Origin of the sequence: Duganella sp. Root198D2 (assembly GCF_001428585.1) — a bacterium.
Taxonomy (GTDB): Bacteria; Pseudomonadota; Gammaproteobacteria; order Burkholderiales; family Burkholderiaceae_D; genus Rugamonas.
In genome coordinates, this window is record NZ_LMIC01000005.1 from 114,587 (window position 1) to 172,257 (window position 57,671).

50 protein-coding genes and 1 pseudogene (2 of these 51 running past the window's edge) are annotated in these 57,671 nt (G+C 62.3%); 21 read left to right on the plus strand and 30 right to left on the minus strand.

The genetic code is table 11. From position 1 onward, the window contains the following. Positions 1-878: the 5' portion of an amidohydrolase family protein gene (locus tag ASE26_RS07820; RefSeq protein WP_057245936.1), read on the minus strand. It extends 394 nt beyond the left edge of the window; only the first 878 of its 1,272 coding nucleotides appear in the window; its start codon is at positions 876-878; its stop codon lies off the left edge, out of view. 13 nt (positions 879-891) lie between these two features. Continuing rightward, on the minus strand, positions 892-3,123 hold the full coding sequence (locus ASE26_RS07825) for an OPT family oligopeptide transporter (protein ID WP_229208125.1): 2,232 nt from the start codon (positions 3,121-3,123) through the stop codon (positions 892-894). 107 nt (positions 3,124-3,230) lie between these two features. Between ASE26_RS07825 and ASE26_RS07830 the strand changes: the two genes are divergently transcribed. Genes ASE26_RS07830 through ASE26_RS07840 form a run of 3 tightly spaced genes read left to right on the plus strand, consistent with a single transcriptional unit; the run spans position 3,231 to position 7,398 of the window. After that, entirely contained in the window at positions 3,231-5,630 is a 2,400-nt protein-coding gene (locus ASE26_RS07830; RefSeq protein WP_229207063.1) for a penicillin-binding protein 1A, read from the plus strand. A gap of 2 nt (positions 5,631-5,632) precedes the next feature. Next, positions 5,633-6,631 carry an ABC transporter substrate-binding protein gene (locus tag ASE26_RS07835; RefSeq protein WP_055926539.1) on the plus strand — a complete coding sequence of 333 codons (999 nt, stop codon included), beginning with the start codon at positions 5,633-5,635 and terminating at the stop codon, positions 6,629-6,631. Beyond that, positions 6,628-7,398 carry a PP2C family serine/threonine-protein phosphatase gene (locus tag ASE26_RS07840; RefSeq protein ID WP_055926541.1) on the plus strand — a complete coding sequence of 257 codons (771 nt, stop codon included), beginning with the start codon at positions 6,628-6,630 and terminating at the stop codon, positions 7,396-7,398. Before ASE26_RS07835 ends, ASE26_RS07840 begins: the two co-directional genes overlap by 4 nt. Here the strand turns inward: ASE26_RS07840 and ASE26_RS07845 are convergent. Next, a complete protein-coding gene (locus ASE26_RS07845) occupies positions 7,395-9,227 on the minus strand; it encodes a methyl-accepting chemotaxis protein (RefSeq protein WP_055926543.1) in 1,833 nt (610 codons plus the stop codon). The genes ASE26_RS07840 and ASE26_RS07845 overlap by 4 nt on opposite strands. Before the next feature lie 246 nt (positions 9,228-9,473). Between ASE26_RS07845 and ASE26_RS07850 the strand changes: the two genes are divergently transcribed. The 4 genes from ASE26_RS07850 (at position 9,474) to serB (ending at position 15,670) form a co-directional block, all read left to right on the plus strand. Continuing rightward, positions 9,474-10,382 (plus strand): triacylglycerol lipase, encoded by a 909-nt coding sequence (locus ASE26_RS07850; RefSeq protein WP_055926545.1) that lies wholly within the window; start codon positions 9,474-9,476, stop codon positions 10,380-10,382. Next, positions 10,379-11,317, plus strand: a complete 939-nt coding sequence (locus ASE26_RS07855) for a lipase secretion chaperone (RefSeq protein ID WP_156409898.1) — start codon at positions 10,379-10,381, stop codon at positions 11,315-11,317. Before ASE26_RS07850 ends, ASE26_RS07855 begins: the two co-directional genes overlap by 4 nt. Before the next feature lie 61 nt (positions 11,318-11,378). After that, on the plus strand, positions 11,379-14,810 hold the full coding sequence (gene mfd, locus ASE26_RS07860) for a transcription-repair coupling factor (RefSeq protein ID WP_055926548.1): 3,432 nt from the start codon (positions 11,379-11,381) through the stop codon (positions 14,808-14,810). Positions 14,811-14,824: 14 nt separating this feature from the next. Next, entirely contained in the window at positions 14,825-15,670 is an 846-nt protein-coding gene (gene serB / locus ASE26_RS07865) for a phosphoserine phosphatase SerB (protein ID WP_055926813.1), read from the plus strand. On the opposite strand, the pseudogene ASE26_RS31405 reads toward serB, so the two are convergent. From ASE26_RS31405 to ASE26_RS07875, 3 genes and pseudogenes are all read right to left on the minus strand, one after another. Beyond that, positions 15,667-15,876 (minus strand): annotated as a pseudogene (locus tag ASE26_RS31405) (hypothetical protein); the annotation flags it as partial. The gene serB and the pseudogene ASE26_RS31405 sit on opposite strands and share 4 nt — an antisense overlap. Positions 15,877-16,062: 186 nt before the next feature. Beyond that, positions 16,063-16,602 carry a GNAT family N-acetyltransferase gene (locus ASE26_RS29735; protein ID WP_229207064.1) on the minus strand — a complete coding sequence of 180 codons (540 nt, stop codon included), beginning with the start codon at positions 16,600-16,602 and terminating at the stop codon, positions 16,063-16,065. A gap of 131 nt (positions 16,603-16,733) precedes the next feature. After that, positions 16,734-17,927 (minus strand): CaiB/BaiF CoA-transferase family protein, encoded by a 1,194-nt coding sequence (locus ASE26_RS07875; protein ID WP_055926553.1) that lies wholly within the window; start codon positions 17,925-17,927, stop codon positions 16,734-16,736. A gap of 68 nt (positions 17,928-17,995) precedes the next feature. On the opposite strand from ASE26_RS07875, the gene ASE26_RS07880 reads away from it, so the two are divergent. Next, positions 17,996-18,343: a GFA family protein gene (locus tag ASE26_RS07880; protein WP_055926555.1), complete on the plus strand. Its 348-nt coding sequence runs from the start codon at positions 17,996-17,998 to the stop codon at positions 18,341-18,343. Between the two features lie 9 nt (positions 18,344-18,352). Further along, a complete protein-coding gene (locus ASE26_RS07885) occupies positions 18,353-18,715 on the plus strand; it encodes a hypothetical protein (protein WP_055926557.1) in 363 nt (120 codons plus the stop codon). 1 nt (position 18,716) lies between these two features. Here ASE26_RS07885 and ASE26_RS07890 read toward each other — a convergent pair whose 3' ends face one another. The 5 genes from ASE26_RS07890 to phaC form a co-directional block, all read right to left on the minus strand. After that, positions 18,717-20,090 carry a hypothetical protein gene (locus ASE26_RS07890; RefSeq protein ID WP_057245942.1) on the minus strand — a complete coding sequence of 458 codons (1,374 nt, stop codon included), beginning with the start codon at positions 20,088-20,090 and terminating at the stop codon, positions 18,717-18,719. A 415-nt stretch (positions 20,091-20,505) separates the two neighbouring features. Beyond that, entirely contained in the window at positions 20,506-21,669 is a 1,164-nt protein-coding gene (locus ASE26_RS07895; protein WP_055926561.1) for a cystathionine beta-lyase, read from the minus strand. 90 nt (positions 21,670-21,759) lie between these two features. Then, positions 21,760-23,151 (minus strand): 30S ribosomal protein S12 methylthiotransferase RimO, encoded by a 1,392-nt coding sequence (gene rimO / locus ASE26_RS07900; RefSeq protein ID WP_055926563.1) that lies wholly within the window; start codon positions 23,149-23,151, stop codon positions 21,760-21,762. A 106-nt stretch (positions 23,152-23,257) separates the two neighbouring features. Next, positions 23,258-23,812 carry a polyhydroxyalkanoate synthesis repressor PhaR gene (gene phaR / locus ASE26_RS07905; RefSeq protein WP_055926565.1) on the minus strand — a complete coding sequence of 185 codons (555 nt, stop codon included), beginning with the start codon at positions 23,810-23,812 and terminating at the stop codon, positions 23,258-23,260. A 97-nt stretch (positions 23,813-23,909) separates the two neighbouring features. After that, positions 23,910-25,631, minus strand: a complete 1,722-nt coding sequence (phaC, locus tag ASE26_RS07910; RefSeq protein WP_057245943.1) for a class I poly(R)-hydroxyalkanoic acid synthase — start codon at positions 25,629-25,631, stop codon at positions 23,910-23,912. Between phaC and ASE26_RS07915 the strand changes: the two genes are divergently transcribed. Beyond that, positions 25,624-25,866, plus strand: a complete 243-nt coding sequence (locus ASE26_RS07915) for a hypothetical protein (protein WP_373922072.1) — start codon at positions 25,624-25,626, stop codon at positions 25,864-25,866. The two genes, phaC and ASE26_RS07915, sit on opposite strands and share 8 nt — an antisense overlap. On the opposite strand, the gene pgeF is transcribed toward ASE26_RS07915, so the two are convergent. Both pgeF and ASE26_RS07925 read right to left on the minus strand, forming a co-directional pair. Beyond that, positions 25,856-26,677: a peptidoglycan editing factor PgeF gene (pgeF, locus tag ASE26_RS07920; RefSeq protein WP_057245945.1), complete on the minus strand. Its 822-nt coding sequence runs from the start codon at positions 26,675-26,677 to the stop codon at positions 25,856-25,858. The genes ASE26_RS07915 and pgeF overlap by 11 nt on opposite strands. Next, positions 26,678-27,760 (minus strand): RluA family pseudouridine synthase, encoded by a 1,083-nt coding sequence (locus ASE26_RS07925; protein ID WP_055926573.1) that lies wholly within the window; start codon positions 27,758-27,760, stop codon positions 26,678-26,680. An 83-nt stretch (positions 27,761-27,843) separates the two neighbouring features. On the opposite strand from ASE26_RS07925, the gene ASE26_RS07930 reads away from it, so the two are divergent. Beyond that, on the plus strand, positions 27,844-28,641 hold the full coding sequence (locus ASE26_RS07930; RefSeq protein ID WP_055926575.1) for an outer membrane protein assembly factor BamD: 798 nt from the start codon (positions 27,844-27,846) through the stop codon (positions 28,639-28,641). A gap of 48 nt (positions 28,642-28,689) precedes the next feature. Here ASE26_RS07930 and yaaA read toward each other — a convergent pair whose 3' ends face one another. Next, a complete protein-coding gene (gene yaaA, locus ASE26_RS07935; RefSeq protein ID WP_055926576.1) occupies positions 28,690-29,448 on the minus strand; it encodes a peroxide stress protein YaaA in 759 nt (252 codons plus the stop codon). A gap of 32 nt (positions 29,449-29,480) precedes the next feature. Here yaaA and ASE26_RS07940 point away from each other — a divergent pair, with 32 nt between their 5' ends. From ASE26_RS07940 to ASE26_RS07955, 4 genes are all read left to right on the plus strand, one after another. Beyond that, positions 29,481-29,930, plus strand: a complete 450-nt coding sequence (locus tag ASE26_RS07940) for a putative toxin-antitoxin system toxin component, PIN family (RefSeq protein ID WP_055926578.1) — start codon at positions 29,481-29,483, stop codon at positions 29,928-29,930. A gap of 80 nt (positions 29,931-30,010) precedes the next feature. Continuing rightward, entirely contained in the window at positions 30,011-31,165 is a 1,155-nt protein-coding gene (locus ASE26_RS07945) for a pyridoxal phosphate-dependent aminotransferase (protein ID WP_055926580.1), read from the plus strand. An 18-nt stretch (positions 31,166-31,183) separates the two neighbouring features. Beyond that, entirely contained in the window at positions 31,184-32,173 is a 990-nt protein-coding gene (locus ASE26_RS07950; RefSeq protein WP_055926582.1) for an HD-GYP domain-containing protein, read from the plus strand. 30 nt (positions 32,174-32,203) lie between these two features. Further along, positions 32,204-32,635 (plus strand): hypothetical protein, encoded by a 432-nt coding sequence (locus tag ASE26_RS07955; RefSeq protein WP_156397886.1) that lies wholly within the window; start codon positions 32,204-32,206, stop codon positions 32,633-32,635. A 21-nt stretch (positions 32,636-32,656) separates the two neighbouring features. Here the strand turns inward: ASE26_RS07955 and ASE26_RS07960 are convergent, their stop codons facing one another. The 16 genes from ASE26_RS07960 to ASE26_RS08035 form a co-directional block, all read right to left on the minus strand. Continuing rightward, positions 32,657-33,745 carry a tetratricopeptide repeat protein gene (locus ASE26_RS07960; RefSeq protein WP_055926586.1) on the minus strand — a complete coding sequence of 363 codons (1,089 nt, stop codon included), beginning with the start codon at positions 33,743-33,745 and terminating at the stop codon, positions 32,657-32,659. Next, positions 33,742-34,641 carry an ExeA family protein gene (locus tag ASE26_RS07965; RefSeq protein ID WP_055926587.1) on the minus strand — a complete coding sequence of 300 codons (900 nt, stop codon included), beginning with the start codon at positions 34,639-34,641 and terminating at the stop codon, positions 33,742-33,744. The genes ASE26_RS07960 and ASE26_RS07965 overlap by 4 nt, the downstream gene beginning before the upstream one ends. Before the next feature lies 1 nt (position 34,642). Then, positions 34,643-36,424, minus strand: coding sequence for a pilus (MSHA type) biogenesis protein MshL (mshL, locus tag ASE26_RS07970; RefSeq protein ID WP_373922073.1), 1,782 nt, complete (start codon positions 36,422-36,424; stop codon positions 34,643-34,645). Continuing rightward, complete coding sequence (locus ASE26_RS07975) at positions 36,421-36,777, minus strand: hypothetical protein (protein WP_055926592.1); 357 nt, start codon at positions 36,775-36,777, stop codon at positions 36,421-36,423. The genes mshL (ASE26_RS07970) and ASE26_RS07975 overlap by 4 nt, the downstream gene beginning before the upstream one ends. Further along, positions 36,774-37,469: a hypothetical protein gene (locus ASE26_RS07980; RefSeq protein WP_055926594.1), complete on the minus strand. Its 696-nt coding sequence runs from the start codon at positions 37,467-37,469 to the stop codon at positions 36,774-36,776. Before ASE26_RS07980 ends, ASE26_RS07975 begins: the two co-directional genes overlap by 4 nt. Then, complete coding sequence (locus ASE26_RS07985; protein ID WP_055926596.1) at positions 37,466-38,200, minus strand: hypothetical protein; 735 nt, start codon at positions 38,198-38,200, stop codon at positions 37,466-37,468. Before ASE26_RS07985 ends, ASE26_RS07980 begins: the two co-directional genes overlap by 4 nt. Then, the gene (gene pilM / locus ASE26_RS07990) at positions 38,197-39,141 is read right to left on the minus strand and encodes a pilus assembly protein PilM (protein WP_055926598.1); all 945 of its coding nucleotides are present in this window, start codon (positions 39,139-39,141) and stop codon (positions 38,197-38,199) included. The genes ASE26_RS07985 and pilM overlap by 4 nt, the downstream gene beginning before the upstream one ends. Before the next feature lie 87 nt (positions 39,142-39,228). Then, the gene (locus ASE26_RS07995) at positions 39,229-42,357 is read right to left on the minus strand and encodes a DUF11 domain-containing protein (protein ID WP_055926600.1); all 3,129 of its coding nucleotides are present in this window, start codon (positions 42,355-42,357) and stop codon (positions 39,229-39,231) included. A 4-nt stretch (positions 42,358-42,361) separates the two neighbouring features. Beyond that, complete coding sequence (locus ASE26_RS08000) at positions 42,362-42,811, minus strand: hypothetical protein (protein ID WP_055926602.1); 450 nt, start codon at positions 42,809-42,811, stop codon at positions 42,362-42,364. Next, positions 42,808-43,623 carry a type II secretion system protein J gene (locus ASE26_RS08005; RefSeq protein ID WP_082507150.1) on the minus strand — a complete coding sequence of 272 codons (816 nt, stop codon included), beginning with the start codon at positions 43,621-43,623 and terminating at the stop codon, positions 42,808-42,810. Before ASE26_RS08005 ends, ASE26_RS08000 begins: the two co-directional genes overlap by 4 nt. Continuing rightward, positions 43,620-44,207 carry a hypothetical protein gene (locus ASE26_RS08010; RefSeq protein ID WP_055926606.1) on the minus strand — a complete coding sequence of 196 codons (588 nt, stop codon included), beginning with the start codon at positions 44,205-44,207 and terminating at the stop codon, positions 43,620-43,622. Before ASE26_RS08010 ends, ASE26_RS08005 begins: the two co-directional genes overlap by 4 nt. After that, entirely contained in the window at positions 44,197-44,727 is a 531-nt protein-coding gene (locus tag ASE26_RS08015) for a Tfp pilus assembly protein FimT/FimU (RefSeq protein WP_055926608.1), read from the minus strand. Before ASE26_RS08015 ends, ASE26_RS08010 begins: the two co-directional genes overlap by 11 nt. A gap of 24 nt (positions 44,728-44,751) precedes the next feature. Continuing rightward, entirely contained in the window at positions 44,752-45,321 is a 570-nt protein-coding gene (locus tag ASE26_RS31935) for a type II secretion system protein (protein WP_055926610.1), read from the minus strand. A 2-nt stretch (positions 45,322-45,323) separates the two neighbouring features. Continuing rightward, complete coding sequence (locus ASE26_RS08025; protein WP_055926612.1) at positions 45,324-45,806, minus strand: hypothetical protein; 483 nt, start codon at positions 45,804-45,806, stop codon at positions 45,324-45,326. Beyond that, complete coding sequence (locus ASE26_RS08030; protein WP_055926614.1) at positions 45,803-47,038, minus strand: type II secretion system F family protein; 1,236 nt, start codon at positions 47,036-47,038, stop codon at positions 45,803-45,805. Before ASE26_RS08030 ends, ASE26_RS08025 begins: the two co-directional genes overlap by 4 nt. A 1-nt stretch (position 47,039) precedes the next feature. Next, positions 47,040-48,746: a GspE/PulE family protein gene (locus tag ASE26_RS08035; RefSeq protein ID WP_055926616.1), complete on the minus strand. Its 1,707-nt coding sequence runs from the start codon at positions 48,744-48,746 to the stop codon at positions 47,040-47,042. Positions 48,747-48,925: 179 nt separating this feature from the next. Here ASE26_RS08035 and ASE26_RS08040 point away from each other — a divergent pair, with 179 nt between their 5' ends. The 6 genes in view from ASE26_RS08040 to ASE26_RS08065 are tightly spaced (at most 6 nt apart) and all read left to right on the plus strand, a layout consistent with a single transcriptional unit that may run on beyond the window. Beyond that, positions 48,926-49,810: an ExeA family protein gene (locus ASE26_RS08040; protein ID WP_082507151.1), complete on the plus strand. Its 885-nt coding sequence runs from the start codon at positions 48,926-48,928 to the stop codon at positions 49,808-49,810. Next, a complete protein-coding gene (mshL, locus tag ASE26_RS08045) occupies positions 49,807-51,627 on the plus strand; it encodes a pilus (MSHA type) biogenesis protein MshL (protein ID WP_055926617.1) in 1,821 nt (606 codons plus the stop codon). The genes ASE26_RS08040 and mshL (ASE26_RS08045) overlap by 4 nt, the downstream gene beginning before the upstream one ends. Beyond that, on the plus strand, positions 51,624-53,261 hold the full coding sequence (locus ASE26_RS08050) for a tetratricopeptide repeat protein (RefSeq protein ID WP_055926619.1): 1,638 nt from the start codon (positions 51,624-51,626) through the stop codon (positions 53,259-53,261). The genes mshL (ASE26_RS08045) and ASE26_RS08050 overlap by 4 nt, the downstream gene beginning before the upstream one ends. Before the next feature lie 6 nt (positions 53,262-53,267). Further along, a complete protein-coding gene (locus tag ASE26_RS08055) occupies positions 53,268-54,962 on the plus strand; it encodes a GspE/PulE family protein (RefSeq protein ID WP_055926621.1) in 1,695 nt (564 codons plus the stop codon). A gap of 1 nt (position 54,963) precedes the next feature. Continuing rightward, a complete protein-coding gene (locus ASE26_RS08060; RefSeq protein WP_057245947.1) occupies positions 54,964-56,160 on the plus strand; it encodes a type II secretion system F family protein in 1,197 nt (398 codons plus the stop codon). A gap of 4 nt (positions 56,161-56,164) precedes the next feature. Beyond that, positions 56,165-57,671, plus strand: the 5' portion of a protein-coding gene (locus ASE26_RS08065) for a hypothetical protein (RefSeq protein WP_057245949.1). 38 nt of this gene lie beyond the right edge of the window; the window shows 1,507 of its 1,545 coding nt (coding positions 1-1,507); it begins with the start codon at positions 56,165-56,167; its stop codon lies off the right edge, out of view.

A 57,671-nucleotide genomic window follows, 5' to 3' on the forward strand; every position in this document is an offset into this window, starting at 1 on the left:
CGGCCGGCGCTGATGGTCGGCACGTACCAGCCGCCGGTTTTCCTGAACAGGGTAATGGCCTCGTCGTCCATGAAGGTACCGTGTTCGATCGAATCCACGCCTGCCTTCAGGGCGCGCTTCATGCCTTCCGCGCCGTGCGCGTGTGCAGCGACCTTGAACCCGTAATCCCTGGCTGCGGCGATCAGCGCCTTCAGTTCGGCGTCGTCGAACTGCGAATTCATACCGCTGCTGGCCTGGCTCAGGACGCCGCCGGTGGCGCTGATCTTGATCATGTCGGCGCCCTCCTGGTAGCGGGCGCGCACAGCCTGCCGCGCTTCGTCGGGGCTGTTGACCACGCCCTCGTCCGGGCCCGGCGCGCCGTGCAGGTGGCGCAATTCGCGCGACTGGCCGTTGCTTGGGTCGCCATGCCCGCCGGTAGTGGCAATCGCTTTGCCGGCTGTGAACATGCGCGGGCCGGGAATGGCGCCGGTGTTGATGGCGCGCTTCATGGCGATATTCAAGCCTTCATTGGCGCCCAGGTCGCGCACCGTGGTGAAGCCGGCCTTGAGCGTGCGTTCCGCAAAGGCGACCGAATCGTAGGCCCGGTCGATGGCATCCAGCGTCATCTGGCCGCGCAGGGCCTCGACCTGGGGCTGGGTCTGGCCGGTCAGGTGCACGTGCATGTCGATAAAGCCTGGCATGCAGGACATGGAGCCCAGGTCGACGTCGCCCTTGCCCTTGGTCGGTTCGATCGCCTTCACGGAGCCATTCTCGATATGGACCGTGACATTCTCGCGCCATACGCCTGCCTTGACGTCCAGCAGCCGGCCGCAATCAACCGTCATGGCATTCGCCGCCCCCATCGTCAGCAACAGGCCCGCCGCACCCAGTTTCCTCATCGTCCAATCCCCTTTAACGTGTGGATTTCTCTCGCGCCGCCCAAAGGAGCAGCGCCATGATTACAGCATAAGGCAGCAAGGACAGCAAATCCGCCATCGGCCCGCTGAAGAATGGATTGCTGGTTTCGGCCCATGCGGTCACCGCCGCATCGAAATTGGTCAGCACGCCAGCCGTGATCGCGATCACGATGCCGGCAAGCGCGCCGCCAGCGATATAGCCGGACGCCAGCAGCACGCCCTCGCTGCGGTCGCCTGCCGCCTGCAGCGCTTCCTCGCTCAAGCCGGCGTATTGCGGCAGCTTGTTGTTACGGCGGTCGGCCAGCCAGCGCAACACGCCGCCTACGGCAATCGGCAGCGTGGCCGACAGCGGCAGGTACACGCCAACCGCAAACGACAAGGACTGCACGCCCGACATTTCAAGCACGATGGCAATCATCACCCCCAGCATCACCAGCGTCCACGGCAACTGCTGGTCGAGGATGCCCTTGATGATATAGGACACCAGGACCGCCTTCGGCGCATCGTATTTGCGCACCTCGGTACCGTCCGGGCGCTTGTGGTGCGTGCCGTTGATGCCAGGATCAACGAACCAGACCGCCTTGCCGTCCGGCGCCACCAGGTATTTGCCTTCAGGCCCGCCCTGCGCGTCTGGTTTCTGCCACACTTTGTAGGTTGCACTGTCGCCGGCCGCCTGCGGTCCGTCCAGACGGGCCGTCGCAGTCAGCCTGGAAGCGTCGGTCGCCAGTCCGGGCGCAACCTGGGCAGCCGGCACATACACCGTGCTGGCATTATTCAACTGCAGCAGGATCGGGCCAAGCAGCAGGGCCGATGCCAGCGAGCCCACCAGCATGGCGTATTGCTGCAAGCGCGGCGTGGAGCCAACCAGGAAGCCGGTCTTCAAGTCCTGCGACACCGTGCCGGCATTGGCGGAAGCGATGCAGACAATCGCACCAACCGACAGCGCCGTCACGTAATACTGGCCGCCGGTCCAGCCAACCATCAGGAAGATCAGGCAGGTGAACAGCAGCGTTGCCACCGCCATGCCGGAAGTCGGATTGGACGACGAACCTATTTCGCCGGTCAGGCGCGACGAAACGGTGGAGAACAGGAAGCCGAACACCAGGATCAGCAAGGCACCCAGCAGATTCATATGCAGCGGGGCCGCGGCGGTGATGACCGCAATCAGGGCCAGGCAACCGATTACCACCCACTTCATCGGGATATCCTGCTCGGTGCGGCGCGTAGCGTCAGCCTTGCTGCCATTGCCGACGCCGGACAAGCCGGCCGCCAGGCTGCGCCAGATCATCGGCATGGCGCGCAGCAGCGCAATCAGGCCGCCCGCCGCCACAGCACCGGCGCCGATATACAGGATGTAGGCGCCGCGCACATCGTCAGGACCCATTTCGGAAATCAGCATGGTGCCCGGCGCCAGGATCGTGCTCAGCGGGTCGCCGAAGAACTTGATCATCGGGATCAGCAGCAGGTAGGACAGCACGCCGCCCGCCGTCATCGTCAACGCAATGCGCGGACCGATGATATACCCCACCCCCAGCAGCTCCGGCGATACTTCGGCGCCGATCGAGCCGCCCTTCAGCGGCGCACCCAGCACAACGTCCGGCGTATCCTTCCAGCCCTTGAACGAGACATTGAGCGCCTTGTACAGCAGCCCGATGCCGAAACCGCCAAAGATCAGCCGCGCACGGCGCCGCGCGTCGCGCGCCGCGTCCGACTCGCCCTGCACCGGCTCGCCAGCGGCCTGGCGCGAAGAATCACTGGCCGCAGCCTTCAGCACCTCGGCGCATGCCGTCCCCTCGGGGAATTTCAGCTCATGATGCTGGTCCACGATCATGGTGCGGCGCATCGGGATCATCATCAGGATGCCGAGCAGGCCGCCCAGCACGCCCACCAGCATCACGCGCCAGATTTCAAGCTCAAAACCCAGGATCAGGATGGCCGGCATGGTCACGCCCAGGCCAAAGGCAATCGATTCGCCCGCCGAACCGGCAGTCTGCGCAATGCTGTTCTCCAGGATGCTGGCGTCCTTGCCGCCCATTTTCCTGGCCAGGCCGAAGAAAGTAATCGCAATCACCGCTACGGGAATCGATGCGCTGACAGTCAGGCCCACCTTGAGGACCAGGTACAGCGAAGAAGCGCCAAACACCATGCCCAGCAAGGTACCGAGGAACAGGGCGCGGAAGGTCATCTCCGGCAGCCGCGCCTCGTCGGGTATATAGGGACGGAACACGTAAATCCTTTTAGACTAAAACACCTAGGACTATGGCATATCTAGCAATGAAGTAGCAACTATCGAGTAGTCTATAATGCCCCGACTTAGCAACCGTGAGAGCTGATTTGATCAATCGTCCTTCCTGGCTGAACCGCCGCAACGTCATCCGCGCCAGCATCGGCGCCAGCCTCACCGCCCTGGCCGGCGGCATTGCCCTGGCCTGTTATGCGGCCTTTGTGATCCGTCCCAACCTGCCTACCCTGGAAGCGGTCACCGATTATCGCCCCAAGATCCCGCTGCGCATCTATACCGCAGACAAAGTGCTGATCGGCGAATTCGGCGAAGAGCACCGCGACTTCACCCCGATCGCCGAAGTGCCTGACCTGATGAAGAAGGCCGTACTGGCGATCGAAGATTCGCGCTTCTATGAACACGGCGGCATCGACTGGGTGCGCGTGCTTGGCGCGGCCCGCGCCAACCTGCGCGGCAGTTTCCGCCAGGGCGGTTCGACGATCACCATGCAGGTGGCGCGCGATTTCTACCTCAGCAAAGACAAGTTCCTGTCGCGCAAGCTGGCCGAGGCCATGCTCGCCTATCGCATCGAGGATGCGCTGGACAAGGACAAGATTCTCGAGCTGTACATGAACAATATCTACCTGGGCCAGCGCTCCTACGGCTTTTCCAGCGCCGCCCAGGCTTACTTCGGCAAATCGCTGAAGGAACTGTCGATTGCCGAAACGGCGATGCTGGCAGGCCTGCCGCAAAACCCGTCGCGCAATAACCCTGCAGTCAATCCGAAGAAGGCGCGCTCGCGCCAGCAAGTGGTGCTGCGCCGCATGTTCGAGCTCGAATACATCACCGAAGCGCAGTACGAAAAGGCGAAGAAGGAGCAGCTTCACGTCAACCACCGCGGCCAGGAGTTCGACGTCCATGCCGAATACGTGGCCGAACTGGCGCGCCAGGCCGTCTTTGCGCAGTACAAGGAAGAGAGCTACACCAAGGGCATCAACGTCTACACCACCATCCAGTCGCGCGACCAGGAAGCTGCCTACGATTCCGTGCGCCGCAACGTGGTGGCCTACGACCAGCGCCACGGCTACCGCGGCCCTGAGGCGTCGATCGAACTGCCCGCCGACGAAGAAGAGCGCGGCGATGCCATCGACGAAGTATTGGGCAAGCGCGTGGTCAGCGACGGCCTGATTCCGGCCGTCGTGCTGGAAGCCAGCCCTACCCTGGTCAAGGCGGAAACTTCGGACGGCGACGTGCTGTCGATCAGCGGCGACGGCCTGAAACTGGCCGCGTCCGCACTGTCGAGCAAGGCCAAGCCGGCTATCGCAATCCATCCCGGCGCCGTAATCCGCGTCATGCAGACCGAAAAGAAAGGCTGGGCCATCACCCAGGTGCCTCAAGTCGCCGCTGCCTTTGTAGCGCTGGACGCCAATACCGGCGCCTACCAGGCAATGGTGGGCGGCTTCGACTACGGCCTGCAGAAGTTCAACCACGTGACGCAAGCCTGGCGCCAGCCGGGTTCCTCGATCAAGCCGTTTGTCTACTCCGCCGCGGTCGCCAAGGGCTTCGGTCCAGGCACCGTGATCGCCGACGAACCGCTGGAACTGCCGGGCAGCTCGATCGGCCAGCCGTGGAAGCCGCAGAATGACGACGGCAAGTTCGATGGCCAGGTCAGCATGCGCCGCTCGCTGGCGGCATCGAAGAACGTACCGTCGGTGCGCATCCTGCGCGCTGCCGGCCTGGATGACACCCATGCCTACCTGGCCCGCTTCGGCTTCGACCTGTCGCGCCATCCAAAGAACTTCACCATGGCCCTGGGCACCGGCGCCGTCACGCCGCTGCAACTGGCTGGCGCCTACGCGGTCTTCGCCAATGGCGGCTACAAGGCTACGCCTTTCCTGATCTCGCGCGTGACCGACTCCAAGGGCGTGCCGATCATGGATATCCAGCCGCCGGCGCCTGCCAACTCCGGCGAACGCGTGCTCGACGAGCGTAATGTCTTCATCATGGACAGCATGATGCGCGACGTCGCCCGCAGCGGCACCGGCGCAGCCGCCGGCCGCCTGGGCCGCCCTGACCTGGCCGGCAAGACCGGCACCACCAGCGATTCCTTCGACGGCTGGTTCGCCGGCTACGGCGGCGGCGTGGTGGCGGTAGCCTGGATGGGCTACGACGATCCGAAATCGCTTGGCGGCCGCGAGTTCGGTGCAACGCTGTCGCTGCCGATCTGGATGGACTATATGCGCTCGGCCCTGCCGAAGCATCCCCCGCTCGAGCGTCCGGCGCCGGAAGGCGTGGTGCAGTTGAACGGCGACTGGCTGCTGGAAGAATACGCCAACGACCCGACGGTGCTGGCGATCGACATGGGCGAAGTACCGGGTGAAGGCGAGCAGCCGGAGCCGGCCGACGGCACGCCGCAGCCGCCAGCCGCGCCGGCCGCGCCAGCGCAGCCTGCACCGCCGGTCCAGCCTGCGCTCCAGCAGATCCCGCAACAGCAAGCCCCGGTAGGTACTTGAACATGCCGGGCCCGGCTCCATCGTTCCGGCGCCGGCGCCTGCTCGGCGCCGCGGCGGTGTTCGCGCCGCTGGCGGCCATGGCGCCGGCGGCCTGCGCGGCCCGCCGTATCCCGCGCGTCTGCATGATCCTGTTCCGCGGCGAGACCGATGTGGAGGCCGGTTTCCACCAGTGGTTCAAGGACAACCGCCTGCAAGCGGAATTCATGGTACGCAGCGTCGACATGGACGCCAGCCGCGTGCCGGCCTTGCTCGATGAAGCCCGCGCCTGGCACGCGGACCTGATCTACACCTGGGGTACGCCGGTCAGCCTGGCGGTGGCGGCAAGGGAGTTTAAAATCCCCATTGTGTTCACCATGGTTTCCGCGCCGATTGCGGCCGGGCTGGTGCAAAGCCTGGCCACCTCCCGCCGCAACCTGACAGGCGTCAGCCACGTGGTGCCGGCGCGCCAGCAAATGAGCGCCATCCTCAGTTACCGCCGTTTCGACCGGATCGGCGCGATATTCAATCCGAACGAAGTGAATGCAAGGGTCGCCATGCGCGAAATGCGCGCAGAGGCCGAACGCATTGGGGCCGAATTCACGGCCCACCCGGTCCCGCTGGACGATACGGGACAACCGCGCACCGACGCCATCCCGGGCATGCTGACCGGTCTCGCCGAGAACAAGGCGCAGCTACTCTATATCGGCCCCGACAGCTTTATCGCTTCCCAGCGCATCCTGGTCACTGAAACCGCGCTGGCGCTGGGGCTGCCGGTGTTTTCCGCCGCCGAAGTCGCGCTGCGTGACGGCAGTGCATTGTTTGGCCTGGTGGCTGGCTATATGAATGTCGGGCGCCTGACTGCCCATAAAGTAGCCCAGATCCTGTACCATCGCGTCAAGCCCGCCGCGCTTCCGGTTGAAACGCCGGGCACCTACTCTTACCTCGTCAACATGGACGTGGCACGCCAGCTCGGCATGATGCCGCCGGCGCGCGTGCTGCAGTTTGCGGAGCAAATCAAATGATCCCGCTGTCGCCGCCGGTATTGCAGCAAATGACCATAGGCCTGGCCTATGGATTGACTGACGTCGGCACTGTACGCCCCAGCAACCAGGACAACTTGCTGCTGCTGCCGGAAATAAATCTGGTCGCGGTTGCCGACGGCATGGGCGGCCACGTCGGCGGCGACATCGCCAGCACCGAAGCCTTGCTGCTGGTGTGGAAGCACCTGCGCACCCAGCACGTCCCTGGCAGCGACGCCGAGGCGCTGCGCCAATTGCATGAGGCAGTCCTTTTCGCCAACAGCACCCTGTTCCACAATAATTCGGCTGCAGGGCTGGCAGATGGCTATGGCATGGGTACGACGCTGACCGGCATGTGGCAGCCGCATGCCGATGGCCCGGCTTTCATCTTCCACGTCGGCGACAGCCGTATCTATCGCTACCGCGACGGCCACCTGGCGCAGCTAACGCACGACCAGACCCTGTACCAGCAAGCGCTGGAAGCGGGCATGAAAGGTATCCTGCCGCCGCGCAACCTGCTGCTGCAGGCGATCGGGCCGGCCGAAGAGGTGCGCCCGGACGTATTCTCGCAGCAGCTGGCGCCAGGCGATATTTACCTGCTGTGCAGCGATGGCCTGTATGGCGCGTCAACGCACGAGGCCCTGGCAGCGCTGCTGGGCAGTGCCGGCCCGGACAACCTGCCGCAAACCTGCGCCGCACTGGTCGAAAAAGCCAAGCAGGACGGCAGCCGCGATAACATCACGGCCGTCCTGCTGCTCTGCCGCGCTTAAAACTCTTCCCAGTCCTCGTCAGGCTTGCCCACCGCGGCAGCAGGACGGCGTGCACCGGCCCGCGGCGCGGCATCGGCCTGCGCCTCGCGATCCGCGCCGCCCGCAGCGACGGCCGGTGCCGCCATTTCATTGCGCCGGGCCGCACGCTGCTCGCTGCCGCGCGCCGGCCGCGCCACTGCCAGCGCCCTGGCCTGCGTTGATGGCCGCCGTGCCGGCGCCTCGGCCTCCAGACGGGCCATCGCCGAAGCATCCAGCTTGAACACGCCCACCACTTCCATCAGCCGCGCCGCCTGCTCCTCCAGCGCCGCCGACGCCGCGGCGGCTTCCTCGACCAGCGCCGCATTCTGCTGCGTCACATGATCCATCTGGCTGATCGCCGTATTAATCTGGTCGATGCCCGCGCTTTGCTCCTGCGTCGCCAGGCTGATTTCGGAAATGATGTCCGTCACCCGCTGCACGCTGGTAACCACCTCGCCCATGGTCGCTCCGGCCTCGCCAACCAGCCGGCTGCCAGCGCCAACCTTCTCCACCGAATCGCCGATCAGCTGCTTGATCTCCTTCGCTGCCGCCGCCGAACGCTGCGCCAGGTTGCGCACCTCCGATGCCACCACCGCAAAGCCGCGCCCCTGCTCGCCCGCCCGCGCCGCCTCCACCGCGGCATTCAGCGCCAGGATATTGGTCTGGAAGGCAATGCCGTCGATCACGCTGATGATGTCCACGATCTTGCTGGACGACTCGTTGATCGAATCCATGGTTTCCACCACGCGTGCCACTACCTCGCCGCCCTTGGCAGCCACCGTGGATGCCGTTTTCGCAAGCTGGTTCGCCTGCAGGGCATTATCCGAATTGTGGCGTACGGTGGAAGTCAATTCCTCCATCGACGAGGCGGTTTCCTCCAGCGAGCTGGCCTGCTCCTCGGTGCGGCTCGACAGATCCATATTGCCGGTAGCGATTTCCGAAGTGGCATTCGCGATCGTGCCGGTCCCTTTGCGCACCTGGCCCACAACGCGGATCAGGCTTTCGTTCATGTCTTTCAGCGCCTGCAGCAACTGGCCGGTTTCCTCTTTCGTCTCGACCACGATGTCGCTGGTCAGATCGCCCGCCGCCACAGTTTGTGCCACCTGCACCGCCGACTCGATCGGCCGCGTGATCGCCAGTGCGATATACCAGGCAATGACGATCGCCAGCACCATCGCCACCGCGGCCGTCGCCATCATCGTGCGCTCCGCCGAAATGACTGTCTCGGTGCCGGACTTGATGGAGTCCTGCGCGATGCGGTCGTTAAGCTCTATGATCCTGTTCAGGCTATGTTCCGCCTTGGCGAATAACGGTCCCGAAGCCTGGTACTGCTGGAAGAACTGGGCAAACAGCTCCTTCTGCTTCGCTTCGTCCTTGTTTCCGGCCAGCGCGGAGACGGTTCCGCCAAGCTTCCCATCGGCCCCCTTCCAGGCATCCCATTCGGCTACAAACTGCTTCCACATCACCGCTTCTTCATCGGTTTGCGGCAGCGGCTCGTACTTCTTCCAGCCGGCCATTGCTTTCGCCCAGGCCGCGTCACGCGCTTTCGCCACCTCAGCGAATTTGGCCTGCGCCTGGTAATCGTTCTCGTAGATCGCCGTCTGCAGGGTCGCCTTATCGACCGCCGTCTGGCCCTCGCTCAGGACCAGCAAGCCGTAGATGGAAGGCAGGCGCACCACGCCTATCTCGTTGACCGACTCGCCCACACTGGCGATACCGCGGTAGCCGGAGACGCCAAGCACCGCGAGCGCCAGCATCATTACCGCCACCAATACCGCCAGTTTCCATTTGATCAAGAGATTCTTGAACATGACTCCACCCTTTCTTTCGAGGCAACATTATTAATCTTGTGGTATTTGGTGAGATTGTGCTCTTATCAGATGAATATCGAGCTTAAATTCCCGTGCGTCAACGCAATCCAGCCCCCACGCGCCATTCATGCAACAAAGTGTTTTGGCACTGAAGGAACCCACCGTGCTTATTCAGCAATCTTGCCGCGCTGCCCGCCGCCGGTGCTAGATTGGGCTCTCCCACCACCAATCAGCACAGGAGGCTTTATGAAGAAGTTCGTCTGGCAGCTGCTATCGGTCCTGTTCATCGCAATCACCTCACTTCCCGCTTCCGCAACCGGCTACACGCAAACCCGCTACCCCATCGTCCTTGTCCACGGCCTGTTCGGCTTCGACAGCCTGGGCCCCCTCGAATATTTCTACGGCGTACCGGGCGCCCTGCGCAGCGGCGGCGCACGGGTTTATGTAACCTCGGTGTCGGCGGCCAACAGCACGGAAGTGCGCGGCGAACAGCTCCTGTTCCAGGTTCGCCAGGTACTTGCCGCCACCGGTGCGGAAAAGGTCAACCTGATCGGCCATAGCCACGGCGGCCCGACCTCGCGCTATGTCGCTTCGGTGCGGCCCGACCTGGTCGCCTCGGTGACCAGCATTGGCGGCGTGAACAAAGGCTCGAGGGTGGCGGACGTGCTGGTCGGCGCAGCCCCGGACCTGGTCTACAGCGTTGGCAACGCCCTGGGCGGCTTCCTCGGCCTGATTTCCGGCAGCTCCTCGCTGCCCCAGGATGCCTATGCCGCGGCACAGTCGCTCAGCACCGCCGGCACCGCCGCTTTCAACGCCCGCCATCCTGCCGGCCTGCCCTCGACCTCCTGCGGCGAAGGCGCGCACCAGGCCAATGGCGTGTATTACTTCTCCTGGAGCGGCGCGACGCCCTATACCAATTTCTTCGACCCGGCCGACCCTTTCCTCGCCGTCACCTCGATTGCTTTCGGCGGCGCCAAGAATGATGGCCTGGTGGCGAGCTGTTCGTCCCATCTGGGCCGCGTAATTCGCGACGACTACTGGATGAACCACCTCGATGAGGTCAACCAGATGGTAGGCATCACCCACCTGTTTGAAACCAGTCCGGTCACGCTGTTCCGCCAGCACGCCAACCGTTTGCAGGGTATGGGCCTGTGAGTACCCGGGGACGGATGGCATGGGCGGCGTGTGGCCTGGCAGCTGCCGCTGTCGCCGCACTATGGATACATGGCGCTGCAGCGCCGTCGGCGCCGGCGCCCGGGTCAAGTGCACCGCCGGCGCCGGCGAGCACGCCCCCCTTCGTCCCCTCCATGGCCGGCACCCAGCCTGACGGCCGGCTGGGTGCCGCTGCCGGCGATACACTCGAAGTCGACGCCGAACTACGCCACCTGTTCGACTACTACCTGTCGGCACTGGGCGAAGCGGAGCTGCCGGCCATCCGGGCCGGCATTGAGAAGGAGCTGGAGAAGCGGCTGAAACCCGGCGCAGCCGCCGATGCCAGGCGGCTCCTCGGCCAATACCTGGCCTACAAGCGTGCCCTGGCCGAGGCCGAGCGCAGCCAGGGAGCGCCCGCTTCCGGCACTTCGTTCGCCGCCGCCGCCCGCGGCCGCCTTCTCGCCATGCAGGAATTGCGCAAACGCTATTTCACGCCCGCCGAAGCCGCCGGCCTGTTCGGCGATACGGATGCCCGCGACCAGGATGCCATCGCCCGCCTGGCGCTGCTGGACGACAAAACCCTGGCGCCGGACCAGCGCCTGCAACGGATGGCCGACCTTGACCGCAGGCTGCCAGCCGGGCTCCAGGAGGAACGGACCGCCCCGCTGCGCGTGCTGAACGTGGAGCAGCAGGTCGAAACCGCCCGCAGGGGCGGCGCCGGCGACGATGAGGTGTACCGCCTGCGCGCAACAGCATTCGACCCGCAAGCCGCCGGCCGGCTGGCCCAACTGGACCGGGAACAAGGCGAATGGCTGCGCCGGATCAGCGCCTACCGCACTGCAAGCGCCGGCTTAGGCGGCAACCAGGCCGCAATCCAGCAATTGCGCGATAGTCTTTTTACATCGTGGGAACAGAAACGGCTGGGCGCCTACGAATAGGTGCTTGCACTATAATGTGGGGCCAGCATATTAGTGTCTCCTCAGTTAGCGCCACGTTTGCATGCCCTTCGACTTCAAAAAAGCACTTCCCAAACCCGGCAACCGCTTTGCGTTGCCCAATCTGTTCGGCTCCGGCGACGCTTACGCGCTGGCGCACGCGGCACTCGAATTGAAGGCACGCGGCCAGATGCTGGCCGTGGTCGTCGCCCAGGCCAGCGACGGCCAGCGCCTGCTGGCGGAGATTGCGTGGTTTGCCAACGGCGGCCTGCGCTGCAACCTGCTGCCCGATTGGGAAACCTTGCCTTACGATGCCTTCTCGCCGCACCAGGACCTGGTATCCGAGCGGCTGGCAACCCTGCATGAGATCCAGACCGGCCAGTGCGACGTCGCCATCATCCCGGCCACGACCGCACTGGTGCGCATGGCGCCGCCCTCCTTCCTGGCCGCCTACACCTTCTTCTTCAAGCAAGGCGAGTCGCTGGACGAGGCCAAGCTCAAGTCGCAACTGACCCTGGCCGGCTACACCCATGTGTCCCAGGTGATGTCGCCCGGCGAATATTCGGTGCGCGGCGGCCTGATCGACCTGTTCCCGATGGGCTCCGCCCTGCCGTACCGCCTGGACCTGTTCGGCGACACGATCGAGACCATCCGCACTTTCGACGCCGACACCCAGCGCTCGCTGTACCCGGTCAGGGAAGTGCGCCTGCTGCCGGGCCGCGAATTCCCGATGGATGAGACCTCGCGCACCGCGTTCCGCAGCCGCTGGCGCGAAACCTTCGAAGGCGACCCATCGCGCTCGGTGGTCTACAAAGACATCAGCAGCGGCATCGCTTCGGCGGGTATCGAGTACTACCTGCCGCTGTTCTTCGACGAAACCGCCACCTTCTTCGACTACCTGCCGCCGGAAGCCAGCGTGGCCATGGTCGGCGACATCGACGCCGCCATCAAACGCTTCTGGGCCGACACCGAGTCGCGCTACAAATTCCTGAAGGCCGACCGCGAACGCCCGATCCTGCCGCCGCAGGACATTTTCCTGGGCGACGAGCAGTTCTTCGTGCTGGCCAAGCCGCACCCGCGCCTCGCCATATCGCGCGACATGTCGCTGCCATCGTCCGAACTGTCGGCGCCGATCCCGAACATCGCGGTGAATCGCCACCTGGACGACCCGCTGACCAACCTGCGCGCCTACCTGATGCAGTCCGGCCGCCGGGTGATGATCTGCGCCGAAAGCAACGGCCGCCGCGAGACCCTGCAGCAGTACTTCGCCGAATTCGACCTGTCGCCGGCACTGATCGAAGGCTTCGACGGCTTCCTGGCCAGCGACGCCAAGTTCACGCTGGGCGTCTCGCCGCTGCACGCCGGCTTCGAACTGGATGAGGGCATAGCCTTCATCACCGAGACCGAACTGTATGCCGGCAGCGGCCGCCGCGCCGGCCGCAAAAAACAGGAAGCGGTCACGCAAGTCGAATCGATGGTGCGCGACCTGTCCGAGCTCAAGATCGGCGACCCTGTGGTGCACATCAACCACGGCATCGGCCGCTATATGGGCCTGGTCAGCATGGACCTGGGCGAAGGCGAAACCGAATTCCTGCACCTGGAATACGCCAAGGAGAGCAAGCTGTATGTGCCGGTGTCGCAGCTGCACGTGATCTCGCGCTACTCCGGCGCCTCGCCGGACGACGCCCCGCTGCACACCCTCGGCTCCGGCCAGTGGGACAAGGCCAAGCGCAAGGCCGCCGAACAGGTACGCGACACCGCCGCCGAACTGCTCAACCTGTACGCCCGCCGCGCCGCCCGCCAGGGCCACTCCTTCGAGTATTCCTCGCACGATTACGAACGCTTCGCCGACAGCTTCGGTTTCGACGAAACGCCGGACCAGGCGGCCGCGATCATGAACGTGATCAAGGACATGACCTCCGGCAAACCGATGGACCGCCTGGTGTGCGGCGACGTTGGTTTCGGCAAGACCGAAGTCGCCCTGCGCGCCGCCTTCATTGCCGTCATGGGCGGCAAGCAGGTCGCCATCCTGGCGCCGACCACCCTGCTGGCCGAGCAGCACGCCCAGACCTTCGCCGACCGCTTCGCCGACTGGCCTGTGCGCCTCGCCGAAATGTCGCGCTTCCGCACCGGCAAGGAAATCGCCAACGCCATCAAAGGCATGCAGGACGGCACGCTCGACATCGTGATCGGCACCCATAAACTGCTGTCGGACGACGTCAAGTTCGACCGCCTCGGCCTGGTCATCATCGATGAAGAGCACCGTTTCGGCGTGCGCCAGAAGGAAGCACTGAAGTCCCTGCGCGCCGAAGTCGACGTACTGACCCTGACAGCCACGCCGATCCCGCGTACCCTCGGCATGGCCCTGGAAGGGCTGCGCGACTTCTCCGTGATCGCCACCGCGCCGCAAAAGCGCCTGGCCATCAAGACCTTCGTGCGCAGCGAGAACGACTCCATCATCCGCGAAGCCGTACTGCGTGAGCTGAAGCGCGGCGGCCAGGTCTACTTCCTGCACAACGAAGTCGAAACGATCCAGAACCGCCTGGCCAAGCTGACCGAAATGCTGCCGGAAGCGCGCATCGCCGTTGCCCACGGCCAGATGCACGAACGCGACCTGGAAAAAGTGATGCGCGACTTCGTGGCGCAGCGCTACAACATCCTGCTGTGCACCACGATTATCGAAACCGGTATCGACGTGCCGACCGCGAACACCATCATCATGCACCGCGCCGACAAGTTCGGCCTGGCCCAGCTGCACCAGTTGCGCGGCCGCGTCGGCCGATCGCACCACCAGGCTTACGCATACCTTCTGGTGACCGACGTGCAAGGCCTGACCAAACAGGCGCAGCGCCGCCTCGACGCCATCCAGCAGATGGAAGAACTGGGCTCCGGCTTCTACCTCGCGATGCACGACCTGGAAATCCGCGGCGCCGGCGAAGTGCTGGGCGAAAACCAGTCCGGCGAAATGCTGGAAGTCGGTTTCCAGCTCTATACCGACATGCTGAACGAAGCCGTGCGCTCGCTGAAGGCCGGCAAAGAACCCGACCTGGCGGCCCCACTGGCCACCACCACCGAAATCAACCTGCATACGCCTGCCCTGCTACCCGCGGACTTCTGCGGCGATGTGCACGAACGCCTGTCGATCTACAAACGCCTGGCCAATTGCGAAACCCAGAACGCAATCGACGACCTGCAAGAGGAGCTGATCGACCGCTTCGGCAAACTGCCCGACCCTGCCAAGGCGCTGGTGGAGACCCACCGCCTGCGCATCGCCGCCAAGACCGTCGGCATCATCAAGATCGATGCCCACTCGGAAGCGGTCAACCTGCAATTCATGCCGCAGCCACCGATCGACCCGATGCGCATCATCCACCTGATCCAGAACCAGCGCCACATCAAGCTGAACGGACAGGACAAGCTCAAGATCACAGCGAATATGCCTGACCTGGCGGCCCGCGTGAACCAGATCAAGACCGCCATCAAACAACTGACATGAACAACGACATGACCATGAACCTTGTGCTGCAAGGCGTCGGCGAATGCACCGCCCGCCTGCAGCGCATCGCCGCCCTGACCGCACCCAAGAACGTGGTGGCCATATCCGGCAACGCCCTGCGCTGCGAAGGAATCAGCTTCACCCCGGCCCTGCGCCAGACCATCGAAATCGCGGCCCAGGCAGCCCAGCTCGATGCCACCTACATGATGGGCCTGCGCCGACTGGACGAATTCAAGCTGGTAGCGATGGACATGGATTCGACCCTGATCACCATCGAATGCATCGACGAAATCGCCGACATGCAGGGCCTGAAGCCGCAAGTCGCCGAGATCACCGAAGCCGCCATGCGCGGCGAGCTCGATTTCTCCGAAAGCCTGAAACGCCGCGTGGCGCTGCTGGAAGGCCTGGACGCATCCGCCCTGGAACGCGTCTACGAAGAACGCCTGCGCCTGTCGATGGGCGCCGAAGACATGCTGAGAGCCGTACAAGCCGCCGGCCTGAAAACCCTGCTGGTATCGGGCGGCTTCACCTTCTTCACCGAACGCCTGAAAGCCCGCCTTGGCCTCGACTTCACCCGCGCCAACGAACTGGAAATCGTTGACGGCAAACTGACCGGCAAGGTAATCGGCGAGATCGTCGACGCCACCGTCAAGCGCAGCACCGTCGAACACGTATGCGCCGCCATCGGCATCCTGCCCGAGCAAGCGATCGTCATGGGCGACGGCGCCAACGACCTGAAGATGATGAGCATCTCCGGCATGTCGGTCGCCTTCCGCGCGAAACCGGTCGTGCGCGAACAAGCCAACGTCGCCCTCAACTACGTCGGCCTGGACGGCATCCTCAACCTCCTAGCGCATTAAAAGTCGGGGTCAGGTCCGGCAATCGGACATTTTCGGCGATCAGAACAGTTCATCCAGCAGTGAAACTGGAGCTTTCTTCGGTCCAGCTTATGGACACCGTACTGGACCAGGAATCGCTCCTGAAGTGATGCGCCAAACTCGCCGAGGCAATTCCAGGCTATCGCCAGGTCCTGGTAGCGATCAGCAATGTCGACTCGCCCGGCATCGCGTCTTGGCGAATACTGCAATCGGAATCGAGGTTCGGCACTTCAATCGTGACCCCGGCGGGAAAGAAGGATGAGTAAAAACTCGATCTCCGGTTCGCGACGTTGTGTAGAGCCAAGTTGTTGGTCTCTTCGAGCAGCGCCTACCGCTGATGAGGGAATTCCTGCGGTCCTCATGTCACATCCCGCTTAATTCGAACTTCGTTGAAAAATAAGGTCGCCAGGCGCGAAGCTATAAAGAGGGCATGCCGGAAGCTCTGACCCAATGTACCCGCAGCGACGCAGGAGTGCCTGCGAACGATCATTTTCCGGGGTAGTCGTGGCCCAGAACTCTGTGACTGCAAAGCCTCGCTCCAGTTCTTCGTGAAGCCATAATAATCCTGTCGCGGCGTGTCCACGGCCCCAATATTGAGGCCCAAAAAGGAACGCAACTTCGGCTAATTGGTGATGTACCGTCGCTTCAAGGCGCCCAAGCATCGACCCGGCTTCGTCGCGCACAAGATAGTTAAGCCAAAGCTCTCCCTTAACATCCTCGCCAGGTCCCGCAATTGCACGCTCCAGTCCGAGCTTGAACTCCGAAAGGCTTGGTGGCTTCTCTTCGATGTGCAGATAGACGGCAGGATGGAGCAGGACTCCGGCCAGCTCGTCGAGATGTGAAGCCAGCAGGTTTTCGAAGTGCAAGTTTAGTGGCATGGACATTGATAGGTCTGGAAACGGACTTGCCTTCATCTGGTCTGCTTAATCGAGCTTCAAGTCGAAGGCTTCCGGCAATCCTTCGCCTGCGCAGCTCCAAAAGCCAAAGACATCATTGCGCTAGCACGCATTTTTCTGATCAAGATTTTGGGCTTGACGGCTAAAGCTCAGGCCACAATGCCGCGTTCGCGCAGAGCAGAGATTTCGGCCGCACTGACGCCCAGCAATGACAAAACGCTGTCAGTGTGCTCGCCCAGCGTCGGCCCTTGCCAACGCACTTCACCTGGCGTCTCCGATAGCTTCGGTACGATACCCGGCATCTTCACGTGCACCCCATCCGGCAGCTCCGTGTCCAGCAACATGTCGCGCGCCTGATAATGCGGGTCTGCGACGATATCCTTGACCGAGTAGATCCGGCCCGCCGGCACCTCGGCGCGCTCCAGCACCGCCAGCACTTCGTCAATGGTATGCGCGGAAGTCCAACCGGCGATTGCGGCGTCGATCAGCTTTTCCTGTGCCGCGCGGCCGTCGTTCTGTGCGAACTGCGGGTCATCCGCCATGTCGGCGCGGCCGATTGCATGCATCAGGCGCTTGTAAATCGGATTGCTATTGCCTGCAATGACCACATAAGAGCCATCGCGCGTCGGATAGGTGTTGGAAGGAGCAATGCCCGGCAGCGCACCGCCGCTACGTTCGCGCACATGGCCCAGCAGGTCATACTCCGGCACCAGCGATTCCATCAGGTTGAACACGCTCTCGACCAGCGACACATCAACCACCTGGCCATCGCCATGGCCCATCTTCACACGCAACACCGACATCAGCGCGCCCATCACAGCATGCAAGGAGGCCAGCGAATCGCCAAGGCTCACGCCAACGCGTGCCGGCACGCCGCCCGCCTCACCCGTGGTGTAGCGAATCCCGCCCATTGCCTCGCCAATCGCGCCGAAGCCCGGACGGTCTTTATACGGGCCGGTCTGGCCGTAGCCGGAAATACGCACCATGGTCAGCCTGGGATTCAAGGCGTGCAGCAAGTCCCAGCCCAGGCCCAGCTTCTCCAGCGCGCCCGGCTTCATATTCTCGATCAGCACATCGGCATCCGCGCACAGCTGCTTGACCAGGTCGATGCCCTCCGGCGCCTTCAGGTTGATGGAGATGGACTTCTTGTTACGCGACTGCAGGTACCACCAGAGCGAGGTCCCCTTGTGCAGCTTGCGCCATTTGCGGATCGGGTCGCCCTCGCCCGGCGCTTCAACCTTGATGACTTCCGCCCCGAACTCCGCCATCAGCCGCGCTGCGAACGGCGCAGCGATCAGCGTCCCGATTTCGATAACTTTAATTCCCTGCAGCGGACCCGCCATTTCGCACACTCCTCTTGCAATTACATTATCATTAGCGCCAAACCAATCATTCTAACCGGAGGCGAAAAATGCTGTACAAGGGAAGCTGCCATTGCGGCAATGTGAAGTTTGAAGCAGAAGGCAATATCGAAGGCCTGGTAGCCTGCAACTGTTCCATCTGCCAGCGCAAGGGCGCGTTGATGTGGTTCATACCGCGCACCAGCCTGAAATTGCTGACGCCGGAAGAAGACCAGGCAACCTATGTTTTCAACAAGCACGTCATCAAGCACCGCTTCTGCCCGAAGTGCGGCATCCACACCTATGGCGAGGGAATTGCCCCTGGCGGCGGACTTATGGCAGCAGTCAATGCCAACGTGCTGGAAGACATTGAACTGGGCGCTTACCCTGTCACGCATTACGACGGACGCAAACTGTAAGGAACCAATATGGCACAAGAACTCGTGTTCGACGAACAGACCCGCTCCGCCAAGGACTGGGCGTTCTGGCTGTACCTCGGCCACGGCCTGAGCGTATTCTTCACGCTCGGCGCCGCGTCCTTTATTCCCCTGATCCTGAATTACATCAAACGCGATGACAGCGCCGGTACCTTCGTCCACAGCCACCATGGATGGATGATCCGCTCGTTCTGGTGGTACCTGGTGTGGATGGCCATTGGCTGGCTGCTGTTCATCACCATTTTCGGCATGCTGTTCGCCCTGATGGTCTGGGGCGGCGCATGGCTGTGGAAAATCTACCGCCTGATTCGCGGCATCTCTGCCCTCAATAACAACGCCCCGGTCGGCAATTAATTCATAACGTGCGCAGGAAGGCCACCAGGTCGGCCTTTTCTGCCGCAGTCAGTTTCGTCTCGAGGATCAGGTTGAAGAATTCGACCGTATCCTCGAGCGTCAGCAACCGCCCGTCATGCAGGTAAGGCGGCGATTCCTTGATGCCCCTTAGCGGGAAAGTCTTGATCGGGCCATCGCCCACCATCATTGCGCCCTTCGCTTCATGCTGTTTGAAGAATCGCTCCGTGTGCAAGTTATGCATCATGTTGTCGCTGAAATGCGGCGGTGTGTGGCACGTCACGCACTGGGCCTTGCCGAAAAAGAGCGCCTGGCCGCGCAACTCTTGTTCATTGGCCTTGCGCGGATCGAGCTTGCCGGTGACGCCCAGTTTTGGCGCGGGCGGGAAGTCGAGCAGTTCCTGGAATTCGGCCATGAAGTGCACCTGGCTGCCCCGTTCCAATACGTTGACGCCCTTCTTGGTCGCGATCACCGGGTCGCCGTCAAAATACGCCGCACGCTGTTCGAACTCCGTGAAATCCTCCACCGATTTCAGCGCGCGCTGCGAACCGAACAGCCGCTGCAGGTTGACACCACGCAGAGATGGGGTATCAATGCGGTGGCGGAATGCCTGCGGCCGCGCATCGCCTGCCAGGTGGGTTGAAGCGTTGGTGTGTCCATTCGCGTGGCAGTCAAAGCAGGTGACGCCGCGGCTTGGCCGTTCCGAGCGGCGGTCTTCGGACTGGTTGAATTGTTGCTGCGGAAATGGCGTCAGCAGCAGGCGCAAGCCCTCAAGCTGCTTGGGATTCAGGATGCCGTTGAACATCTGGTGGAAGTTATCGATGGTCAGCAGCTTGCCCTTCGAGACGTCGCCCAGGTCCGGGCGCGTGGTCAGGAACATCGGGGCGGGAAATTCCGGCAGCAGGTGATCGGGGAAGTCGAACGCCAGGTCGAAGCGATTGAGGTCGCGCTGTTCCTGCTTCTTGATTTCGTCAATGTGGAACTGCGGGAACAGCATGCCGCCTTCCGGATGATTCGGGTGCGGCAACGGCAGGAAGCCCAGCGGATAAAGGCTTTTCTCGCGGATTTCGTCCGGGCTCATGGCGCCCAGTTTGTCCCAGGTGGCACCGCGCGGCAGTTTGACCCGGATGCCCTCCTGGACCGGTTTGCCGCGGAACATGGTGACCCCGTTCGCAGGCCGGTTCGACAAGTCATAGCGGGTTTCAAGGAAAGCCGCCTGCTCACGCAGCAAGCCCGCCCGCGCCGCCTTCATCCGCTCAAATGTGGTCTGAAAATCTTCCTTCGCCACCACGGGCATATAGCTGGATGGTGGTGCCGCGGAAATCAAACAAGTAGCGCCACACAGCACGGCGCCTGCTGCAATCTTAAGAATTTGCATGACGGTCTCCCCTCGCTTGATGTCCGACCAATTTAAGCAAGTAGGGAGACTCGATCAATACGCGCACGCCATTGTATTGATCTATCGCATAGATAGCTAACTAGCGGTTCGCGAGGAACGCTGCGACCTTGCGCACCTCTTCGACCAGTGATGGTGAATTTTCATGAGTCCAGCTATCGTCGCACCAGTCGCAGTTGTTCCACAGATCTCCCATCCAGCCTACTGCAATATCAGGCAAATTTTCAGGCTTTTGTCTTACCCGAAAGGTCGCCATAGAAATCCCAGATCTCAGGATGTGCCTCGCCGAGCTCATCGTTTGCAAGTTCCGCGACTACCGGGAGCTCGCCCAAGTCTCCCACGTCACACCAGAACTCGACAGCAATTCGATTCAGCTCCTGGCGCCAATCGACCATACTCACAGCTTTGCCAAGGCGCCCTCGATGTCCGCGATCAGGTCGTCGGGATCTTCGAGGCCGATGTTGAAGCGGACCAGGGTGCCCTTCTCTTTCCAGCTCTTGCGCATGGCCTGGATGCGGTAGGGAATGCACAGGCTGTGCGCGCCGCCCCAGCTATAGCCGATGCCGAACAGTTCGAGCGAGTCCACGAAGCGGTCGGTCTGCGCTTCGGTGAACTTTTCGTCGAACAGGACCGAGAACAGGCCGCCGGCGCCGGTGAAGTCACGCTTCCAGTTTTCGTGGCCGGGGCAGTCTTCGAATGCCGGGTGCAGCACTTTGCGGATCTCGGGACGGGCCTTCAGCCAGCTTGCCACTTTGCGCGCGGATGCGTCGTGGGTTTCGAAGCGAATCTTGAGTGTGGGCAGGTTGCGCAGCACGAGGTAGGTATCGTCGGCGCTGACGCCCATGCCCAGCCGCATGTGGGCCATGCTGAGGCGTTCATGCAGCAGTGGATCGCGGGTGACCAGGGCCCCCATCAGCACGTCGGAGCCGCCGGACTGGTATTTGGTCAGCGCCTGCATCACGATATCGACGCCAAGGTCGAAGCCGCGCAGCGCCAGGCCGGCGGACCAGGTGTTGTCGAGTGCGACCAGCACGCCCTTTTGCTTCGCGGCGTCGCAGATCGCGCGCAGGTCCGGCACTTCCATCGAAACCGAGCCGGGAGCCTCAGTCCAGATCAGTTTTGTGCTGGGCTGGATCAGCTCTGTGATGCCGGCGCCGATCATCGGGTCGTACAGCCGAGCTGTGATGCCGAAGTCGTTCGACATCCATTTGGCGAGGTCGCGGTTGGGGCTGTAGACGTTGTCGGGCAAGAGGACGTCGTCGCCGGATTTCAGCAGCCCGAAATTGCACATGGCGATGGCTGCCAGGCCGCTGGGGGCCAGCAGGCAGTGCGTGCCGCCTTCGATTTCGGCAAGGCGGGCCTCCAGCGTGAACGTGGTAGGAGTGCCGTGCAGGCCGTAGGTATAGGCGTTCTTTTCTTTCCAGTCGCCAGAGCGCATGGCGGCGACGTTCTTGAACAGGACGGTGGACGCGTGGTGGATGGCGCTGGGGAAAGCGGCGAAGCCTTCGGGCGGCACGTAGTCCGTGTGGATGATTTGGGTTTGGAGGTGCTTTTTGGTCATGGGACCTATTCTAACCAAAACCGAATCGAATTCCGCGGCCGCTGAACAGACAGGGTCTGACCCTATGGGTCAGACCCTGGTTTACCGGTTTTACTGCGCCTCGCCCCACAGGTCGTGCGCATCGGCAGTGGTGATCTCAACATCAAAGAACTGCCCAACCGCCAGCTTCTTCTTCGGATCGAACGGACGCTTGACGTGCACCACGCCATCAATTTCCGGCGCATCCGCAGCCGAGCGGCCAATCGCGCCGCTAGGCGTCAGTTCATCGATCAGCACTTTCACCGTCGTGCCAACCTTGGCCTTCAAGCGATTGCGCGAAATCTCTTCCTGCAGCAGCATCACACGGCCACGGCGCTCTTCGCGCACTTCTTCCGGCACCGGGTTGGCCAGTTCGTTGGCGGTGGCACCTTCCACTGGCGAGTATGCGAAGCAACCCAGGCGGTCAATCTGCGCTTCCTTCAGGAAGTCCAGGAGGTACTCGAATTCGGCCTCAGTCTCGCCTGGGAAGCCAGCGATAAAGGTTGAACGGATCGTCAGGCCCGGATTCATTTCGCGCCATTTCAGGATGCGCTCGAGGTTCTTCTCGCCGGAGGCCGGGCGCTTCATGCGCTTCAGCACATCCGGATGCGCGTGCTGCATCGGAATGTCCAGGTAAGGCAGAATATGGCCGTCGCCCATCATCGGGATGATCTCATCCACGTGCGGGTAAGGATAGACATAGTGCATACGCACCCACGCGCCATACTGCTTGGCCAACTCGGCCAGGGACTGGGTCAGCTGGGTCAGGTGGGTCTTCACCGGACGTCCATTCCAGAAGCCGGAACGGAACTTCACGTCCACGCCGTAAGCGGAAGTATCCTGCGAAATCACCAGCAGTTCCTTCACGCCGGCCTTGAACAGGTTCTCCGCTTCCAGCATCAATTCAGCGATCGGGCGCGATACCAGGTCGCCGCGCATCGAAGGGATGATGCAGAACGAGCAGCGGTGGTTACAACCTTCGGAAATCTTCAGGTAAGCATAATGCTTCGGGGTCAGCTTGATGCCCTGTGGCGGCAGCAGGTCGATAAACGGCTCGTGCGGCTTCGGCAGGTGGGTGTGCACCTGGGCCATCACCTCGCCCACAGCGTGCGGACCGGTTACGGCCAGCACCTTCGGGTGGACCTTCTGGATGATGTCGTCACCGTCTTTATCTTTTTTGGCGCCCAGGCAGCCGGTCACGATGACCTTGCCATTTTCGGCCAGCGCTTCGCCGATGGCGTCCAGCGATTCCTGCACCGCAGCATCGATGAAGCCGCAGGTGTTCACGATCACGAGGTCGGCGCCGTCGTAGGACTTGGCGGTTTCGTAGCCTTCAGCGCGAAGCTGGGTCAGGATCTGTTCGGAGTCGACCAGCGCTTTCGGGCAGCCGAGGGAGACAAAACCTACTTTTGGGGCTGGAGTGCCGTCGGCGGGAGTGAGGCGAATGATTTGCTTGGATTGCATGGCAGAGAGCTGATGATTCAGGGCAATCCACCATTATATCAAAAAATAGGGGCATATCCCATTTTCCGCACAGCGGAAAAATCGGGAATGCCCCTATTTTTTTGACTTACTTTTTATCGGCCGGAGGCGGCGCGAACGGGAAGGTGCCGAAGATATTCTTGCTCTGGTTCTGCATTTGCTCCTGCATTTGCACAAACAGGCTCTTCGACTGGTCGATGTAGTTATTCATCATGCCCTGCATGATAGGCGCTTGCACGTTCATAAACTGGGTCCACATTTCGGGGCTAAAGGAATTGCCATCGAACGTCGCGGCGCCCTGCGTGAATTTGCGCTGGATATCAGTAAATGCCTGGATATTCTTTTCCAGGTAAGAGCCCATCATGCCCTGCATTGCATGACCGTAGAAGCGGATGATTTGTGCCAGTACGTCGGTCGAGAACATCGGAACGCCACTCGCTTCCTCTTCCAGGATGATCTGGAGCAGGATGCTGCGAGTCAGGTCTTCATTTGACTTGGCGTCAACGACGGTGAATTCCTCGGCATCGAGCACGAGTTGCTTCACATCCGTCAGGGTAATGTAGGAACTGGTCTGGGTATCGTAAAGACGGCGATTTGGGTATTTCTTAATCAAACGTTCAGTACTTTTCTTTGCACTACTCATCGCTGTGTCCCGTTGATAATATTTTCAAGCCCATTATAGGGCGAAAAAAAAGCTTTTGGCACGACAATATTGCATTGCAACTTAACGTTGCCGAGGTTCAATCTGCCTTTGCCTTTACATAACGCCCAGGTGCTGGCTCGATCGGTTCATAACTGGCGCTGCCCAGTTTGCTGCGCGCCTTCACGTCCTTGCCGCCATTCGCCGCCAGGAACTCCGCCCATTCACCCCACCAGCTTCCCGGATGTTCGGCCGCACCATTGAACCACTCATCGTGCGAGGCCGGGCGGGCATCATTGGTCCAGTAACTGCGCTTTTTCTTCGCGGCCGGATTAATCACGCCGGCAATGTGGCCGGAGGCGCCCAGGATGAACTTGTTCAGTTCCGGATTCTTGTTGTTCAGCAGCTTGGTCGACTGGTAGGCCGAATTCCACGGCACGATATGGTCTTCACGCGAAGCATAGATAAAGGCCGGCGCCTGGATCTTCGACAGGTCGACTTTTTCGCCGGCCACGGTCAGCTTGCCCGGTACTTTCAGGCTGTTTTCCAGATAGGTGTTGCGCAAGTACCAGCAGAACATCGGGCCTGGCAGGTTGGTCGAGTCGGAATTCCAGTACAGCAGGTCGAACGGCGGCGGCTCGTTGCCCTTCAGGTAGTTCGACTGCACATAGTTCCACACCAGGTCGTTCGGGCGCAGGCTGGAGAATGTGCTTGCCAGGTCGCGTCCCGGCATCAGTCCGCCGGATTTCAGGGTCTGCTCACGCAACTGCACCTGTGGCTCGTCCACGAACACGTTCAGCACGCCGGTATCGCTGAAGTCCAGGAAAGTGGTCAGCAGCGTGATGCCGGCCGCCGGCTGTTCGCCGCGCGCCGCCAGCACCGCCAGCGCTGTTGACACCAAGGTACCCCCGACGCAGAAACCCAGCACGTTCAGCTTGTCCTGCCTGGTAATTTCACGGGCGATGCTGATGGCGTTGATCACGCCCTTCTCGATGTAATCGTCCCAGGTGGTGCCGGCCAGCGACTGGTCAGGATTGCGCCAGGAGACCAGGAACACGGTGTTGCCCTGCTTCACCGCGTAGCGCACCAGCGAGTTCTCGGGCTGCAGGTCGAGAATGTAGTACTTGTTGATGCAAGGCGGCACCATCAGCAGCGGGCGCTCGTGCACGGTCTTGGTCAGCGGGGTGTACTGGATCAGCTGGAACAGCTCGTTCTCGTACACCACCTGGCCCTCGGTAGTGGCCAGGTTGCGGCCCACTTCGAACGCCTTTTCGTCGGACAGGGAAATATGGCCCTTCTGGATATCGCCCAGCAGGTTGGCCAGGCCCTTGGTCAGGCTTTCACCCTTGGTTTCGATCAGTTTCTGGTGCGCTTCCGGGTTCGTAGCCAGGAAGTTGGCGGGCGACATCGCGTCGACCAGTTGCTGCACGGCGAAGCGGATCTTCTGTTTCTGGTGGGGGCTCGCGTCAACGGCTTCCGCCATTTGCATGAGGAATTTGCTGTTTAACAGGTATGATGCCGCATTGAACGCGGACACCGGGTTGCCCTGCCAGGCTTCGGACGAAAAGCGCCGATCCTTCAAGGAAGGCGCTTTACCGGTGGTCAGGAACTCCTGCCACAGCGCACCGAACTCGCCCATGTATTGGTTTTGCAGCTGCTCCATCGCTTCAGGGCGCACGGTGGCGCCGGCATCGCGCAGCAGCGCGGCGCCAGGGACAGCATCCATCTCCGGCATCATCTTGAACCAGGATTGCCATTGGTTTGGATCGCTGATTTGCGCCATCCATGCGTTTGCGAAGGCTTGCGGGTCGGGCATGTTCATTTTTGAGTCCATTCAGAATTTAAAAAGACTACTTATGTTGATTGTTGCTGTTGCCTGGCTCTACGTCACCATCCTGATGGCGTTCACGGAACCAACCGTGGTCGCCGGGATCATGACTTTCCTGCTGTACGGCGTGTTGCCATTAGGAATACTATTTTATCTAACTGGCGGCAAACGCCGCAAACGCAAACGGGCAGCCGAAGCCGCCCGTCGTGATGATCCGCCTACTCCTTGATCCAGATCAAAGTCGCCTGTCTTCCGGTGACCTTGTCCCTGCGGTAGGAATAGAAGCGGCTGGCGTCGGTAACCGTGCATAAACCGCCGCCAGACACCGCCGTCACCCCCACCCTGCGCAGCGCAAGCCGCGCCAGCGCATAAATGTCCGCCAGGTACTTGCCCGGGATTCCCGGTCTTGCGACGAAGGCGGCGCGTACTGCCGCTTCCTCCACAGCCGCGCCATCGGCGCTGGCCAGGAAGGCCGACAGGACGTCTTCACCGACCTCGAATTCCTGCGGGCCGATCGCCGGGCCAAGCCAGGCGATGATCTCGCCCTCGCCTGCCTCGGCACGCATGGCTTCCACCGTCGCCTCCAGGATGCCGCCGGCAAGGCTGCGCCAGCCAGCGTGGGCTGCGCCGACCACGCTGCCGGCGCGGTTCGCCAGCAGGACCGGCAGGCAATCCGCCGTCTGGATGGCACACACGGCTCCCGGCATGGCAGCAAAGCTGGCATCCGCCTCCGGCACTTCGCCCCGCCCAAGACGGTCGGCGCGGACCACGGCAGTACCGTGGACCTGCGACAGCCAGGCCGGCTCGCTCGGCAAGCGTCCGCGCAGGATGGCCCGGTTAAATGCCACATTCGATGGATCGTCGCCGACGTGGACGCCGAGGTTCAAGCCGCCGCCCGTGGTGGGGATGGCCTGCGGCCCCGGTCCGTACGGCTCCGGGCTCACGCCACCGCGCCGCGTGGTACAGACAAAACCGATATTGGCGGGGGCGTCGGGCCAGTCAGGCACCAGCCATTGGGCCCCTTGGAAAGATTGCTGCATTTATTCGTCGTCGAATTCGTCGTCGTAGATGTCGTAGTCTTCGTATTCGCCGTGCTCGGAGGCGGCAGCCGACAGGACCGATTCATCCGGCTCCTCGATGGCCGCGCGCTCCATCAGCTCCTTGAAGTCATCCGCCAGCGGCACCAGCCACTCCACCGGCTCGCCGGTCACCGGATGCACCAGGCCGAGGCGGCGCGCCTGCAGCGCCTGGCGCGGGAACACGCCGGCCATGTGCTGCTTGCCGTAGACCTGGTCGCCGATCAGCGAGAAACCCAGGTGCGCCATGTGGACGCGGATCTGGTGGGTGCGGCCCGTCTCCAGGCGGCACTGCACCAGCGATACCGGACGGCCGTCCAGCACGCCTTCAGCCAGGCGCTGGTAATGCGTAATCGCAGGCTTGGAGCCCATACTGGTCGATACCGCCATCTTGACGCGATCCTTCTGGTCGCGGCCCATGGACGCATCGATGGTGCCGCTCATGCGCGGCGTGCCCCATACGATGCACCAGTACACGCGTTTCACGGTACGCGCCTGCAGCTGGCGCACCAGGTCGGTCTGGGTCGGCAAGTCCTTGCCCACCACCATCAAGCCGCTGGTATCTTTGTCCAGGCGGTGCACGATGCCGGCGCGCGGCACGCCACCCAGCTGCGGCCAGCGATGCAGCAAGCCGTTCAGCATGGTGCCGGACCAGTTGCCGGCGCCCGGGTGAACCACCAGGCCTGCCGGTTTATTGATCACCAGCAGGTTGTCGTCCTCGAAAACCACGTCCAGCGGCACGTCTTCAGGCGCGAATGCCACGTCTTCCGGTGCCGGCTGCGGAATGACCAGGATTTTTTCGTCGCCATAGACGGTGGCGCGGACTTTGGCCGGCTTGCCATCGACAGTAACATGGCCTTCTTCAATCCAGGATTGCAGGCGGCCGCGCGAAAACTGCGGCACCAGGCGGGCCACAACCTTGTCCAGGCGCTCGCCGCAGTCGGACTTGCTCAGTTCGAGCTCGATCGGCGCGAGGGGATCGGCCGTTAAATCACCTTCAAAATCGGCGTCAAAATCATTATCAGGCACTTGTTCTGCCGAATTCATCTCAGGTTTCAATATCACAGCATTCCCATCGGCTATAATCAGCCAAGTTTAGTATTTTGGTTAACGATTCCTTGCACATCAACATGCAAAAAAAATTATCAGTAGTTGCAGCAACAGTCGTACTGTTTAGTTTGTCAGCTTGTGGCCTGTTACCAGAACGTGCAGACGAGACTCGAGGCTGGTCCGCAACGAAATTATACTCGGAGGCCAAGGAAGAACAGGCCAGCGGCAACTATGAACGTTCCGTTCAGCTGTTCGAACGCCTCGAATCCAGCTATCCGTTCGGCACTTATGCGCAACAGGCGCAGATGGAAATCGCCTATTCCCACTACAAGTCGCAAGACCAGGCACAGGCGCTGGCCGCAGTGGAGCGCTTTATCAAGCTGCACCCGAACCACCCGAACGTTGACTACATGTACTACCTGCGTGGCCTGGTGAACTTCAACGATTCGATCGGTTTGCTGAACTTCCTGTACGAACAGGATCCGGCAGAACGCGACCCGAAAGCAACCCGCGAAGCGTTCGCCGCCTTCAAGGCACTGGTCGAAAAGTTTCCTGAAAGCAAATACGCGCCGGATTCGATTGATCGCATGAAGTACCTGATCAATGCGATGGCGAAGTATGAAGTGTACGTGGCGCGTTACTACTACCGCCGCGGCGCCTACCTGGCAGCAATCAACCGCGCCCAGGGCGTACTGACCGATTACGCGGATTCGCCGTCGATCGAAGAAGCACTGGCCATCATGTATCGCGGCTACGACAAGATGGGCAACTTCACCCTGCGCGATGATACCAAGCGCGTCTTCGACAAGAATTTCCCTGACAGCAAGATGCTGGCGGAGGACGGTTTCAAGAAGAAGGCCTGGTACAACATCTGGTAAGACCGGCAATCCGGTGCCTGGCCCACAGGGCCCGGCACCGGGCTGTCGTCAGGCCGCGATCTTGCGGCGGAATACCCAGGTAGTATCGTTCGAGGCGTCAGCTTCGAATTTGTAGCCATCCACATCGAACTTCTTCAGCTTGGCCGGGTCGGTGATGTTGTTTACCGCCGCATACCGCGCCAGCATGCCGCGCGCGCGTTTGGCGAAGAAGGAAATAATCTTGTACTTGCCGCCCTTCCAGTCCTCGAACACTGGCGTGATGACCGGCATTGCCAGCTTCTTCGGTTTGACCGACTTGAAATACTCGTCCGAAGCCAGGTTTACCAGCACCGGCGAACCCTCTTTGTTCAGCGCCTCGGTAATCATGTCGCCCCAGAATTCGTAAAGATTCTTGCCGCGCGGGTTTTGCAGGCGGGTGCCCATTTCCAGCCGGTGCGCGTGGATCAGGTCCAGCGGCTTCAGCATGCCGTACAGGCCGGACAGGATACGGATGCGCGACTGGGTGTAATCAAGCTGCCTGGCCGACATCGCGCGCGCATTGAGACCATCGTAGACGTCGCCGTTGAAGGTCATGACCGCCTGGCGTGCCTCGCTGGTATCCTTGGTCCAGCTTGCGTAGCGCGCCACGTTCAGCGCCGATAAGGCATCGGAGAGGTCCATCAGCTCACCCAGCTGGTTGGGCGAAAAATCGCGCAGGCGTTCGATCAGCTGCTCCGAATGATCGAGGAACGCAGGCTGCGTTGCGAGTTTGGTGGTTGGCGGGGTTTCCAGGTCAAGACTTTTTGCAGGCGACAGCACAATCAGCATAAGATTCAAAATCCAAAACGAAAAACCCCGACATGATACCTGTTCCACCACAAGTTGCACCGAAGCGCATCGTTATCGATACCAATGTCTGCCTCGACCTGTTCGTTTTCCAGGACCCGCGCTGGGCATCGCTGCTGGCGGCGATTGAAAGCGGCGCGGTCGAAGCGATCACGCGTGCCGACTGCCGCGCCGAATACCTGTTCGTCCTGAACTACCCTCACCTGCCGCTCGATGAAAGTACGCGTCCCGCCAGTGCGGCCCGCTTCGACCAATACATCAAGGTGGTGCAGCCGCCGGAATCCGGCGCACGGCTGCCGGTTTGCACCGACCGCGACGACCAGAAGTTCCTGGAACTGGCGCGCGACGCCCAGGCCGACATCCTGATCACCAAGGACAAGGCCCTGCTCAAGCTGGCCAAGCGGCTGGCGAAAGCCGGCATGTTCAAGGTCATGCTGCCGGAAAAATGGAGCCTGGAGGCTTGACATTCCAGTTTTACCCTCGGGGCAACACTTGTTTTATTTGGCTGCGCTAGAATGGAAAAAATGTCCATTTCCTGAGCACGATGAAACAACTGACTTCCCGCCTGCCCCACATCGGCACCACCATTTTTTCGCGCATGTCGGCCCTGGCTGGGCAGCATGGCGCGGTCAACCTGGGCCAGGGGTTCCCGGATTTCGCCTGCGACCCGAAGCTGGTCGACATGGTCACCGTCGCCATGCGCGAAGGTTACAACCAGTACCCGACCGGCGTTGGCGCGCTCGAACTGCGCCAGGCCATTGCCGACAAGATCAGTCGCTCCTACGGCCACCATTACGACGTCAATACCGAAATCACCGTCACGCCCGGTGCGACGGAAGCCCTGACCACCGCCATCCTGTGCAGCGTGCACCCCGGCGACGAAGTGATCGTCATCGAGCCGGCTTATGACAGCTATCTGCCCGCCATCGAACTGGCGGGCGGCGTGCCGGTGCTGGTGCAGATGGAACTGGCGGCGCACGGCGGCTTCAGCGTACCGTGGACCCGCGTGGAGGCAGCCGTGTCGCCGCGCACGCGCATGATCATCATCAATACGCCGCACAATCCAACCGGCAGCGTACTGCGCGCCGCCGACATGGACGCGCTTCGTGAAATCGTGCGCGACACCGACATCCTGATCCTGTCCGACGAAGTCTACGAGCACATGGTCTACGACGGCCACCTCCACGAGTCGATGTGCCGCTATCCAGACCTGGCCGAGCGCTCGTTCGTCGTATCCAGCTTCGGCAAGACGTATCACGTCACCGGCTGGAAGGTCGGCTATGTCGCTGCGCCAATCATGATGTCGGTCGAATTCCGCAAGGTCCACCAGTACAACGTGTTCTCCGTGAATACGCCCATGCAGCACGGCATCGCCAGCTACATGGCAGACCCTGCGCCATATATTGGGCTGCCGGCCTTTTACCAGCGCAAGCGCGACTTGTTCCGCAGGGGACTGGAAGGCAGCCGCTTCGAACTGTTGCCTGCGGATGGCACCTACTTCCAATGCGTGCGCTATGACCGCATTTCGTCACACTCGGAAGCGGAATTTGCGGAATGGCTGACCAGCGAAATCAAGGTCGCCGCCATTCCTGTATCGGCGTTCTACCGCAACGGCAAGGATTCGGGCATTGTGCGCTTCTGCTTTGCCAAGAAAGACGAGACGCTGGCGCTCGCATTGGAGCGACTGGCGCGCGTGTAACCACTTCGGGGACAGATTATGAACCAGTACCTCAACAGCTTACAGGACCTGGGCATGGAAGGCGGATCGCGGCTGGAGCCGCCGCCGTCCGTGCTGCATGAACTCAACCTGGCCAACAAGCGCCTGGAAAAGTTGTTGGGGGATTTGCGCAATGAACGCAATGCGGATGCCGATTTGCGCAACATCGCGCGCGAAGTAGTTCGCGCGGTCGAAATGAATCCCGAAATCGCACTGGCCTGCCTGTTCCTGAACCAGATCGCAGGCACCTATGCGGTACGCCACTGCATTGAAACCGCCATCGTGGTGATTCTCGTAGCGCGCGGCCTGGACAAGGCTTCGGATGAAGTGGTTTCGCTGACGGCGGCGGCATTGACCATGAATGTGGGGATGCTGCGCCATCACGATAATTTCCAGAGCAAGCCGGGCACGCTGAATAGCGAAGAAATGGCGATTGTGCGCCGCCATCCGGAAGACAGCGCGGAGATCCTGAAGTATGCCGGCGTTGAGGACGACGAATGGATTTCCTGCGTCCTGATGCACCACGAGAATGACGACGGCACCGGCTACCCGGCCGGCATGACGCGCGAACAGATCACCAACAACGCGCGCTTGCTTAGCCTGGCCGACCGCTATTGCGCACGGGTCTCGGCGCGCAACTACCGCTGCTCGATGCTGCCGGACAAGGCGCTTGAGAAGCTCCTGCACGATCCGCTGCATCCTGCCGATCCGTTCTTGCAGGAGCAGTTCCACCGCCAGGTCGGCAAATATCCGCCCGGGGTCCTGGTGCGCCTGGCGAACGGCGAGATGGGTGTGGTGACCGCGCGTGACAGCGGCGACGGCGTATTGGAGGTGCACTGCATGCGCGATGCGGCAGGCAAATCGCTGGCAGCGTCAGTGCATCGCCGCACCGACCAGCCGCAGTGCGCAATCCTCGAAGCCCTCACCGAGGACCAGGCCGAACTGCGCTTCAGCATGAAGCAGATCTGGGGCGCGCAAGCCGCGCTTTGACTTGCACCACACCTGGGTTTGAACGTGAGATTGAAATTTGGTGCGCGCGCACTCTTCGGTTGCCTTGCTTTGGCATCAGCCATTACCGGATTCTTTGTTTGGGCGAAGGCAGAGTATGGCCAAGCGGAGGCTGTATCCGTAGCCGAGACTTTTTTATTCAGGTTGCGAAGTGGCGATTATGAAAACGCCTTCGAGTTGACGACCAAGAACGGCTATGTCGGCAAGACCCCAGCGGATCTGCAACAGTTCACCCAGCGTCACACCTGCTTGAGTGGCCGATTCGTCTGGAGCTCTCCACCCCAGACTAATGGAAACCGGCTGCGCAGGCTGATTCGCGGGCAAAGCATCGATATGGACGAAGTGCGCGTCGAATTCGAGGGGGCTTGCCTACTGGGTGTCAGCTTGCGTCGAACTTCGGACAACAGGTGGCTGGTCTACTATTTTGCGAGCCATGCCGGGTAGTGAATGAATGCAGGTCGACACTTAATTTAATTGCTGCAAGCGCCGTTCGACAAAGGATTGCAGTTCCGGCGAGAGGCGGCCGGAATCCAGCGCACGCTGGAAAGCCGGCTTGGCCTCAGCCTCACGTTTGTCGCCCTGCAGCGCAATCCCCAGGCCCATCCACCAGATGCCATTGGCAGGCTGCAGTTGCACGGCAGCCCGGTAATGCTCCGCCGCCTCGCGATGCCGGCCAGCCCGCTCCAGCACACCGCCTAGCATCGCCCGGTAATCGGGATTCGATTGGGCGTAAGGCAGGCTCTTTTCCAGCGTATCCAGGGCGCCGCTGCCATGTTCCAGTTGCAGGCGTGCCAGCAGCATGGCCATGCCGGTCTGTTCCGGATTCAGCGCCAGGGCTCGCCGCAAATGGCGCATTGCATCGGCCTGCTGGCCGGTCTCCACCAGCACGCCGACAATCGTCTCGCGCGCAGCCAGGTAGCGCTGGTCCATCTCAAGCGCCGCTTCCAGGTCCGCAATTGCTTCCGCCACGCGCCCGAACGCCAGCTTGTCCTGGGCACGCTGGAACAGTGCCGTCGCTGATGCCTGTGCGCCTGGCTCGCGCGATGCCGGAGTTACGGCGCCGCCAGGATTTGCCTGGGCGCGCGCTTGCGTTTTAGGCGCCGCCATGGCGACGTTGTCGCTCTTGCGCCCCGCTGCCTTGGCGCCATTGCTGCCGGCTTCGCGCTTGGCCGGAGCTGCCGCAACTGTGGCGCCTTCCCTGGCTGCATCGTTGGCAGGTGCTGCAACAGCCGCCACCGCGTCCGCGGCCGGCAGTTGCAAGCCATCGACCATCTGTTCCGGCGGTGTCGCTTGCGGCTTTTCTGCAACCGGCGCCTGGCGGATAACTCCCGCGACGGGCGTCGCAGCCGCATCCGCGGGCACATTGCGCATATAGCGCCAGCCTGCGAAAGTGGCGACGCAGGCGACAATAATCACTCCGGCGAGAGCCAGCAAGACCGTGCGGTTGCGCGAAGTCCCGTACTGGACCGCCTGCACGGAATCGGAAAGGCCGCTCCCTTGTGGAGCGCCGCCCCTGGCATCCAGGTCCTGCAGCATTTTGTTAATCAGGCTCATAAGCTCAAACGATAAGACAGCAAAGCGCCCGCGGCAGCGAGTGCTGCCAGGGCAAGTCCCGTGGCCAGCCACGGCCATCCGCGCCGGCTGGCCACCGCGGTATCCTTGGCGGCCAGTTTCACGTGGTGCGCATCAATGCGCTGGCGCCCTTGGCCGTATGCGACCAGCATGGCCTTGTGCGCAATGATGTTAACCAGGCGCGGGATGCCCCGGCTGGCAGCGAACAGCTTGCGCACCGCCCCTTTACTGAACAGGCGCGCCCCCGTAAAGCCCGCCACGCGCAGCCGGTGCGCCAGGTAGTACTCCATGTCGTCGCGCGTCAAGCCGCCCAGGTCGTGCTGGAACGTTATGCGCTGTGCCAACTGGCGGATCGACCGCACCTGCAAATGCTCATTGAGTTCCGGCTGCCCGAACAGGACAATCTGCAGCAGCTTGCGTTTTTCCGTTTCCAGGTTGGTCAGCAGGCGCAGCGCTTCCAGGCTTTCGCGCGGGATCGTCTGCGCCTCGTCGACGCACAGCACGACACGCTTGCCTTGCGCCGCCAGTTCCAGCAAACGCGCGGTCAGCGACTTCAATAACTGGTGCTGGTCGACGTCGCTCGCCAGCGGCAATTCCAGTTCATCGGCCAGGGCCAGCATCAGGGTGCGTGGCTCAAGCAGCGGATTGGGCAAGTAGGCCGTGACGAAATCGTCGCCAAGCGTTTTCATGAACGTCCGGCACAGCAGGGTCTTGCCGGTGCCGACTTCGCCCGTGATCTTGATGAATCCTTCGCCGCTGCGCGCAGCCACCAGCAAGGTGTTCAGCGCCTCCTGCGAGTGCGGGCTCTTGAAGAAAAAGCTGGTGTCCGGCGTAATGCCGAACGGCGCCTCGCGCAAGCCGAAGTGGCTCTCGTACATATCAGCGGCGCCCCGTCGACTGCTTCGGATCGAGAAGGTCGATGCGGCGGCTGCTTTCCATCAGGTCGTGGCTCCAGTCGCTGGCCGTATCGACAATGGTGGGCTTGATCAGGACCACCAGCTCACGCTTCTGGATGGTGTCGGCCGTGCTGCGGAACAAGCCGCCAATCACAGGGATGCGGCCGGCAACCGGGATTTGCGAGCGGTCGGCACTGGTCGACTGGCGCATCAGGCCGCCGATCGCCACCACGCTGCCGTTCTCGCCGCGCACCATGCTGTCCATCTCCGAAGTGGCGGATGCCGCCAGCGGCAGGTTCAGGCTGCCGGCATTGCCCAGGTTGATATTCTTGTTCACCGTTGATACCTGGCTCACCGACGGGTGCACGTGCAGGATGATATTGCCTTTTTCATCGATCTGCGGCGTAACGTCCAGTACCACGCCGGAGAAGAACGGCTGCAGCGTGACATTCGGCGACACCGTGCCATTGCCGGTCGCATTGGTATTGGTGGTGGTGCTGACGCCGGTGACGAAGAATTCGTCGGTGCCGATCTTCAGCACTGCTTTCTGGTTGTTCAGTGTGGCAATGCGCGGGCTGGACAGCACATGCACCGTACCCTGCGACTCAAGGAAGGAAATCAGGGCCGCGAAATTGGAGCTCTGGAACGCCAGGCCGAACAGCGAACCTGGCGCACTGGCGGCAGCTGCCAGCGTGCTGCCAGGCGTACCCAGCAAGCCGTTCGGCTGGCCTATGAGGGAATTGGCGCCGTTAATGCGCGGCGCCAGCGCCGTGCCCGGGGCGATCATGCCGGCGGAAATGCGCGAACCGAAGGCGGCCCAGTTGATGCCGGACTGCGCCTTCTCGCTCAGCTCCACCTCGAGGATTTTTGCCTCCAGGATCACCTGGCGCGCGACTGCCAGCTGGGTCGCCTTCAGGTAACGGTCGACGTTACGCAGGTCTTCCGGCATGCCGCGGATCACCACCAGGCCCGATTGGGGGCTGATGACGACGGCGCGCCCATCCTTGCCGGCGCCGACGATCGCTTCCAGCGACATCTTCAGCTCGGCCCAGAAATCGGACTCTGAGCGCGTGGTGACATTGGCCGCTTCATCCAGCACGTTGGCATTCGGCGAATTCGGGTCGCCATTATTGTTATTGCGGTTCTGGCGATTGTTGTTGCTGGAGTCACCATTGTTATTGTTGTTATTGTTGTTACCGGCGTTCTGCACCGATGTCGACGTCACGCGCAGGTTCGACGAGCCGCGGCGCGACGCGGTCAGGTAATTCACCTGGAACATCCGGCTTTGCATGGTCAGCGGCTTGATCGAAATGCGCGTGCCCTCGATCCGGTAGTCATAGCCGTACATCTCGCGCACCGCCTCCAGCGCCTCCGCAAGCGTCACGTCCTTCAGGTTGGCCGTGATATTGCCGCTGACTTCGGGGTGCACCAGCATGTTGTAGCGCGTGCCTGCCACCAGCGAATTGAAGAACTGGCTCGCCGGCACATCATTGAAGGCGACATTGAAGCGCTCTTCCAGCACCGGGCGCGCCTTAGGCAGCTGCCCTGCCAGTTGTTCGGCCGACGGCAGCAAGGCGTCGGATACCTGGCGCGGAACCGGCGCCGCAGCCGCTGACTGCGCCGCGGTTTTCACCTCGTTGCTGATGGTGCTGTAGGTGTCGCGCATCGGCGTCTGGGTACATGCCGCCAGCATTGCGAATGCGCCGCTGCCCATCGCCAGCCGGCAAATTTGTGAAGCTTTCGAGATGCTCGTTTTCTCTGTCATGGCTGTTGCGCCTTATCCTGTCCCGATGATACCAATTTCAATACTTGTTTCTGCTTCCCGCGTTGCAGGACAACGGCACTCTCGCGTACCTCGACCAGCACGGCGCCGCCCACCTTCCCGCCCAGGGGGACAATGGCACCGTCAATCACTGCCAGCTTGCGCCCGCCCGGGCGGCGCGCCACCAACACCGATTGCAGCTGGGGACCGGCGGCAACTACCGCCACGGCCGGACCACTGCGCTCGGTTTGCGGCGCCAGCACTTCCGGCGGCGGCCTGGTCGGGTCGGGCAGCGCCGTTTGCGCCAATACCGGCATTGCGGCAAACGCCACCAGGGCGGCCAGGATAATTCTCATAGCTTCACCCAGGTTTCGTCGAGACTCAATGTGTACACCGTCAGCCTCAGGCTGGTCTCAGGATGCTTGATGACACTCAGGCGTGCGCTGCCCCAGATCAGGCGCGGCGACACTTTTTCCAGTGTTGCCATATAGCCCAGCAGGTCGGCATAACTGCCCTGCACCACCAGCTCGACCCCATGGCGGTACAGGATCGCCGGCGCCTGGCTGGACGGCTGCGGGGCCGCGCCCTGCGCGGCTGCGACAGCCTGGTCGAACTGTCCGTCGCGCAAGCCGCTGACCGGCAAAGTCTTCATCCCCACCACCTTCAGCCCGGGATGGCCGGCCAGCATTTGTTGCAGCAGCGGGACGATGCGCTGCGGCTGCACCATGCCCTGTTTGCGGTTCAACAAATCCTCGCTGGTTACGCGCGTTTCTTCCTGCACCGTGGCCAGGCGGCGCCGCATGGTGGCATTCGGATCCGCCTCGTAAGCCTTCAGCGTGGCAGCTATTTCCTTGTCCAGCGTGTCGGTCTGGGACTGTCCCTGCTGGATGGCGGCATGCAGCGACTGGCGCTCGGCCAGCATGGGTCCGAATTTTCCGAACCATGCAATGCCGGCGACCAGCACGATGCCCGCAGCGAACAGGGCCGCTCGCTGCGGCAGCGGCATGGCATCAATGCGTTGTTCCAGTTTCAGCAGCGCGGCCTTCATTGGTTCACCCCGCTTGGCACGGCGGCCGTACTGCGCAGCCGGAACTCAAGGAAACGCACCGGCGGCGGCGCTTCGGCCGGGGCGGCTGCCGCTGCCAGCGCCCCAGCTGCCGTGCTGCCTGCAACCGGCGGCAACGCTGTCAGCGGCATGTTCCCGGCCACGTCGGCGGCCGGCGCCTGCACTGCCGCAGGTCCCAATTCCAGGGTCTGGAAAGACTTGCCGCGCAAGACAGGTTCACCGCCAAGGCGCGACAGGTAGGCCGGCACCAGCGCCGCCTGCAGCACGCGGCCCTGCATGCTCACGTCGCGCCGCTCGCCCTCTACTGCTACTTCCGTCAGCCATAAGCCGCTGACGCTCTGGCGTGCCAGAGCGCGGAAATACTCGGCGAAGCCTGCGGCGCCTTCGCCTTCGGCCTGGCGCAGCATCTGCATCGCTTGCTGCAGCGATTTCAAGCGTGATTCTTTCGTTGCCAGCTCAGCCTTCAAGACCGGGTCGCTGGGGCGCGGCGCAAACTCCGCGGCCACCGCCTGCACCCGCGCCTGCCGCTCCTTCAAGCGCATCTCCTGCTGCGACGCCTGCTTGCGCAAGGGCTGCAACTGCTGGTCGGCGAAAATGGTGATCGCAATGGTGCCGGCCGCCATGGCCAGCAGGGCGAGCGCCATGCCGCGCGCGCCAAGGCTGTGGCGCTGCCGCATGAAGATCGGGTTGAACAGGTTGATCTGCTGGCTCATGGCGCGATCACTTCCTGGCGCAATGCTGCGCCGAGGGCGAAGAAGTAATGCGCCTGCTGCGCGCTGTCCTGCAACTCAGGCACAGCGGACAGGTCGATCACTTCCGCCAGGTTGCATTGGACTACCGGCATATACATATTCGACGACAGGTAATTCAGCAGCGGCTCGCCGCAGCCGGGGGCCAGCGCCATCCTGGAGATTGAAACAAAGCCGAACTGCCGCTCGAAGTGGTCGAGCGAACGCTGGATCTCCAGCATCAGCCGGTCCAGTGCGGCATGGCGGCGATCGGCATCGCCCTCGTCCAGCAGTGCCGGCGTGACATCGATCCGGCGCGCCAGATACAGCTCGCCCTGGTAAGTGACGGTCAACAGGCCGCCCTGCGCGCCGATCGACAGCATCGCCAGGCCGCGTCCCTCCTGCTCCAGCAAAGCCGATACGTTGCGCTGGGCTGTCTCCGGAATGTCGATCACCTCCAGGTCGATGTCGGCGCCGAAGAACAGTTCCTGGCGCTGGCGGATCACGCTATTACGTGCCGCCACCACGAACATGCTGGGCGTGCGGCCGCTGGCGCGCTCCACCGGAATCGCCATCACATCGAAGGTCGCGTCGTCGACGTGGAAGTCGAGCATGTCCTTCATACGCCAGCGCACGGCCGTCTTCAGTTCATCTTGCGGAACGTTGGGTGCCTCCAGCGTCAACAGCTGGTACTCGCTGGGCGAGAGCAGCGTACTACAGCGGAATCGCGCGGCATTGCGCGAACGCGCCGCGCGCGCCAGCGCCTCGTCGGCGCCCTGGCCTTCAAGTCCCGCCTCCACACAGCCAAGCAGCACAGGCGTGCTTGCGCCGTGCCGGCGCATCGTCGCCAACGCCATGCCTTGCGGCATAGGCGCAAACACCAGCCAGGCGTCTTTTTCCTTTTTAGCTTTCGAAAAGAATCGCATCGCGCCCTGTCTTCAAACTTTTAGATGAAGAAACAATCGTAATTGTTTGATTAATATGCCATATTTTGCCATTGTTCAGCCCCGGTGTCAGTACAATTCCCTTATATAGGTGACAGGTGTGTTGCGATAAATGCCAAATGTCGCCCTGCCCACCGTACTTGGCAGCCATTCCGGCGCCAGCAAAGGGTCGAAGTAATAATCCGCCGTGCCATTGTTGCCTGCACCCGGCGCTTTCAGCAGGAAGCGCGTCTGGCCGCTGCTGATGGAGCGCAGTGCGGTCGAGGTGGCGCCCAGCACTGGCTTGCAGCTGGCGCCGGCCAACAGGTTCTTCTTGCAGTTGGTGAATTTGAGCAAAGCGGGATTGACCACGTCGGCCATCGAATCGCCGGCGCTGGTGGCCCAGCGCGTACCGTTCCAGTATTGCACGCGCGCGTTGACCGGCTGGTATTGCAACTCCGAGCCGAACAGGTTCGGCAACTGCAGGCGCGCATTCACCAGCACCACCTCGCCCTCGACCAATGCGCGCGCCGCGTTGTATCCGTACAGCGAGCTGACGCCGTCGGCATCGGTGGCGCGTACATACACCAGGACAGGCGCCTGGCGCCCGGCAGCCGCGGTACCGGTGATCGAATACGGGTTCGCCAGTTTGTAGTCGACCGACAGCGACAAGGTCCCTTCGTCATTATCGAAATCGATGTCGCCGCTGTCCTTCACCATCGCCGCTTTTTTGTCGCGCCGCAGGGAATTGTCAGGAGCGGCCGCAGCGAAGACCAGCGCCGGGCACACGCCCCCGTTGGGCGGCGCGAGCGTCTGGTTGCCTGCGCCGCACATGTAAAGCGCCTTTGAAAACGCACCGCGGTAATTTTTCAGCAGGTTGCCCTCCACATCGTGCGCCGTCACAGTCGTGGCAAACGGCAGGCCCGAATACACCATGCCGCTGGTGGCGGAACATGGGACGTCGGCCGGGCAAGGCAGGATAGGCCCCAGCGAGTCGGCCGCTTCCAGCTTGGTGTTGAAGTGGTCGGGCACGAAACGGCCTATATTGGTCGTGGCCGGACTGATGCCGCCGCTGCCAAGGTAGTCGTTGCCGGCCAGGGTCGCCTTTACGGTAATGATGCCTACTTCAGGATAGTTGAAGGTGCCGCTTGAGCGTCCCAACGAAAACGGATTGAGGCTGCCCTCAAGGGCCGGCCGCGCCACCATGTCGGCAAAGGAAAGGCCGTCGCTTGGATCCGGATCGAAATCCACGCTGCGCGGCGACACCTCGTTGCCGAAGTTCTGCGCAAAGTACTTGGTGCCGCTGGTCTTGTCGCGGGTCCGCACACCGACGCGTATCGTGAATGGTTCGCCGGCGGCCGCGAACTGTGCGCCGGTGGCAGTGCTGGCACTTGGATTGTCGGTACGGGTTCCATCTGCAGCGGTCTTGTAGACTTCCATCTCCAGCATGTAAGGACGCATCACCACCGGCCCGCTGGCGCCCGTCTTGCCCAAGGAGTCCTGCATGAAAAGCTTGATGCGGCCGACGTCGAAATAATTGAACGTCAGCGGGGTGCTGATGCTGGCCTGGTTGGCGTCGACCACCAGGGCGCGATATGCCGACCATTGCGTGCCGCTTGGAGTGGCGCTGTTCTCCGCGCATTTTGGCAGCAAGGCGCTGCGGTCGGGGAAGGAAGCGAACTCCGACGATCCCTTGACTGGATTCTGGCAGGACATACCAAAGCGCATCGAGACCGTCGTCGGCAAAGTCGCACTGGGAGCGGTCGGGACGCCGGACGAATTGACCAGCGTGATGTACACGGGAATATCGTCGCCCGCGACTACGCTCTTCCAGTCAATGAACAGGCATTGTCCTGCGCTGCCGAACGCCACGCCCTTGGTGCATTTCGATTTCGTAAATACGTAGGGCGCCACGTCCACCGAAGCGGTGTCGGTGGCAGTGTTGTTCGACATCTGGTTGTCGAATTCACTGCCGCTCACAGTGACGGTATTGCTAAGCGAATTCGTCACTGCGTTGACCATGACAGTCAGTTGTAGCGGCGGCGCACTGGCGCCAACATCCAGCGGCGTGTTGTAGTTGCAGGTGACTTTCTGGCCGGGCTGGGCGCAGGTCCAGCCATCGCCGCCCGCATACACCAGGCTCACTTGCGCAGGCAGGTCGTCGACCACCTGCACGGTGCCCGGCTCCGCCGCCGGGCCATAGTTGGTGACATTCACTGTGTACACCATGGTTTGGCCGAGCGTCGGCGCCTGATCGCGCGAGATCGTAATGCCGAGGTCGGTCACCGGCGTATTCGGCACCGCGATCACCTCGGCGCTCAGCAGCACCAGGTCCTGGTCGGAACGGTACACCGTGGCGGCGCTGGTTTGTCCCGCCTGGATCACCGGGCTGCTGACCGTGTAAGAATCGTAGTCAATGCCATAGGAAGCCGAATCGGTGCCGGCAATGGTACTGACGGAATTGAACTGGTTGCCCGGCGGATTGACGGTGTTCGACATCGAATAGCCGTTGAAGGTCAGGAACTCGCCGTTGGACGTACTGCTCAGCGTGCTGTCGCCTTCCCAGGTGATGTGCGCAATGCGCCCGGTCTGTGTTGTCAGTGGCGGAATCTTGAAATTCGACAGCGACAGGCTCACGCTGCTGTACTGGATGTACTGGAAGCCTTCGTAGATATTCAGCACGCGGAACGTTTCGCTCGGCAGCGAATAGACCACCACCATTGCCCAGCCGCCGACCACGGCCTGCACATCGCACCACTTCGCCGCATTATTGATGGTCAGGCCCGAAAACGTATATTTGCCGTTGCGCTTGGCGGTGACCTCGGCCGTGATGTCATAAGCGCCGCTGAAGAAATCGTAGCCCACGGTGGCGCTCTTGTACTGGCGCGAGGCGGGCGCCGTAATCGCCTTGCCCTCGAAGACCACGCCATAATCGGTGGTGGTACCGGAAGCGGCCCAGTAAAGCTGGGCGCTGAGGATCTTGGCCGTTGTCGGAATCCCGCTCAAGGTCACGTCCGTGATCTCGTTGGCGGCATAAATGGTGCAAGGATTGGTCGTGTTGGACGCCTTGCGCAGCGTCCTTTCCGCGCCAACGAAATTGACGTTGCCGGCAAAGCTCTTGAACAGCGAAATAGTGGTATCCGCATGCGCAGGCGCGGCCAGCACCATGCACATGGCGGCAGTGAGCAGGAAGCGGCAAAGGCGCAACAGGCTATTCACTTCTTCAATCTCCGAAATCGACCTGGATGACCCGCTGCACATAGTCGGAACTATTGTTCGCATTCGGGCAAGCGCCTGCTGCAGGCTGGTTGCAGGCAACCGAGCGCATGCGATAGCGCTTGATCGCTCCCAGCACCGTGGTGGTGCAAGTCACGGTAACAGTATAGGGGCTCAGGGTGGTATTGGCCGGCATGGCGAAGCTGGACGTGGACGAAGCGCCGCTCGCTGCCGGGCACAAGGCGGCGCTGCGCAACTGGCGGTGCAGGCCCCATTCCACACCGGAGCGCGCGGCCTGGTAGGCGCGCGTTCCCTGCACGTCGAGCCCGAAGGCTGCCTGCTGGGTGGTGGTGACGGTGACGATGGCCACCGCCAGGAAGGACAGGACCACGACCAGGAAAATGGCCGCAACCAGGCTCACGCCGCGCTGCCGCGAATGTCTGCGCATGGTCGTCATATCGGGTTATCCACGTGGATCTGGTGGAACAGCGTCACCGACTCCGCCGGCACATCCGGCCGCGCCAGTGTCAGGCTGATGCCAAGCAGGCCTGAACGGGTATTGGCGATATTCGCCTCATACGTAAATTGGCAGGCCGTGACGTTGGTGGCCAGTATGGCCGTATCCGGCGCTGCAGCTGGCGGCGCGTAGTTCCATTGCCGCACCAGCTGGCGATTCGCCAGGTCGCAGACAAACTTGACCGGGCCGGTCACCACCTGGAACCGGCGCGCAGGCGAACTCAGTACAGGCGCGCTGCCGCCCGGACCGGCGAAAGGATTGTTGGCCAGGGTAACGGTATTGCCCGCCACCGCACTGACCAAGGCAATATTGTCGCCCGCGTAAGCATCTGCGCGGTCAATGCCGGGCCCCAGGTTGTACACCACGATGGAGTCGGTGCCAGGCACAATCGCAGGCGACGGCATCTGGCCCACCACGGTAAAAGTACGGTCGGTGCTGTCGACGAAATCAAGGTAGGCGGCGCCCTCGTTATCTTCTTCGGCCAGATAGCGCCCACCGGATTTGGTCGGGAAGAATTCCACCGTGGTGCCACCGCCGGTGACCCGCGCGCTATTGGGCAGCGCCCGCCGCACCTCGCGTGCAATGCGCCGCACCGCGATGTCGGCGGCGTCGCTCAACTCGGCGCGCGCGGCGCTGTCGACATAAGCCTGCACCGGTGCGCGCAGGAATACGGCAACCATGCCGACCACGATGCCGGTCACGACCATCACAACGATCATCTCGATCAGCGTAAAGCCCCCTGCCCGCCTCATTGCGCCACCTGCGGCGAGTGACGGGTGCGGTAAGTGTCGAGTTCAACGAAATCGGTCGCCAGCGGGCCGTGGGTCACGCGCACCGTCAGCCGCAGTACTTCCTGCGTCGCGACCGCAGCGGTCGACGTGATCCCGTTCAGCGATTCGGCACGCAAAGTGAGCGTCGCAGCGTACCCGCTCACTCCCAGTTCGTTGCCAGCGGCGTCTACAAGTTTGCCGGCCGCGTTATTGAAGGCGGCAACCGGCACCCCTAGACTTCCCACATAGTCATTGATGTTATCGAAAGGCCGTGGTGTGTTGCCGGGCTCGGTTCCGACACCTTCGGGCGTCGCACAATTGGCGGGCGCCGCAGGGTTTTCCGTGGTGTCGCTCGGATCGCAGAATGTGAATGCCGCCAGCTGCACTTCCTCCAGCAAACCCTCGGCGATCAGCAAGGCCTGCTTGCGGCGCAGCGGGTCGGCACTGGTATTGCTGGTATTGGCCAGCGTCCGCAGGATAGCTGCAGCCGCGATGCCGACAATGATAATGAACAGGATCAATTCGATAAAAGTCAGGCCCGACTGGCGTTGGCGTCTAATAGACATAGCCGGTTTCCCATTGCACCCTGACCGCCTGCTGTACACTGCCGGCACTCACCTGGAGGTTGAGGGAGCTGAACTCCGCACCCGAAGACAGCTGAGGTTTGCCAGCTGCATCGAAAAAGAAATGGTTGTTTGCGGCGCCAGCCGGCGACAGCCCCAGGGTCACATTGGCCGGGGGCGCTATACAGGCCCATGAGCGGTCTGTGCCGCATTGGCCGCTGTTAAAGCTGTTGCCGCCGCCAGGATCTCGCACGTGATTGGCAGCACTGCAGTTGGCGGCAAAACAAAGCGCCACGCTGGTGCCGTCAAGGTAGACGTATATTGGCCGGTTCTGGGCGATCGCCAATTGTTGGCCATAGCGCAGGGTGGCCCTGGCTTGCGCCGCAAAGCCAGCCGCATCGTAGTCGCCGCGCGCAAAAAAACGACCGAAAGCAAGCGCTGACAGGATGCCGATAACAACCAGCACAATGATCAGCTCGACCATTGTGAAGCCGCGGTCAGGCGAAGCTCCGCTGGTTGCCATCGCTCCGTTATATTGCCGGGCCGCTTAGCAGCCGGACGTATCTTGCGAAATGACTGGGGGCGTGACGACAGGCGGAGTTGCCGCGCTGATCACAGCTGCCGTATATTTCACATAGCACTTGGCGCCCTTGGTCGATCCCGCAACACTGTTCGGCACAAACGCAGTTTCAGTGGCCGAGGTAGCTGGGCCATTACCTGCCCCCTGGCTTGGGGCGATGGTCGTGTAATCGGCACTGTTGATGCCAGCCATGCTTGCGATTTGCGTACCGGTGACGGTCGGGTAGCCAGCGGCATCAACCGTGACGTCCAGGCCTTCGAGCTTTACCGGGGACGATTGCGAGATCAGCCAGCGGCTATGGACCATCGCGTTTGCAGCGTTCAGCGAACCACGCACTGCCGATACGCTTGCAGCACGTGCTTCAGTGCCGACATCCAGGAAACGCGGCAGAGCGGTTGCGGCCAGAATGCCGAGAATCACGATCACAACGATCAGTTCGATCAAGGTAAAGCCGGCTTGCTGCGAGCGGTTCATCGAGTTTGGAATATTTTTCATCACTTCTCCCATGAGTTCAAAAATCATACGGACCAGCGTCATGGCTAGTCATTTAGTTGATTCAGAACAACGCCGGCATTTTCTGCGGGCGGTTCTGATGGCCTGACGGTTCGTTCGGGCAAGCGCCGCAATTCTAACTTGAAATAGAGCATTTGTTGTTGCTTCAATGAAGATTTCTCTGGGGCAAGTAATACATACACCAGCTCCTTCGACTCCCTATCAAAGAACCACGTCCCCGGTTCGGCCGGAGCGCTGCCCCGGTTCGCGAACTCGCCCACGTAATTGACGGGCTTCACCGCCAGCAGTTGCATCGGATTGCTGCCCGCAAGCGCATCCGTTGCTGCGTTGGATCTTAGGCGATGCATTTCCACTGCGGCGCGCAGTTGTGACAGCGTCACATCTATTGCCCGCTCCTCTGCGCTCCTAGTGTAGAACGGAATCTTGCCGAGGAAAACGGCCAGTAGCACCAAACCAACGATCAACCATACCAATGCTTCAAAACGCCGGAACCTGCTCTGCTTCGTCATTTTTTGAAAGCGACTTTGCCCAGGTCCCAGATCGGCAGGAACACGCCGAGCGCCAGGATCAGCACCATGATGCCCAGGAAGGTAATCAGGATCGGCTCGATCTGCGCCGACAAGGTCTTCAGTTCATAGTCGACCTCGCGTTCGTACATCGAGGCGATCTCTTCCATCAAGTCGTCGAGCGAGCCGGTTTCTTCGCCGACCGCGATCATCTGCAGCACCACGGGCGTAAAGACATTGGCCGCAACTGCCGTACGCAGGATGCTTTCGCCGCGCTCGACGCCGTCGCGCATCTGTTCGACGCGGGCAGCCAGGTAAGCGTTGTCCACGGTCTGCGACACGACCGTCAGGGCCTGCACGATCGGCACGCCGCTGCGTGCCGACAGCGAAAAGCTCCTGGCAAAGCGCGACATGGTTCCTTTGTGGATGATCTTGCCGGCGATCGGCAGGCGCAATTTCCATCGGTCCCAGTTATAGCGCCCCGCTTCGGTCGCGATCCATGAGCGCCAGCCGAAGCCCGCAACGACTAGCAGGCCGGCGAACAGGGGCCAGTAATTGACGGTGAAATTCGAAGTCGACAGCAGGATGCGCGTCATCAGCGGAAGCTCCGCATTCAAGCTGCGGAATACCCCGGCGAAGGCGGGGATCACCCACATATTGATCACGACCATTGCCACCGCCATCGCAATCACCACGAAAGTCGGGTAGCGCAGCGCCGAACGTACGCGCTCTTGCATATCGCGTTCGAATTCAAGGTGGTCGAACAGGTGCAGGAAGACCTCGTCCAGCCGGCCGGTCATTTCGCCGACCCGTATCATCGACAGGTAAAACGGCGTGAATGCTTCCGGATGGCGCCGCATCGATGCCGACAGCTCACGGCCGGCATCGAGCGACTCGCGCAGGTCGGCGATCACCCGGGCAAAGGCTTTGCTGATGGCCGACTCCTGCAAGCCAGCGAGGCCGCGCATGATGGGCACCCCCGATTTCAGCAAGGTATGCATCTGCCGGCTGAACAGCTGCACGTCCATCGAATTGACGCTCTTTTCCGTCAGCTTTTCCCACAGCTGGCTCCAGCCCGACTTGCCAGTGGCGCGGTTGGCGGTCTCGGTAATTTCTACCGGGGTCACCCCGGTTGCAAACAGTTGGTCGGCCACGGCTCCGCTGTCCGCGCCCTCCAGCACGCCGGCCAGCAATTCACCACGGCCATTCCGGCCTTTGTATGCGAAATAAGGCAACTCAATCCTCTAACTGGTTACTGATACGCATCGCCTCCGAGACAGTGGTACGTCCCTGCACCACCTGCTGCACCGCATGGCGCCGCAGGGTCTGCCCGGCCATCTGCTGGGACGCAGCCTTGAGGAAGGTTGCCGGGTCCGGATCATTGGCAGCGTCCACCACCGACTGGGTCATTTCCAGCAGCTCATAAATCCCGGTGCGTCCGCGATAGCCAAGGCCATTGCAATGGGAACAGCCCTTGCCATAGAAGTAGCGGCCCATGTCGACCTTGTCCTTGAGCTCGAGGCTGAGCCATTCGTGCTCGTTCGGCGTCAAGGTGTAAGGCGTGGTGCAGGACTCGCAGATCAGGCGCAGCAAGCGCTGCGCCAGCACGGCCTGCAGCGAGCTGCCCACCATATAGCGCGGCACCCCCATGTCCATCAGGCGCAGCGGTGTGCTGGCGGCATCGTTGGTGTGCAGGGTCGACAGCACCAGGTGGCCCGTCATTGCGGCGCGCAGGCCGATCTGGGCGGTTTCCTGGTCGCGCATTTCGCCGACCAGCACGATATCCGGGTCCTGGCGCAGCGCGGAGCGCAGCACGCGCGCAAAATCGAGCTCGATCTTCTCATTGACCTGCACCTGGTTGATGCCGGCCAGGCGGTATTCGACCGGGTCTTCGACGGTGATCAGTTTCTTTTCCATCGAATTGAGTTCGGCCAGCGCGCAGTACAGCGTGGTGGTCTTGCCGCTGCCGGTGGGCCCGGTCACCAGCACCAGGCCGTTCGGGCGCGCCACGATGGCGCGGAAGCGGTCCAGCAACGGCTTGGGCATGCCGATGGCATCCAGGCGCAAAGTCATGCCGCTCTGGTTCAGCAAACGCATGACGATGGATTCGCCGTACTGCGTCGGCATGGTGGAAATACGCACGTCGATGCGGGCAGCCTTCACCCGCACGGCGAAGCGGCCATCCTGCGGCAGGCGCTTCTCGGAGATGTCCAGGTCGGACATCAGTTTCAGGCGCAGCGCCAGTGCCTGCGCGATCTTGATATCCGCTTCCGTTTGCAGGTGCAGCACGCCGTCGATACGGAAGCGGATCTGCAGCCGGCCTTCCTGCGGCTCGATGTGGATGTCGGACGCGCGCACCTGGGCCGCATCGTCGAACAGCGATTGCAGCAGCTTGACCACCGGCGCTTCTTCCAGCCCCGGACTGGCGGCAGCGAGTGCGCCAAAGTCCACCGAGCCCTCGCCCATCTCCTGTTCCAGCTCGCGTGCCAGGCCGGAGATGTCTTCCGTGCGGCGGTAAATGCGGTCGATGGCGGCCAGCACCTCGGTCTCGTTGACCACGGCCAGCTCGATAGTCTGTTTCAGCAGGCGTGCAATTTCGTCATACGCAAACAGGTCGGTCGGGTCGGACAGGCCGACCAGCATGGTTCCCTTGCGGTCTTCCAGCACCAGGGCGCGGAAGCGGCGCGCCTGGGTTTCCGGCAGCAGCCGAACCAGGTCGGAACTGATCTGGTAGAACTTGAGGTTGATGTAGGGGATGTTGAGCTGGCGCGCGAGCGCGCCGGAAATCTGTTCTTCGGTGACAAAGCCGTGTTCAACGAACACCCGCCCCAGTTTTCGCCCGCTGCGCTTCTGCTCCGCGAGCGCCATGCCCAACTGTTCTTCCGACAGCAGCTTTTGCTGCACCAGGATTTCACCTAAACGAACCTTTTCCGGTCTCGTCATACCACTTCCCCGATTACATTATTTGCTGGCATTGTATGCGAAGGAATCGTGCAAGCATAGCAAATCCAGTTAGCAGAATAACCACACTCCAGCCACGATGCTGGAGCGCGACGAATTCTTGCGATACGTGATCCAATTGCAGGGCCCATTTCCAATCGACCCGATGCCTGCACGCCGCCATGTACCAGCAACATTTTGGCCTGCACGAGGCCCCCTTCGGCATTACGCCGAACCCCGCCTTTTTTTATAGCGGGAATACGCGCGGCGAAATCCTGTCCGCCTTGCTTTACGCTGTCACCCAAGGCGAAGGTATCGTCAAGGTGACCGGCGAAGTCGGCTGCGGCAAGACCATGCTGTGCCGCATGCTCGAGGCGCGCTTGCCGCGCGGCGTCGACGTGCTCTACCTCGTCAATCCAACTTTGGGCCCGCAGGAAGTATTGCATGCCATCGCCGCCGAGCTCGGACTCAACACCAACGGCCGCCGTGCCGATGAGGTGTTGCGCGCCCTGCACGCCGAACTGATCGCTCGCCATGCCGCCAAGCACCGCGTGGTGCTCCTGGTCGAAGAAGCGCAGGCGATGCCGCTTGAAACGCTGGAGCAGGTGCGCCTGCTGACCAACTTGGAAACCGCCAGCAGCAAGCTGTTGCAGATCGTGCTATTCGGCCAGCCGGAACTGGATGAGCATCTGGCCCTGCCGCGCATGCGGCAACTGCGCGAGCGCATCACGCACAGCTTCAATGTGCCGCCGATGCCGCGCGAGCAGATCCCCTACTTCCTGTCGCACCGCTTGCGCGCTGCAGGCTACCAGGGGCCGGAACTGTTCAGCCGAGGCGCGGTGCGGCTGATTGCGCGCGGCTCGCAAGGCATCGTTCGCCGCATCAATGTACTGGCGGACAAATCGCTGATGGCTGCCTTTGCCGAGGATTTGCCGTATGTAAATTCCTACCACGTGCGGCAGGCGATTGAAGACAGCCTTTATTCGTGCGCGGTGGTTCGCGGTAATCGCAGTATGATCGTTTTCGATAAACTCCTGGCAACTTGCTTCAGGCGGCGAACGACATGAAGAACCTTGCGGCTTCCCTGTTATGCGTCCTGCTTGCGGCTTGCGCAGCGCCGAAACTTCCCCTATCCCCTACCCATGTGGCCGAACCCGAGCCGGTGGCAGGCGCGATTCCGGAACCGGTGCAGCAAAGCGCCGCACTTGCGCCGCCCCGGCCGGCTGCGCGGCAGGAGACCTATAGCGTGTCGGTGCACCGCGTACCGGTGCAATCGGTGCTGTTTGCGCTGGCGCGCGATGCAGGGCTGAATGTCGACGTGCATCCTGCTATTGATGGCACGGTAACGCTGAATGCACTCGACCAGACCTTGCCGCAGCTATTGGCGCGCATCGGCAAGCAAGTCGATATGCGCTACGAACTGCAGGGAAAGAACCTGCTGGTGCTGCCGGACCAGCCGTACTGGAACCACTACAAGATCGACTACGTCAATATCGCGCGCAGCACCAATAGCAGCGTGAGTATCGCGACGCAGATTTCCACCACGGGCGGTTCTGCCTACGGTGGCGGCGGCACGCCATCCAACCCGGTACCCACTGCCGGCAGTTCGCTGGGCAGCGGCGGCAACAACAACTCCACGACATCGGTTGCCAATCGTTCCGATAACAATTTCTGGTACAGCCTCGAGAAGAATATTCGCGATATGCTGCGCCCGACCACGCTCAATGACCAGCTTACCGATCCGCTGGCGCAGATGCGCGAACAAGCCAATGCGATGATGCAGCAAATGCAGGCCGGAGGCGGTGCTGCACCGGAAGCCGGCTACCCTGGCGCGCAGGCCAGTGCGGCGCAGGCACGCGCACTAGTTGGCGGGCCTGCCGCGAATACCGCGTTCGGTAACGGCGGGGCCCCAGCGGGCCGTAACCCGCCGTCCGTGATCGCCAATCCGGAAGGCGGTTTGCTATCCGTGCGCGCCACCAGCCGGCAGCATGAAAAGGTACAGGAATTCCTCGACATCATCATGTCCACCGCCAAACGGCAAGTACTGATCGAGGCGACCATCATCGAGGTCAAGCTCAGCGACCAGTACCAGCAGGGCATCAACTGGGCGCGCATCAATAGCAATGGCAAGCTGGGACAGGGACAGGTCGGCACCACACCACTTCCCTCCGGCGTAGCGCCAAAAAGCTCGGCCGGGGTCTTCATCTTTGACTACGCCAACCCGACTACACGCTTCGGCAATATCACGGCCACCATCCAGCTGCTGGAATCGTTTGGCAAAGTAAAGGTGCTGAGCAGCCCCAAGATCAGCGTGCTGAACAACCAGACGGCTTTATTGAAAGTGGTCGACAACAGCATCTTCTTTACGCTGAAAGTCACGCCTGCGGTCCTCACGTCGACCGGCACCATTGCGACGCCGGCCACCTATGAGTCCAAGGTGGAGACGGTACCAGTGGGCTTCGTCATGAGCGTAACGCCGCAGATTTCGGCGGAAGATGAAGTCACGCTCAATGTGCGGCCGACCATTACGCGCATTGTCGATTATGTCGAGGACCCCAATCCCGAATTGAGCAAACAGAATGTGAAGAGCCGGGTACCGGTGATCCAGGCCCGTGAAATGGAGTCCATCCTCAAGATCCAGAGCGGACAGGTCGCCGTCATGGGCGGCTTGATGCAGGATTCCGTCGACAACAAGAAAGACAGCATTCCCTTGCTCGGTTCCGTGCCGGTGCTGGGCAACCTGTTCTCGTACCGTAATGAGACGGCCAGCAAAACCGAACTGGTGATCTTCCTGCGGCCGGTGGTCGTGAAGGATGCCAGCCTGGCTGGCGACTATCGCAGCTACCGCTACCTCATGCCCCCGCGGCCGGCGGGTGAATTATGAGCTTGCTGATGCAGGCCTTGCGCAAGGCCGAACGCGCGCGCGCGCAGAACGGACATGATGCGGAACACGAGCCCAGCCTGGAGCCGCCACCATTTGGTGCGGATGCCGTGCCTTCGCCTGCGCCGATCGAAGGCGGACCTGCCTTCGCTGTCATGCCTGACGCCTGGCGGCTCGAACCGCTTGATGCCGAGCCACCGGTCGTTGCGGCGCAGGAAGCGGCACATGACCCTGTGCCGCCGCAAGCGCGCCATGAGCCGAAGCAGCCGCCGCCTGCAGCGGCCGCCCCACGCGCCACAGTTTCGCCCCGCGCGGCGGCAGGCAGCCCGGGCAACGGGGCCGCCGCTGGCCCAGGGAAAGGCATGGAGGCTGGCGGGTCGCGCAGCGCGGGATTGCAGCGGGCGATGGCCTCGCCACCGCGCCGGCTTGCGATCCTGGCCGCCGCCCTGGCGGCCCTGCTCGCGGTATTTGCCTTTATTTACTGGCGTGCCGTGTCAGCGCCCGGCCCCGGAGCGCGGCTGCCGATGGTGCCCATGCCGGCGCCCGGATCGCCTCCGGTAGCGCAGGACGGCTCGCAGCAAGGTGCGCCCATACCGGTGACACCCTATGTTACCCCGCCCGGCGGCGATCCCGGCCTGCAGGCCGCTGCACCAGGCAGCGCCGCCGGTGCAGCCGAAGCCGGCGCGGGCGACTCGTTTGCCTCGGCGGGCGCCAACGGGACTTCGGGATTGGTCGGCGCAGGCGCTGCCACGCCAACGCCAACGCCTGCCGCAAAAGCGCCAGCCTCGCGCCCGAATGCCGAGGTTGCGATCCCCACGCCCGAACAGCTTGCCGCCATCACCGATCCCGCCATTCGCGCCGAAGCAATGCGCGACGCCGGGGAACGCGCGGCACGGCAGGTGCGCGCAGAGGGCGCGGCAGCGTCGCAACCGGCTGGAGGGCAAAGCAGGCTGCAGGCACAAAATGCCGGCAGCATTGCGGCCAGCGTCGTAAGATCGCCTGCGCCTAAAACAGCAATAGGCGACACCGGCACCGTCCAGTTTGTGCGCAGCACGGCGTCGAGCCAGGTCGAGCCAGCCGTACAGAATGGCTACGCCGCCCTGAAGTCCGGCGACCTCGCCACCGCGCACCAGCAATACGATCTCGCCCTGCTGCAAGACCCGACGAACCGCGACGCACTGCTCGGCGCCGCCGCCGTGGCGCTGCGCGAACACGATGGGCAACAGGCATCCAGCAATTACCTGCGCCTGCTCGAACTGGACCCCAACGACCCGGATGCCCTGGCCGGACTCACCGAACTGCGCCCCGGCGACCTGCAGGCAAACGAGATCAAACTGCGCGGCCTGGCGCGCCAGCACCCCGACTCCGGCCCCGTGCAATTCGCCCTTGGCAACCTGTTCGCGCGCCAGGGCCGCTGGCCGGAAGCCCAGCAAAGCTACTTCCGCGCCTTCAGCGCCATGCCCGAAAACGCGGACTACGCTTTCAACCTTGGCGTCGGCCTTGACCGCATGAACCAGCCGCGCCTGGCCCAAACCTATTACCGCCGCGCGCTGGAACTGGCGCAGGCCAGTCCTCCAACATTCAACATCGAAGCCGTCCGCAAGCGATTGCAAATCCTGGAAACGCCGCCCCGATAAAGCACAATGGCCGACACGCAGAAAATCCCGCTCGGCAAACTGCTGATCCAGAAAGGCGTCATCAGCCAAGACCAGCTGCGGATCGCACTGACCGAGCAAACACGCAACAACGAGCCCCTGGGCAAGTTGCTGATTGCGCTCGGCTTCGTGACCGAAGCGACGATGCGCGAGGCGCTCAGCGAAAAGCTGAATACCCGCTCGGCCGACCTGAAAAGCCTGGTGGTCGACGCCGTTGCACTCCAGCTGATTCCCAAGGAGGTGGCCAAGCGCTACCGGGTCTTCCCCATCGTGTACGAACGGGCGACCGATGAACTGGTGCTGGCCATGTCCGACACCACCAACATCGTCGCGCTCGACCAGATCAACGCCATGCTGGTCAAGGGCATCACGCTGGTGCCGCTGCTGGTCAACGATTCCGATATCGCCTACGCCATTGACCATTACTACGGTTTTGAGCTGTCGATCGACGGCATCCTGCACGAAATCGAAACCGGCGAGGTGACGCTGGATGCCGCCTCCGACGAATACAGCCAGCCCATGGTGCGCCTGATCGACGCCCTGCTGGCCGATGCGGTGCAGAACAGCGCTTCGGATATCCACTTCGAGCCCGAGCACAGCTTCCTGCGCATCCGCTACCGTATCGACGGCATCCTGCGCCAGATCCGCAGCCTGCACCGCTCGTACTGGCCCGCCATGGCCGTGCGGCTCAAGGTGATCAGCCATATGAACATCGCGGAAACCCGCGCGCCGCAGGATGGCCGCATTTCGATCCGGTTTTCCGGCCGCCAGATCGACTTTCGCGCCAGCAGCCAGCCCACCACCCATGGCGAAAACATCGTGCTGCGCGTGCTGGACCGCCAGAAAGGCATCGTCCCCCTGGAAAAGCTGGGCCTGGCCGAGCATGAACTCGACGTATTGAAGCTGATGATCGCGCGGCCCGACGGGCTGATCCTTGTCACCGGCCCCACTGGCAGCGGCAAGACCACCACGCTGTACTCGATCCTGAACCATATCAACACGGAATCCGTGAACATCATGACCATGGAAGACCCGGTCGAATATCCCATGCACCAGATCCGCCAGACCTCGGTCAACGAATCGGCCAAGCTGGGCTTTGCCGACGGCATCCGCTCCATGATGCGCCAGGACCCCGACGTGATCCTGGTCGGCGAAATCCGTGACAAGGAGACCGCCGACATGGCGCTGGCGGCAGCCATGACCGGGCACCAGGTCTATTCCACGCTGCACACCAATTCCGCGGTCGGCGCCATTCCGCGCCTGCTCGACCTTGGCGTAGTAGCCGATGTCCTGTCGGGCAATATCATCGGCATCATCGCCCAGCGCCTGGTGCGCAAGCTTTGCCCGCACTGCAGGCAGCCGGTCGAAGCCGACGAACTGGAACGACGCCTGCTCGGGCTCCCGGCCGACCAGGCGCCCGTCACGATCTTCCGCGCCGGCGCCTGCGACCGCTGCGCGCACCAGGGCTACAAAGGCCGCATGGCGATCATGGAGCTGTTGCGAATGAGCGCTGAATTTGACGAAATGGTGGCGCGCCGCGCACCGGCGCGGGAGCTGCGCAATGCCGCCCGTGCCGCCGGCCTGCACTCGCTGGTAGACGACGGCATGCGCCGCGTGATGGAAGGCCTGACCACGCTGGACGAGGTGTCGCGCGTGGTCGACCTCACTGACAGGCTGAGCTGATATGCCACAGTTCATTTACCGCGCCATGGACGCCAGCGGCAGCATCGTGCCGGGGAATATGGACGCGCATAATGTGCCCGACCTCGAACTGCGCCTGCAGCGCATGGCGCTGGACCTGATCGACTACCGCGAAACGCGCCAGCGCAAGCTGCGCATCGGCGGCCAGCGCGTGACGCGGCGCGACCTGATCAACTTCTGCTTCCACCTTGAGCAAATGAGCAGCGCCGGCGTGCCGATGCTGGAAGGATTGCGCGACCTGCGCGATGGCGCCGACAACCTGCGGCTGCGTGAAATCATTACCGACCTGGTGGAGAAGATCGAAGGCGGCCTGCAACTCTCCAGTGCGCTGGCATCGTATTCGGAGGTGTTCGACCAGAGTTTTACCAGCCTGGTACGCGCAGGCGAGCAAAGCGGCAAGGTCAATGAAGTCTTCCGGGACCTGGCGGAAAACCTCAAATGGCAGGATGAGCTGGCGGCGCAGGCGCGCAAGGCCATCACCTATCCGGCCTTTGTACTGGTGATCGTCAGCGGCGTGATGTTCTTCCTGATGATCTACCTGGTGCCGCAGCTGACTGCATTCATCAAGAACATGGGGCAGGAGCTGCCGCTGCATACGCGTATCCTGATCGCGCTGTCGGACATCTTTATCCATTACTGGTACCTACTGCTGGCGATGCCGGTGCTGGCGTGGCAGCTGCTGCGCTGGCAGTTGCGGCGCGACGAACGCACTGCTTTCGCCTTCGACCGCCTGATGCTGCGTGCGGTGCCGGTGCTGCACAAACTGATCATGGCCCGCTTCGCGACCTATTTCGCGCTGATGTATTCCGCCGGGATTCCCGTGCTCGAATGCATTCGCCTGTCGGAAGGCATTGCCGGCAACCGCGTGGTGGCGGCCGCCATGCGCCGCGCGCGCGAGCTGATTTCGGAAGGCCATACCGTTGCTGCAGCCTTCAAGCAGGTCGAGCTGTTCCCGCCGCTGGTGGTGCGCATGCTGCGCGTTGGCGAAGCCACCGGCGCACTCGATGCGACGCTGCGCAATGTCGCCTATTTCTACAACCGCGAAGTAAGGGAGCGGATCGAGCGCATGCAATCCATGATCGAGCCGGCGATGACCGTGATCCTCGGCATCGTGCTGGGCTGGATCATGCTGTCCGTGCTCGGGCCGATTTACGACACCATCAGTTCGATCAGGATCTGAGTCCATGACCCGCAAACTACTCCTGCACCTGACCGGCGAGCGGCTTTGCTGCTGGCTGTGGGAACGCGGCAGCCTCGGTACCGGTCCCTGCTTCGAGCACACGCCCGCCGGCCTGCGGCAATTTTCCGCATGGCTGGAGGAGCGCGAGGATACGCCTGCCCTGATGCTGGCCGACCTGGTGGAAGAAGACTTCCAGCGCCACTTGTTGCCCCACGTTGCCGGCCGCGCGGGGCACGCCATGCGCGACAGGCGCCTGGCGCAGGCGTGGCGCGACACGCCTTTCCGCTGCGCGCACGTACAAGGCCGCGAGGATGAGGGGCGGCGCGACGATGTCGTTCTCCTCTCCGCGCTGACCAACCCGGCCATGCTTGTCCCCTGGCTCGAGGCGCTGGAAAGCCAGCGTATTCCGCTGGCGGCGCTTTATACGCCCGCACTCCTGAGCGCAGACTTGCTGCCGGAAGGAGCACGGCAGGAGCCGCATCTCCTGCTGGTGACGGAGCATGCGGGCGGCATAAGGCAGACCTATTTCCAGTACGGTAAACTGCGCTTTTCCCGGCTCGCGCAAGCCGCGGCAAGTCCCGAGCAGGAAGCGGAGCGCACCCGCCAGTTCCTGGTCGGCGCGCACATGCTGAAACGCGACCTACCCTTGCAGGTGCTGGCTTTGCTGCCCCTGGCCCGTATCGCCACCCCGCCCGCGGCCAGCATTGCCCCGCTGCTTGACTGGCGCGTCATGCCGCTGGCGGAAGCGGCGGCCCGGCAACGGCTGGCTGCTTCCGACAATCCCGACCAGCTGATTCTCGGCATGGCGGCACGCACCGCCCCGCCCAGCCACTACCCGCTTGGTGTACGCCAGCGCTATTACAGCCTGTGGCGCGCGCGCAAATCCCTGTATGCGTCGAGCGCGGTCATGGCGGCATGCTGCCTGTTGTGGACGGGCGCCAATATGATCGGCTACTCGCTGGCGCGCAGCCATACGCAGGCGCTACAGCGGGAGACGCATGGATTCACCACCGCGTACCAGGGCAGCATGTCAAGCATGCCGCCGGCCGTCGACAAGACCGCCAATATGAAGGCCGCGGTGCAGATCGCGCAAATGGTGGCGCGCCAGGGACCTTGGCCGCAGGCGGTCATGGCCGTGCTGAGCGAGGCCCTTGAGCGTTCACCGCAAATCCGCTTGACGCAGCTCGATTGGCGGGCCAATGCTCCAGGCGTGGCGCCGGTGACGGCGAGCAGCGCCTTCCCGGGCGCGGCAACTTCGCCTGCCCTGGTGGCGCCCCAGTCGTCGATGCTGATCGGGATTCCCAAGGCGCCGCCGCAGCAGGTGCGGCTGCAGGCAGAAGTGCTGGTAGGCCAGGACGACTATCGCAGCGTCCTGCTCAGCATGAATCGCTTTGCGCAGGAGCTGGCGCGCACGCCTGGCATGGCGGTGGAGATCGAGCAGCTGCCGTTTGATGTCAGGCCAAACGTCAAACTCAGTGGCAAGGCCGGTTCGCCGACCGGCCTGGGAGAGC

Coding starts and splice junctions, on each gene's coding strand:
- pilM (WP_055926598.1), bottom strand. CDS start 39,141: ATGCGATTCTTTTCGAAAGCTAAAAAGGAAAAAGACGCCTGGCTGGTG.
- mfd (WP_055926548.1), top strand. CDS start 11,379: ATGCCCTTCGACTTCAAAAAAGCACTTCCCAAACCCGGCAACCGCTTT.
- ASE26_RS07965 (WP_055926587.1), bottom strand. CDS start 34,641: ATGTACGAGAGCCACTTCGGCTTGCGCGAGGCGCCGTTCGGCATTACG.
- ASE26_RS07880 (WP_055926555.1), top strand. CDS start 17,996: ATGCTGTACAAGGGAAGCTGCCATTGCGGCAATGTGAAGTTTGAAGCA.
- ASE26_RS08005 (WP_082507150.1), bottom strand. CDS start 43,623: ATGAGGCGGGCAGGGGGCTTTACGCTGATCGAGATGATCGTTGTGATG.
- ASE26_RS07835 (WP_055926539.1), top strand. CDS start 5,633: ATGCCGGGCCCGGCTCCATCGTTCCGGCGCCGGCGCCTGCTCGGCGCC.
- mshL (WP_055926617.1), top strand. CDS start 49,807: ATGAAGAACCTTGCGGCTTCCCTGTTATGCGTCCTGCTTGCGGCTTGC.
- ASE26_RS08035 (WP_055926616.1), bottom strand. CDS start 48,746: ATGACGAGACCGGAAAAGGTTCGTTTAGGTGAAATCCTGGTGCAGCAA.
- ASE26_RS07930 (WP_055926575.1), top strand. CDS start 27,844: ATGCAAAAAAAATTATCAGTAGTTGCAGCAACAGTCGTACTGTTTAGT.
- ASE26_RS07985 (WP_055926596.1), bottom strand. CDS start 38,200: ATGAGCCAGCAGATCAACCTGTTCAACCCGATCTTCATGCGGCAGCGC.
- ASE26_RS08050 (WP_055926619.1), top strand. CDS start 51,624: ATGAGCTTGCTGATGCAGGCCTTGCGCAAGGCCGAACGCGCGCGCGCG.
- ASE26_RS08015 (WP_055926608.1), bottom strand. CDS start 44,727: ATGGCAACCAGCGGAGCTTCGCCTGACCGCGGCTTCACAATGGTCGAG.
- ASE26_RS07950 (WP_055926582.1), top strand. CDS start 31,184: ATGAACCAGTACCTCAACAGCTTACAGGACCTGGGCATGGAAGGCGGA.
- mshL (WP_373922073.1), bottom strand. CDS start 36,424: ATGACAGAGAAAACGAGCATCTCGAAAGCTTCACAAATTTGCCGGCTG.
- ASE26_RS07940 (WP_055926578.1), top strand. CDS start 29,481: ATGATACCTGTTCCACCACAAGTTGCACCGAAGCGCATCGTTATCGAT.
- ASE26_RS08025 (WP_055926612.1), bottom strand. CDS start 45,806: ATGACGAAGCAGAGCAGGTTCCGGCGTTTTGAAGCATTGGTATGGTTG.
- serB (WP_055926813.1), top strand. CDS start 14,825: ATGAACCTTGTGCTGCAAGGCGTCGGCGAATGCACCGCCCGCCTGCAG.
- ASE26_RS08040 (WP_082507151.1), top strand. CDS start 48,926: ATGTACCAGCAACATTTTGGCCTGCACGAGGCCCCCTTCGGCATTACG.
- ASE26_RS07975 (WP_055926592.1), bottom strand. CDS start 36,777: ATGAGAATTATCCTGGCCGCCCTGGTGGCGTTTGCCGCAATGCCGGTA.
- ASE26_RS07885 (WP_055926557.1), top strand. CDS start 18,353: ATGGCACAAGAACTCGTGTTCGACGAACAGACCCGCTCCGCCAAGGAC.
- phaC (WP_057245943.1), bottom strand. CDS start 25,631: ATGAACATGCCCGACCCGCAAGCCTTCGCAAACGCATGGATGGCGCAA.
- ASE26_RS07840 (WP_055926541.1), top strand. CDS start 6,628: ATGATCCCGCTGTCGCCGCCGGTATTGCAGCAAATGACCATAGGCCTG.
- ASE26_RS08010 (WP_055926606.1), bottom strand. CDS start 44,207: ATGTCTATTAGACGCCAACGCCAGTCGGGCCTGACTTTTATCGAATTG.
- ASE26_RS08055 (WP_055926621.1), top strand. CDS start 53,268: ATGGCCGACACGCAGAAAATCCCGCTCGGCAAACTGCTGATCCAGAAA.
- ASE26_RS07890 (WP_057245942.1), bottom strand. CDS start 20,090: ATGCAAATTCTTAAGATTGCAGCAGGCGCCGTGCTGTGTGGCGCTACT.
- ASE26_RS29735 (WP_229207064.1), bottom strand. CDS start 16,602: ATGAAGGCAAGTCCGTTTCCAGACCTATCAATGTCCATGCCACTAAAC.
- pgeF (WP_057245945.1), bottom strand. CDS start 26,677: ATGCAGCAATCTTTCCAAGGGGCCCAATGGCTGGTGCCTGACTGGCCC.
- ASE26_RS07915 (WP_373922072.1), top strand. CDS start 25,624: ATGTTCATTTTTGAGTCCATTCAGAATTTAAAAAGACTACTTATGTTG.
- phaR (WP_055926565.1), bottom strand. CDS start 23,812: ATGAGTAGTGCAAAGAAAAGTACTGAACGTTTGATTAAGAAATACCCA.
- ASE26_RS07980 (WP_055926594.1), bottom strand. CDS start 37,469: ATGAAGGCCGCGCTGCTGAAACTGGAACAACGCATTGATGCCATGCCG.
- yaaA (WP_055926576.1), bottom strand. CDS start 29,448: ATGCTGATTGTGCTGTCGCCTGCAAAAAGTCTTGACCTGGAAACCCCG.
- ASE26_RS08060 (WP_057245947.1), top strand. CDS start 54,964: ATGCCACAGTTCATTTACCGCGCCATGGACGCCAGCGGCAGCATCGTG.
- ASE26_RS07875 (WP_055926553.1), bottom strand. CDS start 17,927: ATGGCGGGTCCGCTGCAGGGAATTAAAGTTATCGAAATCGGGACGCTG.
- ASE26_RS07845 (WP_055926543.1), bottom strand. CDS start 9,227: ATGTTCAAGAATCTCTTGATCAAATGGAAACTGGCGGTATTGGTGGCG.
- ASE26_RS07925 (WP_055926573.1), bottom strand. CDS start 27,760: ATGAATTCGGCAGAACAAGTGCCTGATAATGATTTTGACGCCGATTTT.
- ASE26_RS31935 (WP_055926610.1), bottom strand. CDS start 45,321: ATGACGCTGGTCCGTATGATTTTTGAACTCATGGGAGAAGTGATGAAA.
- ASE26_RS07945 (WP_055926580.1), top strand. CDS start 30,011: ATGAAACAACTGACTTCCCGCCTGCCCCACATCGGCACCACCATTTTT.
- ASE26_RS07960 (WP_055926586.1), bottom strand. CDS start 33,745: ATGAGCCTGATTAACAAAATGCTGCAGGACCTGGATGCCAGGGGCGGC.
- ASE26_RS08000 (WP_055926602.1), bottom strand. CDS start 42,811: ATGACGACCATGCGCAGACATTCGCGGCAGCGCGGCGTGAGCCTGGTT.
- ASE26_RS07895 (WP_055926561.1), bottom strand. CDS start 21,669: ATGACCAAAAAGCACCTCCAAACCCAAATCATCCACACGGACTACGTG.
- ASE26_RS07850 (WP_055926545.1), top strand. CDS start 9,474: ATGAAGAAGTTCGTCTGGCAGCTGCTATCGGTCCTGTTCATCGCAATC.
- rimO (WP_055926563.1), bottom strand. CDS start 23,151: ATGCAATCCAAGCAAATCATTCGCCTCACTCCCGCCGACGGCACTCCA.